Raw genomic sequence first — 55,778 nt, 5'->3', positions numbered from 1 at the left:
GGGCCACGTCGCCGGGCTCGGCCGGGCCGAGGCGAGCCCCGATCGCGTGCACGTCAACATCAACGCCGGCCTCCGCGACGAAGCCGGCGACCGGGGCCGGCACCGCCCCATCGGTCCCGACCGGCACGACGACCACGTCCGCCACCCGTTCCGTCACCTGGTCCTCCTGAACACGCGGGCCGCCCGCTGCGACCCGTCTCGTTTGAGCAAACTAACCGGCGGCGCCGGCCGCCGTCGGTGTCGAACACCCAACCTCGGGACCGCCTTTCATGTCGGGCCACAAGAGTCGCCACCGCACCCGATGAAACGTTGGCGGCGCCGTCCAAAGCGCCGGAGGAAACCCATGAACGCACTGTCCGTCGGCTCCCGCTCCCGGGTCGCCGGCGTCGTCGCGGCGTCGGTCCGGATGATCCGCTGCGAGTCACCCTCCACCGACCTCGCCGCGGTCGCCCGCAGCGCCGACTGCGTCGCGCGGGTCGGCGAAGAGATCCTGGGCCGCCCCGCCGAGCCGATCGTCACCGCCGGCCGCACCCACCTGCGCTGGCGGTGGGGAAAGGAACCACCTCGCGTGCTCGTGCTGGGGCACCACGACACCGTCTGGCCGCTGGGCACGATCGACACGATCCCCTGCACGGCCGGCGACCGGATCCGCGGGCCCGGGTGCCTGGACATGAAGGTGGGCCTCGCCCTCGCCTTCCACGCCATCGCCGCGCTCGACGACCCATCCGGGGTCACCCTGCTGGTCACCGGCGACGAGGAGCTCGGCTCTCCGACCTCCCGCGAGCTGATCGAGGATGAGGCCAGGGGCTGCGCTGCGGCCCTGGTACTGGAGGCCGGCGACGACTCCGGCGCCCTGAAGACCGAGCGCAAGGGCCGTGCCCACTACGAGCTGACCTTCGCCGGACGCGCGGCCCACGCCGGCCTGGAACCGCACCTGGGCGCGAACGCGCTGATCACACTGGGCGCCGCCGTCGGCGCCGTCGCCGCGCTGGCCGACGACGCGGCGGGGACCAGCGTGACGCCGACGATGGCTTCCGCCGGTACGGCCGTCAACACGGTGCCGGACCGGGCCACGCTGACGATCGACGTTCGCGCCCGGACCACCGAGGAGCTGCGGCGGGTCGACGCCGCGATCCGCGGCCTGGCGCCGGCGAACGGTGAGGTCACCGTCGAGATAGAGGGTGGCATCGACCGTCCGCCGCTCGATGCCACGATGACGGCCGGGCTGTTCGAGCGGGCCCGCGCCGTGGCGGATCGGCTGGGCATCGGCCCGCTCGCCGGCGTCGCGGTCGGCGGCGGATCGGACGGCAACCTCACGGCCGCTGCCGGGGTGCCGACCCTGGACGGCCTGGGCGCGGTGGGCGGCGGGGCGCACGCCCGCCACGAGTGGGTCGACGTGGCTCGGCTCGGCGACCGTCTCGCCCTGCTGACCGGGCTGCTCGCCGACCTGCTCGGCGAGGCCAGGCGATGACGCCGGAGCACGGAGTGTCAGTCCGCGAGGCGGCCGGGCTCGCCGACCTCGAGGCGATCGCCGCCCTCTTCAACCGGATCTGGGACGGCGCGCCCGACTCCAGCCAGATCACCGTCGCGTTGCTGCGCGCCTTCAGCATGACCGGCAACTACGTCGCCGTCGCATTCGTCGGGGAGCATCTGGCCGGCGCCGCGGTCGGGTTCCTCGCGCCGCACAACGGATCCCTGCACAGCCACATCACCGGGGTCGAGGCGAAGTACCGCGCCCAGCAGATCGGCTACCTGCTCAAGTGCCACCAGCGCGACTGGGCGCTGGGCCGCGGCATCGGCTCGATCACCTGGACGTTCGACCCCCTGGTCCGTCGCAACGCGTACTTCAACCTGGTCAAGCTCGGCGCCCGGGCGACGGACTACCTGCCCGACTGCTACGGCCCGATGCACGACGGGCTCAACCGCGGCGAGGCCAGCGACCGGCTGTTCGTCGAGTGGGACCTGCTCTCCCCCGCCGCCGTCGGGCCGCCCGAGGGCGACCATCGGCCGCTGATCACGGTCCGCGACGACGCGCTCCGGGTGGTGCCGTGGACCGGCGGGCCCGCCTTCGTCCCGGTCCCCGAGGACATCGAACGGGTCCGGGTCGAGAACCCCCTCCTCGCGCGGGCCTGGCGTGCCCACGTACGGGACGTGCTGGCCGGGGCCCTGGCCGGCGGCGCCGAGATCGCCGCCTTCGACCGGCGGCACGGCTACCTGATCACCTACCCAGCCAAGACAGGAGAACGATGACAGACCACCCGGACGTCGTGACGATCTGCTCCGACCTCATCGCGATCGACACCAGCAACTACGGCAAGGCGGGCAGCAAGGGCGAGCTGGCCGCGGCCGAGTACGTCGCCGGTCTCCTACGCGGGGCGGGGTACGACCCCGAAATCATCGAGTCCGAGCCGACCCGGGCCAACGTCGTCCTCCGGGTCCCGGGCGCCGACCGGATGCTGCCCGGCCTGCTCGTCCACGGGCATCTCGACGTCGTCCCCGCCGAGCCGGAGCGGTGGACGGTGGCGCCGTTCGAGGGCCGGGTGGCGGACGGGTACGTGTGGGGCCGCGGCGCGACCGACATGAAGGATACGGTCGCGATGATGCTCGCCACCCTGCTGCGGTGGGCGGCCGACGCGACCGGACCACGACGCGACATGGTCTTCGCCTTCGTCGCGGACGAGGAGGAGGACGGTGCCCTCGGCGCCGAGTGGCTGGTACGCAACCGACCCGAGCTCTTCGCCGGGGCCACCGCCGCCGTCGGCGAGTCGGGCGGGCGGCCCGTGCCGGTACGGGCGCCCGACGGGACGGTACGGCGGTTCTACCCGATCGCTGTCGCCGAGCGTGGCTCCCTCCACATGCGCGTCCGCGCGACCGGTACGGAGGGCCACGGGTCACGCCCGAACCCGGACAACCCCGTCGCCCGCCTGGTGACCGGCCTGGCCCGGATCTCGGCGCACCGGTGGCCGCTGGCGCTGACGCCACCGGTGCGCGAGCTGCTCGACACCGCCGTGCGGACCCTCGGCCTCGACGCCGACCTCTCCTCCGACGAGGGCGTCGAGGCCGTCCTCGACCGGATCGGGCCGCTGCGCGAGTACGTCGAGCCGTCGCTGCGCTGCTCGACGAACGTCACCGTGCTCGACGCGGGCTACAAGTTCAACGTGGTACCAGGCGAGGCGCACGCCGAGATCGACGTACGCTCGCTGCCCGGCACCGAGGACGAACAGCTCGCCATCATCGACGAGTTGCTGGGACCGTCCGTCACCCGGTCATTCCTGTCCTACCGCCCCGCGATCGGGGCCGGCTGGGACAACGCCTGGTACGACGCGATGGCCGCGTCGGTCCTGCGCCACGACCCGGACGGCGTGATCGTCCCGTTCTGTATGGGCGGTGGCACCGACGCCAAGCCGTTCGCCGAGCTGGGGATGGCGGGCTTCGGCTTCGCCCCGCTCGGTGAGGACCCCGACGGCCGCACACCAGCCGGCATGCACGGCGTCGACGAACGCGTGCCGATCGCGTCCCTGCGCAGCGGCCTCGACGTGCTGGACGACTTCCTGCGCACGGTATGACCCGCTACGGCGCCGCGAACGCCCTGGCGTGGGACCGGTTGCATCCCCGCCTGACCCGCCGGGCTGCCTGGCTGGACCACGGCGACCTGCCCGTGCTGGAAGGCACGCTGATCCGGCTCACGGTGCAGCACCTGCCCGGTGACCGTGACCCGAAACCGTTGTGGCTGCGGTCGTCCCGCACCGGCGTCTGTCCGTCTCATGTGGACAACCTCTGGCGGGCGTTCCTGCGCAGGTTCGACCTTTCGTGTCGGGGTCGGTGAGGCCGAGCAGAATCCGGAGCGGCGGGGGAACCCGCGGCTGGTGATTTCGCCGGTCACGATCCGGACCGCACGCGCGTTCGTCGCCTGGGCCCACCGGCGTCTCGGTCCGCCGCCCGGTGCCAAGTTCGCGATCGCCGTCCAGACCACCGACGGAACCCTCGTCGGCGTCGTGCCCGTCGGACGACCCGTCGCCCGCGCCTTCGACGACGGCCGCACCGCTGAGGTCACCCGGCTGGCCACCGACGGCACGCCCAACGCCTGCTCCGCGCTGCTGGGCACCGCCTGGCGGGGCGCCCGCGCGATGGGCTACTGCAGGTTGATCACCTACACCCCTGTGGCTGGCCTACCTGGCCGGCCTGCCACCCATCCGGCTCCACGACCTCCGCCATGGCGCGGCCTCGCTGATGCTGGCGGCCGGAGTGGAGATGAAGGTGGTGCAGGAAACACTGGGCCACACCTCCAGTGCGTTCACCGCCGACACCTACACCTCCGTCTATCCGCAGCCGAGAAGACCGCCGCCCTGCTGTTCGGCAAGGAAGACCAGGCCGAAACCGGCAAGCTCATCTCGCTGAGGAGCTGACAATCGGATTAGAAGCAAGATCTTCTAGTGCCGCTCAGTGCCGTTGAGTGATAGTTCGTGCCGCCTCAGCGCATTTTGAGTGACAGGCGGTGCCGGGTCCTGACGGTCCGTGACGGAGCGTACGAGCACGCACCGAGCACGGCCGGGCCACTCCATTCAACGTTGCGTCGTGGCCCCCGGAACGGATCCCGCGCTCCAACCACGCCAGCGCCATCCATAGATGACGGTCACGGTGCTCGGCGGGTGCTCCAACCGGTACACCACTCCCTGAACGCAACCCCGACCGCCCGACGAGACCAACTCAGCGGCATCCCCCTCGAATACTCGCATGGCGCTTGACCTGCATGGACGGAATTTTCGGCAGGCGCAGTGTGCACATCCCCCCGAAGCCGGCGCCGACCTGCGCGTACGGGCGGGCGCGGCGCCGGCGGCGCGAACCAGCCGCAGCGCTTCGCCATCGGCCCCGGCCTCGGACATCAGGTCGCCGGCAGCTTGCCTGGCTGCTCGGCGAGCAGGCGCTCGAAGCGGGCGGCCATCTGCAGGCGCTGTCAGAGGGCGCCGGGGGATGCGTATCGGTAGAAGAAGGGGCCGATCTGGGCGGCGATCGCGCGGGTGATCGCGGAGCTGTCCTCCAGCAGCCGGGCGCCCGGCGTGAGGCCGCCGACGTATAGCGGTTCGTAGCCGGCGTCGCGGATGAGTTGCTCGGTGATGGTGCGGGCTTCCGGGTCGGAGGCGTACAAGTTGCTCGGGGTGGCGCGCTGCTGGGAGATCTCGTCGTAGGCGGCGGCGAAGTTGGTGGAGAAGGACTTGGCGGTCGGTCCACCGATGATGGACTTGATCTGGTGGGACAGCGAAGCGTGCGTGTCGTCTCGTGAGCCGTAGTGGTTGCAGGCGTCGATGGCCGGTTGCCCGGCCAGGCCTGAGACCTGGGCGAGGGCATCGGCGATCGTGGGACCAGGAACGGCCACGACGACCACGTCCGCGCCGGAGGCGTCCCCGCCCTCTCGGCCCAGCCCGGTGACCTGGTGCCCGGCGGCCGTCCAGAGCCTGGCAAGCCCCCCACCGACGTGTCCCCGTCCGACAACAGTGATCTTCAAAGTCGACCTCCTTCAGCCACCACGACAACGCTGGCTCACGATGTCCAGCCAGACCTTCGCCTTTCGCCGCCGACCGCACCCTCAGCCGATTCCGGGATCTTACGCCGTGTCCGTAGATCTTGGTTCGGTCTGCGTCAGCGTCACCGTAGTGATGGCAGCGTCGGTCTCGCGGCTGCGCTTCCCCACCAGAGAGTCCCTGATGGCGTTGGTTCTACGACTCACCGCAGCCCTCGCCGGCCAGATGCGCATGATCGGGAGCGGCCCGAAGGCGCACCTGGCCGGCAGCCCGCAGGAGCCGTTCGGCGTGCTCTTGGGTCAGTGGTCCCAGGGGCCCAGGCTGAGCCCGGTTTGGAGCCCTTCCTCCCGCGGGGTGAACGACCGCCGGCCGTTCACCCCGTCAGTGTGGTGCACCCTAGATGGCCTGGGCGGTGGGCAGGATGGTGATCTCGGTGAGGTTGACGTGGCGAGGCACGGCGGCCATGAACGCCACCGTCTCGGCGACGTCGTCCGGCTGCAGGACGTCGATCTGGTCGATGAGATCGGCCATGAGCTTGCTCGCGTCCGGGTCGGTGACGTGATCGGGCAGCTCGGTGTCGACCATGCCGGGTTCGATGGTGGCCACGCGGATGTTCTTGCGGCCGAGTTCCACGCGCAGCAGCCGGGTGAGGTGGCTGATGTAGGCCTTGGTGCCGGAGTAGACGGAGAACTTCTCCAGGATCCGGGTGGCGGCGATCGAGGAGGTGGTGATGAGATCGGCCGGCTTGCCCGCTTCGGCGGCGGCCGTCAGGTGCGGCACGAATGCGCCGATGACGTTCATGACGCCGGTGACGTTGAGGTCGATCTGCCGCTGCCAGTCGTCCTGGCGCAGGTCGGTGATGGGGGAGACGAGCTGTACACCGGCGTTGTTGAAGACCAGGTCCGCCTGGCCGAATCCGTCGGTGACCTGGTGGGCTGCGGCTTGGACGGCGTCGCGGTCGGTGACATCGACGGGCGCCGCCATGGCGGCGCCTCCGGCGGCCTGGATGCTCTTGACCAGCGCATCGAGCTGGTTTTTGCGCCGGGCGAGCACGGCGACCTCAGCCCCGAGTTCGGACAGGCGTCTCGCGGTGGCGGCGCCGATGCCACTGGAGGCGCCGGAGACGACGGCAGTACGGCCTGCCAACGGGGTGCCAGTGAGCAGAGCGGACATGACAATACCTCTTTCGCTGGTGCAGCTGTGCGCGGAGTTGAACAGACCGGGATTGCCAGGTCAGGCGGCGACGTCATCGTGAGCAGTGGCGGCCGAGCTGGGAATGGTCGCGCTGTCAGCGACGGTATGGACGTTGGCCGCCGTGTTGAGGTTTTCCGGTACGAGGTCCGGATTGCGCACCGCGATCAGGACGTTGTCGCCCGCACCGACCGCGGTGCGGGCGATCTCGGCGCCCAGGCCTCGGGATGCTCCGGTGATGAACCAGGTGGTCATGATGGTGTCCTTCGTGCCGTGGCTTCTGCCTGACAGGAAGGAGTCTGCCGGGGGCAGCGCGGGTCAAGAAGGTTGCGGGTTTCCTGGGAGTGGCTCACCTAGGAACCGGCGCGGGCCTGGCCTGGCGTCTGTTGTCCGTCAGCCTGGCCGCTTGGCCTCGGACGTGAGCGTGTCGTCGGGCTGTGGCGTGCGGTCCATCGCCAGGTCGGCCCGCGCTCTCAACCGCTCGAACGCCGCGGCGGTGGGGGAGGCAGGCTCGGCCTGGTAGACGACGAGCTGCTGGTGGGGGGCGCCGTTGACGGTGAACGCCGAGAACTGGATGTGCAGGTCGCCGACGTGTCGGTGGCGAAGGTGCTTGCCCTCCTGCGTCTTGGGCTTCACGTCGTGGCGGCCCCACAACCCGGCGAACTCCGGGCTTCTGGCTGACAGCTCCTCCACCACCTCCCCGAGACGCGTGGACTGCGGATCGTGACCGTAGGCAGCGCGCAGTTCGGCCACGCAGGAGTGTGCCGCGCGCTCCCACTCCTGGTAGAAGTCGCGCCCGGCAGGCAGGGTGTTGCACGCCAGGATGTCCAGAGCCGGGCCCAGTGCGAACGCCGGAGAGAGTGACCAGCTGTCCATGAGCTGGAGCAACTGCGGGCTGACAGTCGTGCCTGGGGACCGGCTCCAGGCACGGGCCGCAGGCGGCTGAACCAGCCGCCACAAATGCTCGGTGGCCGCCGGATCAAGCAGCAGCGCACGGGCCACCGCCTCGACCACCTGCGGAGACGGGCTGGACTCGCGTCCCTGTTCCAGCCGCACGTAGTAGTCGCTGCTCATGCCCGCCAGCATCGCCACTTCTTCACGCCGTAGACCCTTGACCCGCCGGCGCCCGTATTCGGGCAGCCCTACGTCCTGCGGCTTGAGCGCTTCGCGACGCGCACGGAGGAAATCACCCAAGGGCGTGCCGCTGCTCATCCGACCACCATCCCGCAGATCTGGATTCCACCCGCGATGTCCGTGATGTTCCTCTCCGTCAGCGGCCTGTTCGAGCAGGGGACTGGTCGACATGGTCGACGACGGTGACGTTCTGAGGGGGCAAAGCTCGCATCTGTAGCGTCAATCATGGCGTCCTCGCCGTTCAGAAGGTGATGGTGATCTTGCCTTGGATATGGCGCTCATGGAGATCGATGAGCGCTTGACGGGCATCGGTGAACGCGGAGTCGGCGCCGACTGGGACGCGCAGCGTACCCTCCACCACACGGTGGGCCAGGAGGTCGAGCTGCCCGGCCTGAGCTGCGGCGGTCCCGGCATAGACCGTGTTCACCTCACGGGGGAATCGCTTCGGACCGCCGAGCGGCGATACCGCCAGGCCGCCCGGACGAGCGGCGGCTGCTGCGCGGGCAAGGCTCTGCCCTGCGTTGGCCATGACAATCACCACGTCGGCTCCGCCTCCGTCAGCGCGACCACCTTCTCGGGGATGTCCGCCTGGGGGTGGTCGAGGACCAAGCTGGCGCCAAGGCCGACAAGATAGGGCTCGTCCCCGGCCCGTCCCGTGGCGATGACCCGTGCTCCGGCCAGTTGCACCACGAAGGAGCCCACTCCTCCAGCCGCCCCGATGACCAGAACGTCCAGGCCGGGTGACAGCTTCGCGGCCGTGACGAGTGCTGCCGCGGTCATCGCGCCGGTCGGCAGACCTGCCGCATGCCGAACATCCAGTCCCGCCGGACGCCTTGCCGCACGAACAGATGAGTGACTGGCATCGTGTCGCGCATCGCCCCCGTCTCCAGCTTCACATCGACTGGATTCAGCGCCGCCCCCTCGGTCCGGACCAGTATCTGCCGCGGCCCAGGGGCAAGGACTGGAACGTCCTCGAATGACAGGTGTTCCAGCGGCTCATACGCGTGGGCGACCAAGGCCCTCATGGATGCCTCCTCCTTGCGCGCGGACGCAAGGCAGCCTGCCAAGTGTCCCGGGCCGAAGACATCGGCGAAGAATATCTAGTTTTTTACGTAGATCCTGCCGAGGCGGGCGAGCGCGATCCCGTGCGATCCTCACGTACCCGATCGCACGAACTGGAGATCTGTCATGGCTCGCCCGCGGTCAACGCCCAGATGGCGGTTCTCAACGCGACGAAAGATCCCGATGAACGGAGTCCCTCGCATGTCCCGTGCAGTCAGATTCAGCAGGTACGGCGGGCCGGAGGTCCTAGAGATCGTCCAAGTGCCCAAGCCGTCGCCCGGACCGGGGCAGGTGCTCGTACGAGCCATCGTCGCTCCCATCAATCCGGGTGAGATCGGCATCAGGGAGGGCGCCTTTGCCGACATCTGGCCCGCGTCTTTCCCAGAGGGGCAGGGAAACGACTTCGCCGGCCAGGTCGTGGAGGTCGGAGTGGGGGTGACAGGCTTCTCTGCTGGAGACGAGGTCATCGGCTACGCACCACGTCGTGCGCAGGCCGACTACGTCGTCCACGATGCGGACACCCTGGCCCGCAAACCTCCGGCTGTCTGCTGGGAGGAAGCGGCCCCGCTGTCGGCCGTCGGAGTGACGGCGTGGGCCGGCGTTGACGCGGTGAATCCCCAGCTCGGGCAGGTCGTGGTCGTTTCGGCCGCGGCAGGTGGTGTCGGGGTCCTTGCCGCCCAGTTGGCCCGCCTGCGCGGCGCCACCGTCATCGGAACCGTCGGCCCACGCAATGTCGACTTCGTCCGCTCCCTGGGCATCATCCCCGTGCTCCACGGACCGGGACTTGCGGAGCGCATCAGGCAGGTGGCGCCCAGCGGCGTGGATGCCCTGATCGATACCTTCGGCGACGGCCACGTGGCGACGGCCATCGCGCTCGGTGTGTCACCGCAGCGGATCAATACCATCGCCGACAGGGCTGCCGTGCGTCGATACGGCGTGCATGACCGCGCGCAAGAGGATGCGTTCTCGCCACGGCTGGTGGAACGCCTTGCCACGATGGTGGCCGACAAGAGGCTGCTGGTACCCATCAGCGCTGTCTATCCGCTGGAGCAGGTCGGCCAGGCGTATGTCGAACTGGCCGAGCGGCATACACGCGGCAAGATCGTGCTCAGCCTGGTGCTGGACGCCGACACCCGGGCCCGGCCGATCGAGGAGCATTAGGTAGTTTTCGCCGAGGCGAAGGCTCTACGCCGGTGCGAAGATCACGTTGTCGCTCGGAAGGAGCCGGAAATGTCTGCTAATCCGTACATCGGGCTAGAAGCGCTGTCCACCCCCGACAGCGCGGTTCTGCTGCTGATCGACCATCAGGGGGCACAGTTCGCCGGCCTGCAGAGCCATGACGCCACGAACGTGATCAACAACACCCTTGCCCTGGCCAAGGCCGCCAAGCTCTTCGGCATCCCCACCATCTTGACGACCGTGGTCGCTGACCGGGGCGGTCATCTCCTGCGCCAGTTGCAGGATGTCTTCCCCGACCAGCAGCCGATCGATCGCACCACTCAGAACAGCTGGGAGGATCCGCGGGTCGTGGAGGCCGTGGCGGCCACGGGGCGCAAGGATCTGGTCATCGCCGGCCTTTACACCGACATCTGCGTGGCCTTCCCCGCAGTTCACGCCATGGCCGACGGGTACCGGGTCATCGCGGTAACGGACGCGTCCGGCGCCACTTCGATGGAAGCGCACGAACGGGCTGTGCAGCGCATGGTGCAGGCCGGCGTCATCCCCTCAGCCGCCATCACCATGCTCGGCGAATGGCAGCGAGACTGGGCGAGAGAAGAGACCGTGCCGGGCATCGCCGAGATCTTCTTCGCGCACGGCGGCAGCTTCGGGCCGGCTCTCGCCTGGGAGTTCCAGCTTCTCGGCGGCAAGTAAGCGCTGCGAGCGTGACGGGGCCCCGCCCATCACGCTCGCAGGTCCATGTCGCGCAGCTGCCTCCGCGAGGTGATGCCCAGCTTTTGGAAGACGTTGCGCAGGTGGGCCTCGATCGTGCGTGGGCTGAGGAAGAGCTCGGCGGCCACTTCCTTGGAGGTTCTGCCGCCGGCCACCAGCCGGGCGATGTGCGCCTCCCGCGAGGTGAGAGCGTCGATGGCCGACTTCGTGGTGCGGGTCGGATACTCGCCAAGGTGGCGAAGTTCGCGGGCGGCACGAGTGGCGAATCCGGTCGCGCCCATGCTGTCGAACATCCCGTGGGCCTTGCGGAGCTGGGCACGCGCTTGCTCACGATGCTCGGCGCGGCTCAGCCATTCGCCATAGAGCAGATGGGTACGGGCCAGTTGCACGCTCACGCGACTTCGGCCAAGCCGGGCAAGGGCCTCCTGATACAGCTCGTCTGGAGCGCCGCAGAGCAAGGCGCGGCTGCGTGCCAGGACGCCCAGGCCCCAGTGGGTGCCCGAGGCTTCGGTCAGTTCGGCCAGCTCCTCCACGGCGGAGCCGGCCAGCCGGGTCTCTCCGGTGCGTACCGCCGCCTCGACCAGTTCCGGCAACGCGGCGGCGCTCCAGAACAACCGGCTGCGCGAACCGGCTTGTCGAGCGGGCAGCAGCGCTGCCTGGTGATCGCCTCGGCCATTATGGAGCACTGCCGTCGCGTATTCGACGATCGTGACGAACCCTCCCTGCCCTGCGGCGGCAGCGCGCAGGCTGAGGTCGAAGAGTTCACCTGCCCGCCGCGCGTCGCCCTGGAAAGCGGCCAAGACGATCGCCGCATACGGGGAGGAAGCGCCGGCCATGGCCTCCGTGATCGCGTGAGCTTCCTCTGTCATCGCGGTGGCTTCGGCGAATCGTCCGTTGTACGTCGCCGCGACAGCCTGGAAGTTGAGCGCCAGGGGAAGGAGACTCACCATGCCGGCTGCGCGCGTGAGCTGAACACACCGCGTGGCGAGATTCTCCAAGGCCTTCTCGTCCCAGAGGTCCCAGGCGGCCCGGCAGGCGACCGGGAGCCAGCGCGGATCTGTCGCGCCATCGAGCATCTCGACCGCGGCGCGGAGCAGGGGTGCTGCCGTGCTCTGGCCTTCGGTGAACAGCGCCGCAAGGCCGTCGAGGAGGTGGTCGGAGGCGAGCGGTACGGCCGGCGCCGCAGGGCCGCGCCGGATGGTGGCCGCCACAGCTCTGATTCCCTGGGCGTTTCCGTGACGCTCGGCACCGGTCGCAGCCCACAGCGCCTCAAGGTAGGTCTCCCGCGCGAGCGCGGGATCCAGTGCCGCCGCCTGCTCGGCCGCCTCCAGCAGCCACATGGGTGCCGTGTCGTCGCGTTGCAGAGCGAAGGCGATCTGCCCGCGCAGCCGTAGCAGCCGGGCTCGCCAGTAGTCGGTGAGCGGCCCGAGATCGGCGAGCACGAGCAGGGTGCCGGTGTGTTCGGACGCCCCGGACTCATGTTTGGCGTGAGCCGCGATCACCGCTCGTTCGGCTCTCTTGGCGGGGTCGGGGGTGAGTTCGACGGAACGCTCCAGGAACGCTGCGGCGGCTGCCACTCCCCCACGCCGCCGCGCGTTGTCTGCCTCCTGCTCGAGGTGCAGGGCCAGCTGTTCGTCGGCGTGCGGCGCGGCCTGCGCCAGGTGCCAGGTCCGCCGGTCATGGTGGCCGTCAACGTCGAACGCCTGCGCGAGCACGTGATGAGCGCGCCTGCGATCCGTCTCGGAAGCCAGCCGGTAGATCGCTGAACGCACCAGCGGATGACGGAACCGTACGCGGAAATCGATCTCCAGAAGTCCTGCGCTCTCGGCTGGTTCCGCATCGGCAAGCGTCAGATCATCAAGGCCGGCGGCGTGCTCAAGCACCTCGGGGATGCCCAAGGACTCGGCGGCGGCGATCACCAGCAACCGCTGGGTACGCTCCGGGAGCACGCTCAGGCGCTCGCGAAATCTCCGCTCGATCAGATCCGGGACCGGCTGGTCGGGCGTGCCCGGGAAGCCTGCCGGCCCGTGCGATCTCGGCAGCTCCCACAGGGCCAGCGGGTTGCCCCGCGCCTCGGCGACGAGTTGCCGGCGTATCTCGGCATCGAGCGGCGCCCGAAGCGTCAGCAACGTCCTGGCCGCCTCGTCGGTCAACGGAGCCAGGGCCAGTCGAGGAAGCACGGCCAACGCGGGCGCGGCGTCAGGATCGCGCGTAGCGATGAGCAGAGCGAGGGGGTCGGCTTGGATCCGCCTCGCGACGAAGGCCAGCGCCTGCGCGGAGCCGGAGTCGAGCCACTGCGCGTCGTCCAGAACGCAGATCACCGGGCCATGCGTTGCCGCTTCCGACAGAAGGCTGAGCAAGGCAAGGCCGATCAGGAACTGATCCGGTGCCGGGCCGGCCTCCAAGCCGAACGCGATGCGCAGCGCCCTACCCTGTGGCGCGGGAATCCTTCCGATCAGCTCCAGCAGGGGAAGGCAGAGCTGATGGAGTGCGGTGAAAGAGAGTTCCCGCTCGAACTCGGCGCCGGCGGCGCGCAAGATCCGGGCATCCTCCGCCGAACCCAGCACCGTCTCCAGCAGAACGGTCTTGCCCAAACCGGCCTCCCCATGGAGAACCAGGGCGCCGCCATCGCCCAGCCGCGCCCTGTCCAGAAGGGCGGCGACCTGCACGGCCTCCCTCCTGGGCAGGATCATTCCTCGGGCCTTTCCGGTACGGGCATCGCTGGTCAGAACTCCATGTCCTTAAGTTGTCTGCGAGAGGTGAGGTCAAGCTTCTTGAAAACGCTGCGGAGATGAGCGTCGACCGTACGCTGGCTCAGGAAGAGCTGAAGACCGATCTCCTTGGACGTGGCTCCCGCTGCCGCCAGGCGGGCGATGTTCTCTTCCTGTGGAGTCAGCTGGGTGGCCCTCCTGACTCCGTCGGCCATGCTCTCGCCGTTCGCCCTCAGTTCACGCGCTGCCCGGGCAGCGAATGTGCCTGCCCGCGAGGCGGTCAGCAGCTTGTGCGCCGCCCGCAGTTGGGCCCCCGCCTCACCTTTGCGCCCTTCCCTGCGCAGCCACTCGCCATAGACGAGCTGTGCGCGGGCCAGGCATGTCGTCGCCGGCGTTCTTGACAGCCGCTCGACCGCCTCCCTGTACCAGGGTTCGGCGGCAGGCCCAGCCGTCAGCTGCGCCCTGGCGCAGGCGTGCAGCCCGACGGCCCAATCGGTACCCGCGGTCCGCGTGTGCCGCTCCAACCGCTCGAGGACAGGTGCGGCCAGGTCGTTGCGTCCCGTCCTGGCCGCGGCCTCCAGAAACTCTGTGGCCACGAACGGCATCAGGCCGGGCTCGTCCAGCTCGATCGCGGTCCGGAGAACTGCCAGTGCGGCGTCATAGCGGCACAGGCCGTTCAGCCGGACGGCCTGGGCGTACTCGGCCAGAGTGATCTGCCTGCCTTCGCGGGCGCGTTCAGCCGTCTTGAGAACGGATTCGAGCAGACCCGTGGTGGCCTTCTCGTCGTCCGTCCAGGCGGCATGAAGGAGATCTCCCACGGAGACGGGTGTCTGCCCCATCACCGCCAAGGCGACGTGACTCTCGTCCAGATGTTTCTCGGCTGCCGCCGGATCCCCTGAATACGTGTCGATGAGGACGAGCTCGTACAGCCCGTCCACAAGGTCGGTGATAGCCCCGGACCTTCGGGCTGACTCCACCCGGATCTCGGTGAGCCGGCGCCATCGGGCGAAGTCCCACAGGTCGAGCGCGGCTAGGGCCGCCAGCTTGTGCGCCGGTCCATGACGGGCGGCCAGTGCCAGCCGCATGAGTGGCGAGGCCGGCGTATGACCGTCGAGCGTCCTTGTTGCGAACGCGGCGAGGAACGGGTCCATGGAGTGGTCAGCTGCTCTCGCCCTGATGGCCCTTGCCATTCCGACGCTCCCCTGCGCAGGTCCGCACCTGGCGGATGCGATAACGACGGCGAACGCGTCGAGCAGGTTCTCTTCCGCCCTCTCGGGATGTGCGCGAATCAGGTGAAGGAGATCATGGTGTGTGGCCGCGTCTCGCCTGGTCGCGAACTGGATTCCGGCCCGCTCTACCGCTGCCGTCGGATCTGTGTGGTGGGGATCCCCCATATCCAGCAACGTCAGAGCCCCATCCATATCGCCCAGTTCACGTCGGGCGCGTGCCGCGGCCAGGGCACGCTCACCGAGGCGGCGGGGATCGGAGGTCAAGGAAGCCGCCAGGGCCAAGAAGGCCGCGGCCGCCACCGCTCCACCGCAGACCCGAGCTTGATCGACTGTGGACTCGAGCTCGGCCGCGACCTGTTCGTTCTGGCCGAGCGTCGCGAGAGCCCGATGCCAAGCGCGGCAGTCCGCGTCACGCTCGGCATCGATGACCTCGGCCAGAGCCTGATGCGCCGCCCGCCGTGCCGGAGGTGCCGCCTCCTGGTAGATCGCCGACCGGATCGCCGAGGGCCGGAAGCGAACCAGGTCAGAGATCTCCAGCAGTCCCGCGGACACCACGGCGCCCATGGCCGTCTCGCCTACGCCCAGCCGTACGGCTGCCCGCTTGAGGAGGATGGGATCGCCTGTGGGATCAGCCGCCGCCACAAGCAGAAGGGTCCGGCTGTCAGCCGACAGGGTACGCATCCTGCCGAGCGACTCGCGTTCGACAGGCAGCGACTGCTGAGGGGTGAAGCCCGAGGCCCCCCTCTTGATGTCCGCTGGGAAAGGCGGCTGCAGGAGAGCCCGAGGATTGCCATCGGCCTCGACGATGATGCGGTCGCGGACACGCGGGTCGAGTGGCATTTGCCGTGGGGAGCCCAGTAACTCGGCGGCCGATTCACGGGTCAGTCCGCTGATGCGTTGTGCAGGCAGATCTGTCAGTTCAGGCCTCTCCACCAGCTCCCGAACGGCGAACACCATGAGAATGCGCTCTGCTGCCAGATTCCTGGCCATCATGCTCAGCACATGAGCAGAAGCCGGATCAAGCCACTGTGCATCATCGATGATGCACAGGAGAGGCCGCTCACCGGCAGCCCGAGACGCCAACGCTGAAAGGCCGTGCCCCACCACCGAACTCTCCGGTTCGCCGTCCCGCAAGGCGAAAGCCCTTTCCACGGCCTCTCGCGGCCGTGACGAGATCCGATCGAGCTCATCCAACAGCGACACGAACATCTGATGTGCCGCCGCGAACGCCAAACTCATCTCGAACTCGGCACCCGCCGTCAGGAGAACGCGGAAATCCGTAGCCTGCGCCCGGAGGTGCTCCAGAAGGGCTGTCTTGCCGATCCCGGGAGTGCCGTGCAGGATCAGTGCGTCGCCGTGGCCCTGGCGAGCGCGGTCAAGGAGCCGGGCGAACAACAGGCTCTCCCCCTGCCTCCCGTACAGGATCGGCACAATCGGGGCGAGCTGCGAGCAGTTCATCGAGGAGCAATCCTAACTAGCAGAAGCGACCTTCGGCCCCGGGTAGGCATTGTCGGCCAGGGTGATGAGCCCGGCCTGTTCCAAGGCGCGCACGATGCCCCAGATGCGGGCGGCGCTGACATCATGGGTCTTGCCTGGCAGCGCGCCGGAGGTCCACAGGATCGTCCCGTCCGGTGAGGGGATGACCTGGATGTTCATGCCGTGCATGTGATGCTTGCCGGAGAAGTACGGCCGGTTGGCCTTGATCCGGTCGACGCGGATCAGGGTGCCGTCCAGCAGCAGGTGGTGCAGCCCGGCCTTACGCGCCCGGCTCAATGCCTGTCCGAGTTCGGGTGAGCGCGCCGACAGCAGCATGACGGCCCCCTCGACGTACCGGCCGGCCTCATCCGCCGGCACCGCAAGGTCATCGGCTCGACCTCGCGGCTGCTCAACCCGGGGCAGCAGGCCCTGCTCGTGCTGGTCTACCTGTGCAAAGGAGAGACCTTCCCTGAGCTCGGAGTCGGCTTCGGGTCTCGACGGCGACCGCGTGGCCCACGTAGTGCAGGGTTGAGCGCGACAAATCGACGGCAGCACGTAGAACTGCATCCGGGACCCCTGGTGGTGACGGACGTGATGGTGATCAGCAGCTCGCCGCAGAGGATGAGAACGGCTCAGTGGATGCCTGGTGATCGATTGCCAGTTTATGGAGACGTTGCCGAGCCAACCTGGGTGTAACCCACCCACTCTCCACCGCGAACAGAGTGCGGATTCGCGCCTAATCTGAGAGCCATGGACAGCGAGCGGAACAACCGGCTCGGGGAGTTTCTGCGCGCGCGCCGCACGCAGCTACAGCCCGAGCAAGTCGGGCTGGCCGCGGAAGGCCGACGCCGGGTCCCGGGTTTGCGCCGCGATGAGGTCGCCCGGCTGGCCGGACTGAGCCTTGGTTACTATGCCCGCCTAGAGCAGGGACGCGAGCTCCGCCCGACCCATCAGACCTTGGAGAGTCTGACCCGTGCGCTGCAACTGAACGGCGATGCCGTGGTCATGTTGTACCGCCTCGCACGTCCCACTTCACAGCGGCGGCGCCCGGCCCGCGTTGAACGGGTGAGGGTGGACGTGCTCGCCCTGCTGAACGACTGGACCGTGGCTCCCGCCTACATTCTGGGCTGGTCTCTAGACGTTCTCGTGCGTAATCCGTTGGCCGCCGCTCTCCATAGCCGTTTCGTCTTCGGCGACAATCTGCTGCGCATGGTCTTCCTGGATCCGGTGGGTGCCGAGTTCTTCTGCGACTGGTCCATCACCGCGCGGGCCGCTGTGCAAGAGCTGCGCCGAGTGGTCGATCAGGCGCCAGGCGACCGCAGAGTGCGAGAACTGGTCGGCGAGCTATCCATCGCCAGTTCGGATTTCCGTAGGCTGTGGGCTGGACCCGTACCGCGCGGCGCGATTCCGTACGGTAGCCATTTCTTCCAGCCCGACGTCGGTGAGTTGCGTCTGAGAACCGAGGTCTTCCCGATCGTGAGCAGCCCCGGCCAACAGCTGATCGCGCAGCCCGCCGCGCCGGGATCCCGTTCCGCCGAGGCCCTGGCTCTCTTGGGCACGCTGATCATCCAATCGTGATCACGATCGGTACGGGCGAGACGAGTTGGTTGATCCCGGTCGTCACCGACATCACACCGAACAACGCGACCAGCAGGACGGGGAACCGGAACCTGCGCAACCGGCCACGGCCCGTGGCCGAACCGGTGTGCGAAAGGGTGGTTTTCGGATGCTCCGGGGACGCCACGATCTCGATCCTTTCGATCAAGTGGCCGCGGTGTCTTCCGCGGCTTCAAGAGAGGCTAGGGATCGGAGCCGGGCATGCCATCCCCCTGGAACGGACATCTCGGTAGTGGGATCACCGAGCGGGGCTTCCCCTACAGGCGTGCACTCCGATCCCGGGTGGGAGGGCCATCTGGCGTCTTCTCGTAGTTGATCGAGCCGAGCTGGTCGAGGCGGGAGTGCCGCACAAGCCGGGGAACGCCGACCGTTCGAATGGCCCGCCTCCAGTTCAGGTACGGCGAGCGCCGCTGCGGGCGACGGGACAGTCAGTCCAGCTCGCGGCGATGTGCTTGCTCGCTTCCCAGCAGCGGGAGATCGCCATGCCGGCCGCTGCGGGGCTGACCGGCAAGCAGATCGGCGAATCGCCGCGTACCGTCGCCAGTCACCTGTACCAGGTGTTCCCCACGCTCGGTGGCACCTCGCGGGCGGCGCTTCGCGACGGGCTGAACCAAGTCAAATGACTCATTCGGGGGCCGGACCCGGGAAACTAGCGTGGGCGTCATGAGAATCATCCTGGTCCACGGCGGGTTCGTGGACGGATCCGGCTGGCAGGGCGTCTACGACCTGCTGAAGCGGGACGGTCACGAGGTGGCCGTCGTGCAGAACCCGACCCTGTCGCTGGTGGGTGACGTGGCGGCGACCCGGCAGGTCATCGACGCCGGGGACGGTCCGGTCGTCCTGGTCGGCCACTCCTACGGCGGGGTGGTCATCACCGAGGCGGGCACCCACGACGCGGTGGCGGCCCTGGTCTACATCGCGGCCTTCGCGCCCGACAAGGGCGAGTCGGTGAACTCGCTGATCGCGAACCCGCCGCCCGGCGCCCCGGTCTCGCCGATCCTGCCGCCGGTGAACGGCTTCCTCGCCCTGGACCGCGAGAAGTTCCACGCTTCGTTCGCCGGTGACCTGCCCGCCGAGCAGGCCGCCTTCATGGCCGACTCCCAGGTGCCCTGGGGCGTGGACGCGCTGGGCGGAGCGGTCAGCGAACCCGCCTGGCGGATCAAGCCCAGCTGGTACCTGGTGGCGACCGACGACCGGATGATCCCGCCGGACGTGCAGCGCGCCATGGCCGAACGGGCCGGCTCCACCGTGACCGAGACGTCCGGAAGCCACGCCGTCTACGTGTCCAACCCGGCCGCGGTCGCCGCCGTGATCATCCAAGCCGTCGACCGGTGACCTTCGCGGAGCTGCTGCGCCGACATCGGCACGCCGCTCGCCTGACCCTCGAGGAACTCGCCGAGTCCTCGGGGGTCAGCGCCAGAACCCTGTCGGACATGGAGCGGGGACGCAGTAAAGGACCCCAGCACCGCACCGTCAACGCTCTGGCCGACGCGCTGGCTCTGGACGAGGTCGCCCGCAAGGAATTCGTCGAGCTGGCGCGGGACGGCCGCCTGCGCGATCATTGGAACCGCCCGACCGGCCTGTGCGAGCTACCGCGCTCGGTCGACGACTTCACCGGCCGCGCCGCCGAGCTGGCCTGGACCGGCGAGCTGCTGCGCGGTGAGGCCGCCGTGGGGCTCATCACCGGCCCGGCGGGCCTGGGCAAGACCACGCTGGCCGTACGGGCCGCCCGCGATCTACGGCCGGGCTTCCCCGACGGCGTCTTCTTCGTCGACCTGTTCGGCATGTCCCTCCAGCCGCTCGCCGTCGACGACGCCCTCGCGCAGTTGCTCCACGCGCTGGGCGCCGCGGATCGGGACCTGCCGCGGGAGACCGCAGGGCGTGCGTCGCTGTACCGGTCGTTGCTGCGTGACCGGCGTGTCCTGGTCGTGCTCGACAACGCCCGATCGGAAGAGCAGGTGCGTCCCTTGCTCCCCGGTGACGGCGGCAGCAAGGCGCTGGTCACCAGCCGCCGCCTGCTGGCCGGGCTGGAGGGCGTTCACCGGCTCGCTCTCGGTCCCTTACCGGCGGTGGAGGCGGTGCTGCTGCTGACCGGGATCCTGGGAGAGCGCTGCGACAGCGGATCTGCGGTCACCGAGCTCGCCCGGCTGTGCGGAGGGCTGCCTCTCGCGCTGCGCATCGTCGGCAACCGGCTGGTCAGCAGGCCGGGATGGACGGCCGCCACGCTCGCCGTGCGGCTGTCAGGTGAGGAGCGCCGGCTCGACCAGCTGAGGGCGGGGGATCTGAAGATCGCCAACGCCTTCGCGATGTCCTATGGGCAACTCGCGGACACCGCCCGGCGTGTCTTCCGCCGGCTCGCCCTCGTACCGGGGCACGACTTCGACGCCACGCTCGCCGCGGTCGTCGGCGACCTCCCGATCGAGGACGCCTGGGACGCCCTCGACGAGCTCGTCGACCTCGGGCTGTTGCAGGACGGCGCGTCGGGCCGCTACCGCTTCCACGACCTGGTCCGGCTGTTCGCCCGAGACCGGCTGCACGCGGAGGAACCGGAAGCCGGCAGGGACGCGCTCGCCGAGACGGTCACGGCGTGGCTGCTGCGGATGGCCACCACCGCGGGGCGCTGGTTCGAACACGCCGAGCGCCACCTGGAACCCGACCCCGGCCTGTCCTGCGCGGAGGAGGCCGACCACTGGCTGCGCGCGAACGCGGACAACTGGTTGGGCGCGTTGCGCACAGCGGCCGGCAGCGGACGGCACTCCGCCGTCCTTGACTGCGCCGAATCCCTGGACTGGTTCTCCGACCGGTGGATGCACGCGCCACACTGGCTGGAGGTCTTCACCCTCGGAGCGGAGGCCGCCGCCTCCATGAGCGATCCGGCCAGGGAGGCCAACCAGCTGAACCAGCTGGCCTGGGTCCACCTGCTGCAAAGAGGCGATCCGGAGACCGCGCTGCGCCACACAGCCCAGGCGATCGATCTCGCCACCCGTAGCGGTGCCGCCAACCAGATCGCCTCGGCCCACCACCACGCGGCAGGCGCCCTGCGCAGACTCGGACGGCTCGACGACGCCACCGCGTCGGAGACCCTGGCCGCGGAGATGTTCAAGGCCGACGGCGACCTCGACTCCTACTGCCAGGCCCTCGGCGCCCTCGGCTCCTGCTTGCGCGACGCGGGACGCCACGCCGAGGCGCTGCGGCAGTACCGCGACCTGCAGGCCCTGCTGGAGGACGGCCGGTCCGGGATCCGGCCGAGCGTGGTGGCCTTCACCCGGCCGATCGCGCTCGCCCGCATCGGCGAATGCCTGGGCCTGCTCGGTGACAGGACCGAGGCGATCGCCAAGCTCACCGAGGCGATCGGCCTCATGGAACAGGCGCAGATGCCCGTCCTGCAAGCAGGCTCCCTGGAGACGCTGGCGGCCCTGCTCGCCGAGGACGACGGGATCGCCGAGAGCCGCCAGGTCTACGCGCGCGCGGCCGAGGTGTACGAGGCGGTCGGCGACGCCGGGGCGAGCGCCCGCTGCCGTGCCCTGGCCGATTGACCGCCGCGTGCTGCCGCGCGCCCCTGGCCGCCTGCGGTGGCCAGGGGCGCCGGCGTTCAGCCGGTCATCGCGGCGTGCAGCCGCAGGTACGGCTCGGCCTCCGCGTGCCGGTTGGCCCGCTGCAGCGTACGCCCGAGCAGCAGGTGCGCGTACTCCTCGGTCGGAGCCTGCTCGATCACGGCCCGCAGTTCGGCCTCGGCTCCGCGCAGCTGGGCGGAGTGGTAGTAGGCGCGGGACAGCAGGAGCCGGGCGGCCACGTTGCCCGGCTCGGCGGCGACCACCGGCGCCAGGATGCGGGCGGCGCCGATGTAGTCCTTGAGCTCGAAGTACATGCGCCCGCGGGCGAACTCCTCGGCCAGGTTCACAGGTGCTCCTTTCCATCCGTGTGCGGCATCCGGGCGGAGGGGACGACGCCCAGGCGACCGGCCTGGTAGTCCTCCATCGCCCGCAGGATCTCGGCGCGGGTGTTCATCACGAAGGGGCCGTAGTGCACGACCGGCTCGCGGATCGGCTGCCCGCCGAGCAGCAGCACCTCCAGGTTCGGCTCGGCCTGTGGCTGGCGCTGGGCCGCGGCGAGCGTGAGCGCGCCGCCGGGCCCGAACGTGACCAGCTGTCCCTTGCGGATCGCGGCGTGCCCGGTGCCGGCCGTGCCCTGTCCGGCCAGGACGTAGGCGAGCGCGTTGTAGCCGGGGTTCCACGGCAGGTCGAGGGTCGCGCCGGGGGCCAGGGTGGCGTGCACCATCGTGATCGGGGTGAACGTGACACCCGGCCCCTGGTGGCCGTCCAGCTCGCCGGCGATCACCCGCAGCAGGGCGCCACCGTCGGCCGAGGCGAGCAGCCTGGCCTGGCCGCCGCGGATGTCCTGGTAGCGCGGCGGGTGGAACTTGTGGGCGCGGGGCAGGTTGACCCACAGCTGGATGCCGTGGAACAGCCCGCCGGAGACGACCAGATGCTCCGGAGGCTTCTCGATGTGCAGCAGCCCGGAGCCGGCGGTCATCCACTGGGTGTCGCCGTCGGTGATCGTGCCGCCGCCGCCGTTGGAGTCCTGGTGGTCGAAGATCCCGTCGATGATGTAGGTGACGGTCTCGAAACCGCGGTGCGGGTGCCAGGACGTGCCCTTGGGCTCGCCGGGCGCGTACTCGACCTCGCCCATCTGGTCCATGTGGATGAACGGGTCGAGGTCGGCGGAGGACACCCCGGCGAACGCGCGCCGTACGGGGAAGCCCTCTCCCTCGAAGTCGCTGGGCGCGGTGGTCACGGACCTGACCGGCCGCTGGACGGTCGTGGCGGGGTCGGTCACGACGCGGGGAAGCGTCAGCGTGTCGGCGGTGATGGCGGGCATGGGCTCCTCCAGACTGATTGAAACTTAAACAGTCGAGGGCAGGAACAGTCTCGGCGAGGTGGAAATTCCCCGAGGATCCGCAGGCGATGGATCTTGCTCCATCGCCTCAGCCTGCTGACGTCTTGCAGAACTTGCCCAAAAGTCGCCGTCTTCTGCCTGATACCCGCCTTTCCCGGGCGGAGACGAAACACCCTGGATGGCATCCGTGAGGTGACGGTCATGCTCACGGCGGGCTGATGGTCGGGCGGCACGCAGGATGGCTGGATGGGCACCAACCGACGCTGTGGGGTAACCGTGACCGGCGTTGAACTTTCCGGCCGTCGCGCTGAGCTCGAGCAGTTGTCCAGCTTTCTCGGCAGCGCGCGGCGGCATGGGGACGCACGACTGATGCGGGGCGAACCCGGTGTGGGCAAGTCCGTTCTCATGGGTGCCGCGGCCGAGCTGGTCGTGACGGCGGACATGCGGGTGCTGCGCGCGTCCGGGTCGGAGTTCGAGGCGGACATCAGCTACTCCTGCCTCAATCAGTTGCTGCTGCCGGTGAACGCGGACATCGAGCGGCTGCCGCCCGGTCTGAGGGAGGCGCTGTCGGTGGCGCTCGGGTTCGGTGTCGGCACGCCCGCCGACGCGCTCCTGGTCTGCAACGCGGCGCTCCTCCTGGTGAAAGTGGTCGCCGCCGAGGTCGAGATCGCCGCCCCCCTCCAGCGGGTGTGGCACCTCCACACCGACGTGAACTCCTGGCCCTCCTGGCAGAGCGACATCACGGAGGCCACCGCGGACGGCCCGCTCGAAGCGGGCTCGGTCTTCCGCTGGAGCACCTTCGGCCTGGACATCACCTCCACCGTCCACGCCGTCGAGGCCCCTCAGCGCATCCTGTGGGGCGGCCCCGCCCACGGCATCACCGGTGTCCACCAGTGGACCTTCACCGAGCGAAACGGCGTGGTGCTCGTGGAGACCGAAGAATCGTGGGACGGCGAGCCGGTCCTGGCCGACCTCGAGAACATGCGGGCGGCTCTGAATGCCTCACTGACCTCGTGGCTCATCTACCTCAAGACCGCTGCCGAACAGCCGCTGATCCATTGAGCCCCACAAGCAGGGGGCCGATGGCGGGACGTCCCGCCATCGGCCCCCTGATGGCCATCGGTGCCGTTCCCCACCGGTCGGCGTTCGTGCACGCCTGTCAGTGGAACTGCGGCACGATCAGGTAGAGGCCGTAACCCACCACCGCCGTGCACACCGCGAAACACGCCATGGCCACGGCCCCCGCCACTGTAGGGCCCCGCACGTCCCGCCGATCCGAGAGCGTCACCGCGCCAAGGGAGAAGACCCCCACGACCGCGAGACCGACGATCAGGCTGACGGCGAAGACCCGGCCCAGCTCGGCCCACTTGACGTCCATCCCACCCCTTGTCGCTCAGGTGCCCGTCTGCTGCCGTAGGGCAGGCGGTTCGTTGACGTTGCCGGCGTGCACGGGGGCGCGGCGGCCGGCGGCGTACAGTCCGGCCGCGCAGGCGATCGCCACCACGGCCGCGACGATCACGCCATGTGTGCCGGTGATGGTCACCACGCAGGCCGCGGCACCGACCGCAGCCGCGGCGGGCAGCGTGAGCAGCCAGGCCAGCGCCATCCGGCCCGCCACGCTCCAGCGCACGTGCGTCGGCGGCCGCCCCATCCCGGTGCCCAGGATCGCGCCGGAGACCACCTGGGTGGTCGACAAGGCGAAGCCCAACTGCGAGGAGGCCAGGATGACGGTGGCCGCACCGGTCTCGGCGGCGAAGCCCTGCGGCGCCTCGATGTCGGTGATGCCCCTGCCCATGGTACGGATGATCCGCCAGCCCCCCATAGAGGTGCCCAGCGCGAGGGCCAGCCCCGCGACGGCGATCACCCACAACGGCGGGCCGGAACCGGCGACCAGCGCTCCGGTCGAGATCAGGGTCAGGGTGATCACGCCCATGGTCTTCTGCGGTCGTTGGTGCCGTGCGCCAGTGCCACCAGCGAAGCCGAGGCGATCTGCCCGAAGCGGAACGTCCTGGTCACCGACTCCTGTCCGGCGGCGTTGCCGATCACCGCATGGGCGAGGAAAGCCGCAGTCATCGCGACGAACCCCGCGATCAGCGGCGAGGCCACCGCCGGAATGAGAATCTTCTCCAGCACTGTGCCGACGTTCACGCCCCGCGCTCCGGCGCCCGCCCATACCGCGCCGATCAGTCCGCCGAACAGCGCGTGCGAGGAACTGGACGGCAGCCTCAGCACCCAGGTGAGCAGATTCCACAAGATCGCGCCGATCAGCCCGGCGAGCACCATCGGTGGCGTCACCAGGGTCTCGTCCACGATTCCGCCCGAGATCGTCCTGGCCACCTCCACCGACAGGCAAGCGCCGAGCAGGTTCAGCACGGCCGGCAGCTGCACCGCGGCCTTCGGGCGCAGCGCACCGGTCGCGATGGAGGTGGCCATGGCGCAGGCCGTGTCATGGAAACCGTTGGTGAAGTCGAAGACCAGCGCCGTGATGATCACCGCAATGACCAGGAACGTCATGTGCTCCACGCCTGCTGCCCACCCTCCCGCCGTCATCAGGATGCCGGCGCGCCCAGCCCCACCGGCCGTGGGTCTGCCCCGGGACGTCAAGTGATCGTTTTCGGGGCGAGGGGTGACGTGGCCGGGGAGATGTCGGCCGGTCGCGCTCCGCAGGCCGGAGGGCCGGCGTTCTCGTCGCCGCTGGATGTCGGCGCGTCACAGAATCTGGATGGCGACGACCTTCGGAGGGCGGTTCGGGAAGGAGATGTCGTGCCAGCGTTCGATCTTCACCGGGTCACCGTTGAAGTTCTCGCCGCCGACGCATTGGACGTGATCGATGGCGAAGGCCGGTCCACCCGGAACCGTAACTGCGAGGGCGGCCGGAGCGGTCGAAGTGCGTCGCATGGTCGGGTCCCTTCAGGACTCGGTGTGGCAGAGTGCCCTCCACCTTCGCCAATTCTTGACCCAATGTGATCAAGAGGCCACTGGCTGTAGCGGCATGATGTTCTGTCCGCCCTCTCGCCGATCCGGCCCTCCACGGTCAGCGACTCGGGGAGGCTCACCAAGGAGCGGCCGGCCGGGCCGGTGACGAGTGCGACCCCGGACGCTTCCCGGGTCCAGGCCGGCTCCGCCGTACGGCCGGTGAAGTCGTCGGTCGCGACCTCGTGCCGGGCGGGCTCGATCCGCCAGCCGGGTCGCCGATGAAACCGCCGGGTACGAGCAGATTGAGTTATTTGACTTGGTTGAGGGCATCGCGGAGCCCTGCTCTGGAGGCGACGCCGAGCTTGGGAAAGACCTGATACAGGTGGTTCGCGACGGTGCGCGGGGACAGGAAGAGCCGCTCGCCGATCTGTTTGTTGGTCAGCCCCTCGGCCGCGAGCCTGGCGATCTCCCACTGCTGCGGGGTCAGCTGCGCACTGGCCGAGCCGACGGACAGCCCGGTCGCCCGCAGCTCGTTGCCCGCTCTGGTCACCCACGGCTCGGCGTGGAGGCTGCGGAAGGTCTCCAGCGCGGCGGTCAGCTGGATCCGCGCCTCGGTGGTGACCTTGTCCCGGCGCAGGCGCTCACCGAAGGTCAGCTGCAGCCTGGCCCGCTCGAACGGCCAGCGCTCCGCGCCGGGAGTGTCCAGAGCGGCCTGCCACATGCGGCTGTACTGCTCGGCCGGAGCAGCCATGGCCGCCGCCGCGCCGGTGATCATCTCCAGTCGCGGCGAGATCACGCCCAGTCCCCGCACCACTGCGGCATGGGCGGCCGCCTCGACCTGGCGGCCGGTCCGCATGGCTGATTCGACCAGGTCCGTGATGGTCCACAACGCGTGCGGGACGTGTGAGGCGAGCCGGCCAGCCGGGCTGATGGCAGTGGCCTGGTGGTAGGCCTCCTCGAAGTCGGACCGGGCCAGCGCGGTCAGGGTACGGACGTGCCAGGCGTAGTTCTGGATCGCGCGGGCCCGTCGCGGAGTCGCCCAGCGGATCATCTGGGCGGCCAGGTCCGTGGCGAGGTCCTCCTGCCCGCGTGCGGCGGCCAGCATCGCCTTCAGGTAGTGCCCCTGCCAGGCGAGCAGCTGGTAGCCGTGCTTGTCGCACAAGGTCAGGCCCTCTTCGACGACGTCCTCCATCTCGGCCCACTCGCCGACCAGGAAGGCGTTGTTGGCCAGCAGGAACAGCGCCTCGATCGCCGCGGTGACCGCTCCTCCTTCGCGGCCGTGGCTGACCACTCGCCGCAAGCCGTCGCGGCACGCGCCGAGCCGGTCGACGTAGGAGGCGGCGATCCCGACCCGGCCGATCCGGGCCGGGATGATCTCCTGGCTGAGTCCCACGATGACGGCGTCCAGCCGGTCGAGCACCGGCGGCGCCAGCCGGGCCGGGTCGGAGAAGGTCCTGCTCAGCAGATCCAGCAGCTCGGGCGGCCGGGGACGAAGCCGGGCCAGAGCCCGGTGCAGCGGCTCCCACAACTCCGCGCGCCCGCCGAAGAAGCAGACCATGAGCAGGGTGTAGAGCCCTTCGATCAGGGGTTTGTTGTGGGCGTCGCCGGGATCGGAGAGCATCTCCACCGCGCCGAGCATCAGCCGGTGCGCGCTGTCCACATCGCCGTCGCCGTGAAGCAGGTGGTAGGTGCCCGCGACTGCGGTGGCCAGCGACTCGCCCCGCATGTCCGCCCGGCGGGCCCGCTCCAGCAGGGGCGGCGCGTCCCGCAGGTCGCCGTTGACGATCGAGCCGAGGTATGCGGCCTCGCCCAGCCGGTCGGCCCGGCTGAGGTCCGCCGGGCTCAGCTCGGCCGCGCGCAGGAGCTGGGTGATGGCGGCGACGCTGTCGCCGCGCCGCAGGTTGGCGTGCGCGACGGACTGCAGGAGCGCGGCGACCTCCTCGTCGGGGCCCTCCGCCGCCTCGGCCAGATGCCAGGCCCGCCGCTCGGGCCGGTCGGCCAGCCGTACGGCGAGCAACCGATGGGCACGGCGGCGCTGCTCGATCGTCGACAACTCCACCACCGCCGAGCCGATCAACGGATGACGGAAGACCAGCCGCTGTTCGATCCGGATCAGCCGCGCCCGCTCTGCGGGGGCCAGCTCGCCGACGTCCCCCAGCACGCCCAGATCGCCGGTGCCGTCCAGGACGGCGAGCAGCAGCATGTCGTAGGTGGCGGCGGGCAGGTCCTTGATCCGCGAGGCGAACACCGACTGCAGGCGCCCGCCGAGCGGCAGGACCGGGGGCAACACGCTGACCCGCTGAAAGTCGCCGAGCGCCACCGGCAGCTCCAGCAAGGCCAGGGGGTTGCCCTGAGCATCGGCCAGCAGTCGCTGGTGAGCCCTGGGTGCCAGGGCCGGGAAACGTGCTTTCAGCAGGGCCTTGGCCGCCTGCTTCTCGAGCGGTTGCAGCTCGTGGCCGGGTAGTCCGCCGTAGTCGAAGAAGCTCTCCTCGCCCGAGCGGGAAGCGGCGAGCAGTCCGGTCCGGCTGCCGGTGAGGCGGCGTGCGACGAAGTTCAGCACGACCGCGCTGGCACGGTCCAGCCACGCGATGTCGTCGACGGCCACCAGCAGCGGCCCGGCGGCGGTGGCCCGGCTCAGGAGCGACAGCGCGGCGTTGGCCACGAGAAGCCGGCCGGGCGGTCCGCCCTCGCCCAGGCCCAGGGCGACGCTCAGCGCGCGCTCGTGCACAGCGCCCAGCGCGGGCAGGTCGGCGAAGAGCGGGCGGAGGACCTGGTGGAGGCCGGCGTAGCTGACCTCGGCCTCGAACTGCGAGCCGTAGGCCCGCAACACCTGGTGGCCCATCTGGAGCGCGTGTTCCACCGCCGCGTCCAGCAACGCGGACTTGCCGACCCCGGCCTCCCCCAAAAGGATGTACGCGCCGCCCTGGGCGGCGGCCCGCTCGATGAAGGACCCGATGCAGGCCAGATCCCGATCCCGGCCGAACAACTGACCGCCACCTAACGAGGGTGCCCCGCCCGTGATCGAAGCCACGGGTCGACTGTACGCGCACTCGCCGCGGGCATCGACAGAGCGCCGTCAGCCGACGGTGCGCGCGGAGCCTGCCCAGTACGGCAGGCGCAGCTCCCTCTTGAGGATCTTTCCTGCTCCGGAGACGGGCAGCGCGGCGACGAACTCGCACGAGCGTGGCGCCTTGTAGGCGGCGATGTGGTCCTTGACGTGCGCGCGGATCTCCTCGGCGGTGGCGCCTGCCCCGGCGCGCAGGACGATGACGGCGTGTACGCGCTCACCCCACCTGTCGTCCGGCACCCCGATGACGGCGCAGGAGGCCACGGCGGGGTGCTGGGCGATGATGTTCTCGACCTCGGTGGAGTAGACGTTCTCGCCACCGGTGATGATCATGTCCTTGATCCGGTCGACGATGTAGAGGTAGCCCTGCTCGTCGAGACGGCCGGCGTCGCCGGTGTGCATCCAGCCTTCGCGGACAGTGTCGGCGTCGGACAGGCCCCAATAGCCGAGCATCACGTTGGGGCCGCGGACCACGACCTCGCCGACCGTGCCGGTCGGAGCGGTGGTGCCGTCGGGGGCGACGATACGGATCTCGCAGTGGGGCGCGGGCCGGCCGGCGGATCGCAACGGGAGGCCGCCCTTCGCGTGGTCGTCCGCGGTGAGCAGGGTCGCCACCGGGGCCAGTTCCGTCATTCCGTACGCCTGCGTGAAGCCGGCCCCAGGGAAGGCCTTCATTGCCCTGGCCAGGACCGCCTCGGAGATCGGGGAGGCGCCGTAGGCGATGCGGGTCAGGCTGGAGACGTCGTAGTCCGGCAACCGGGGGTCGTCGACCAGGAACTGGATCATCGTCGGGACCAGCAGGGTCGCGGTGGCACGGTAGTCCTGGACGGCGGCCAGCACGCGCGCCGGGTCGAAGGCGGGCACCATGACCTGGGTGCCGCCGACCAGGCTCTGCATCACCCAGGAGGCCAGACCGGCCAGGTGGAACAGCGGCGCCACATGCAGGAAGACGCCGCCGGGCCGGACCATGGCACTGCCGGCGAGAGTGCCGAGCGCCGAAGTGATCAGGTTGTCGTGGCTGAGCATGACGCCCTTGGGGTGGCCGGTGGTGCCGCCGGTGTAGAACACCCCGGCAAGGGCCCGGCCGCCCCGCCGTACGTCCGGCACGGGCGAGGCGGCGGCCACCAGCTCCTCGTAGGCGAGCACACCCTCCGGAGCGGGATCGTCGCCGCAGTGGATCACGATGCCTTCCCGCAGCTCCCGGAAGGCATCGTCCACCAGCAGGACCTTCGCCCCCGAGTCCTTCAGGGCGTAGGTCATCTCGGCGGGCGTCCAACGGGTGTTGAGCGGGGTCACCGCCGCGCCCAGCCACCAGGTGGCCAGCAGGTACTCGTGGTAGCGGGCGGAGTTGAGCGCCGCGATGGCCACCCGGTCGCCTTCCCCCACGCCCACCTCGCGCAGCGCTCCGGCCAGGCGGGCGACCCGGCCGGCGACCTCGCGGTGGGTACGGACCCTGCCGCCGTCGACGGTGGCCGGCAGGTCGGGCGTCTGCTGGAGGGCGCGGTGCAGCGCCTGGGTCAGGTGCATCCGGCGAACCCCGTGATCGCGGCGGTGAAGACGGCGGGCTGTTCGAGGTGTCCCATGTGGCCGCTCTCCTCCAGGAGGACGAAGCGGGAGCCGGGGATGCCCTCGTGCAGCATGCGCCCCCAGCGAGGGCCGCAGATGAAATCGTGGGCACCGCTGATGATCAGAGTCGGCGCCGCGATGTCACCCAGATTCTTCCGGACGTCGAAGGGCGGTCCGCCCGCCCGCTGAGGCGCGATCCAGCCCCGCACGGGCAGCACGCCCGCGGCCTCGTCGTAGTGGGCGAAGTAGACGGGCAGGACCTCGCGCAACGCCACGGTGAACGCCTCGTCGTCGACCGCGGCCAGAGCTCGTTGGAAGGCGTCGGCGTATCCGGCGCGCTGGACGTTGGCCATCGCCTCCGTCCAGAACTCCTCCCCCGTGACGGGCGAGGTGTCGAAAAGGATCAGGCCGGCCAGGCGGTCGCCGCGGCTCAGCGCGTACCGCTGGGCCACGAAGCCGCCGTGCGAGTGGCCGAGCAGGTAGACGCTCGGCGCGGCCAGCTGCTCGATGACGCCGTGCAGGAAACGAACGTAGGTGCCGAGGCCGTAGTCCCGCACGCGGCCGGACCGCCCGGTGCCGATCGGCTCCAGGTAGACCAGCGTCAGGTGCCGCTCCAGATCCGGCATGCGCAGGTACTCCCAGCCCAGCCCGGGTCCGCCCGGGTGGACGACGCAGACCGGCCCGGCGCCTGCGACGTGGTAGCGCTGGTCGACGCCGCCGACGCTCACGGTGTGGGTGCCGGGCAGCAGCGGGTCTGAGGGGATGCTCACCGATGCTCCTCGAAGTAGCGGCGCGGGTTGTCGATCAGCATCGTGTCGAGCTGCTGGTCGGTGACCCCCGCCTGGCGCAGGGCCGGCAGTACTTCGGTATGGATGTGGGTGTGGTGCCAGTTCGGCGCGACCTGCTCGCGCACGCCGGGTGGGAACCAGTCGATGTGGCAGGAGGCGTCGTGCGAGAGCATCATCCGGTCGGCCAGGCCCTTCGCGGCGAGCGTGGCCACGGTCTGGACGCGCTGGTCGCCGGGAAGCAGGATGTCCAGGCCGAACCGGTCCATGCCGAGATACGACCCGTTGTCGGCCAGGTTCTGGAGATAGTCGAGGTCGGCGGTGTCGCCGCTGTGCCCGATCACCACCGCGCCCAGATCGACACCCTCCTCCTGGAAGATCCGCTGGGCCAGCAGCCCGGTGCGGAGTGCCGGATTGGTGTGCACGGTGATCGGCGCCCCGGTGCGCTTGTGCGTCTCGGCCACGGCCCTGACGACCCGCTCGACGCCGGGCGTCAGCTCGCCCTCCAGCGCGCACTTGAGGAAGGCGGCCTTGATGCCGGTGCCCGCGATGCCCTCGGTCAGGTCCTGGACGAACATCGAGACCATCTGCTCGTCGCCCCCCAGCAACGTCCCCGGCCCGTGGTACTGGAAGAAGTGCGGCACATCGCTGTAGGTGTAGATCCCGGTCGCCACGATGATGTTGATGTCGACCAGGGCGTTGACCTTCGCGACGCGCGCGACGTCCCGGCCCAGGCCGATCACCGTCGGGTCGGCGATGGTGTCCACGCCTGCCTGCTTCAGCGCGGTGAGCTTGCGTGCCGCGTCGGCGATCCGCTCGTCCTCCTGCCACAGGTGCGGGTAGTTGAGCTGGATCTCCGGACTGGTCACGAAGACGTGCTCGTGCATCAGGGTCACCCCCAGGGCGGAGTACGGCACGCGTCCGCGTACCGTCTCCACCCCGGCGGGACCGGCCGGCTCAGTCGACGGCATGAGCGGCGTCCAGGATGATGCCGGTGACCAGGCCCGGCCGGCTGATCATCGGGACGTGCGAGGCGTCGGTCTCGTAGACCTTGGACTTGGCGCGCTTGTAGAAGAATCGCTCCAGGGCCGGCGGGATGGCGTGGTCCTGGCGGGCCACCAGCGCCCACGACGGGATCGTGTGCCAGGCGGCGCCGGTGCTCACGTCGGTGTAGGAGGAGGCGGCGAACGGGCGCTGGGTGGCGGCCATGAGCCGGGTCTGGGAGACGGGCAGGTCGTGGGCGAAGGCGGCCCGGAGCTTGTCGGCCTTGAGGTAGAGGTCGACGCCGGTGCTGCCGTCGGCGTTGGTGAAGGGCACCTCGCGGACGGAGTCGGGGATCTGGCTGCCGGGGAACTTGCCGAACAGCTCGGCCAGAGTCTCGCCCTTGTCCGGCGCCATGGCGGCGATGTACACCAGCGCCTTGACGTTGTCGACGCCGACCGCGGCGTTGGTGATGACGGCGCCGCCGTAGGAGTGGGCGACCAGCACGATCGGGCCGTCTATCGACTTCAGGACGCTGTTGATGTAGGGCACGTCGGTGGGAAGACCACGCAGCGGGTTGGCCGGCGCGATCACCGGATAGCCCTTCTCCTGCAGCTTGGGGATCACGCCGTTCCAGTTGGAGGCGTCGGCGAAACCGCCGTGTACCAGGACGATCGTGGGCTTGGGACCGCTCTCGGCGGAGGCCATAGAGGCGGCCGGCACAGTCAGCAGGGCGGCGGCAAGGCCGCCAGCGACGGCGACGGCCATCACCTTACGGCGAGGCATGGCGGGACGAAGCATCACTACTCCAAGGGAGGAAGGGGGGCGCCCGGCCGGCGCCCCGGAGATCGGCTGAGGCGCCTTCCGTCAGGCGGCGGCGTGGCGGATGAGGTCGGCGACCGCGGCCGGCTGCGAGACGTAGACGGCGTGGCTGCCGACGACCTCGACCACCGACGCGCCGATGCGCTCGGACATGGCCCGCTGGGCGGGCGGCGGGATCATGCGGTCCTCGGTGGCGACCAGGTACCAGCTCTTCTTCTGCCGCCAAGCCGGCTCGGTGACCGCCCCGCTCAGCGCGTCCACCCCCCACGGGACCTGCGAGTCGGCCATGAACGCGCCCACCGGCGCGGGCAGGTCGGCCGCGAACGAGGCGTGGAACTTCTCCCGGTCGAGGAAGAGGAAGCCGTCGTCCGGCGGCAGGATCGGCGGCACCGGCGCTCCGGGCGGCGGGTCGGCGATGAGCGTACTGACCGACTCGCCCTTGTCAGGGGCGAAGGCGGCGATGTAGGCGAGGCCCGCGACGTTGGCGTGGGTGCCGGCCTCACTGATGATGACTCCGCCGTAGGAGTGGCCGACCAGGACGGCCGGGCCGTCGAGGGTGTCCAGTATTTGACGGGTCGCGGCGACGTCACCCTGCAGCGACAGCGTCGGGTTCTGGACGATGCGGACGGTGAATCCATCCCCGGACAGCTCGTCGTAGACGCCCTGCCAGCCCGATCCGTCCACGAAGCCGCCGTGCACGAGCACGACGTTCCTGATGGTGGCCATGGTCGCTCCTGATCTGGTTGAGCAGGCCCGATACCTGCTCGATACCCCTGATCCAAGCCTCTTGGGGGTGGCGAGAACCAGGCAGAAGAGCACGCAGAAGTAGCGCGTGACCTGCGTGCGTGGGCCGCGGCGCCGACGCGAGCTCCTCACCGAGACCCTGTCGTCGGTTGTCGCACCACCGGGCCGGTGTTGGATGGGGACAACGTCCGTCGACGAGCTGCGCGACCTTCGACCGCCACGCGCGTCCCGATCTCAGCACTCCCATCGAGGATGCCCGGATCTTCAAGGCGGAGCGGCCTCAACCGCCGACCCCGGGACGCGCTCACGGCGATCGATCTGCACCTGGACAGGCTGTTCACCGGCAAGGCTCGGAGCGCGTGACCTGCGCCCGTACGGAGAGCTCGAAGCCTTCGGGCCGCTTGGCACGGGGCGCAGCGCCGCATGTCGATGATGAGCTTCCCACGGACCCCCGCCGGCTTCCAGCCGCCGGTCAGCCTCCGCGACGTCGCCGATCGGGTAGACGGTGTGGATCGCAGGGCGGACGCCGCCCGCCTCAGCCCTGTGATGGTCGGGGAAGGCCAGAATGCGGTCCTGTCGAAGGCGAGCGCGACCATGCGGCTCGCGCTCGTCAGCGCCCTCTCACTGGCCACCGAAGACCACGACGACGGCTGCAACGGGCCGGATCGAACGCCCTCACGTCCTCGGCGGGCAGATCAACAAGTATCAGCGAGCCAGCTGGCCAACGGGGGTGCAGCCGTGAAGAGGCAGGTCAGTGCCTTGGGCCTGATTCGACCCCCCTTCACGGCATCGCCACCGACGTCACGAGGCTTTCCGGGCGCGTGGGACCAGGACACAGGCCAGTGCCATCAGGGCGGCGGTGACCAGCAACGCCGACGAGTAGCCGGTCACGGGCGCCAGCAGGCCCACCGCGAACGCGCCGGCGGCCATGCCGCTGTCGTAGGCGGCGTTCCACAGGGCGCTGACGGTGCTGAACATCGCGGGACGGGCGCGGGCGTACATGACGGTCATGGTGGCGTTCTGCAGAATGCCGAACCCCGCTCCGAAGACGGCGGCGCCGGCGACGAAGCAGGCGCTCCAGTGCGTGGCGGCAACCACGGCCATACCGGCGGCGGACAACACCAGCCCGGGCAGCAGCAGCCGCTCGTGCCCCCGGCGGTCGCCGGCGCGCCCGGCGGCCCACTTGGCCAGCGTCGCGGCGGCCGACTGGGCGAGCAGCGCAGCGGGCGCGACCCAGCCGGGTCCACCGCGTACGGCGAGCGGCACGAAAGTGCACAGGACGCCGGTGCCGGCCGCCGAGGCGGCGAACACCACCGCGGGCCACATCAGGTGCGGCGCGCGCAGTCCCGCCACCACCCCGGCGGCGCGGCCCGTGGCCGGCGGACGCCCCGGCAGGAACGGAACGGTGAGCACGGGCAGGACGGACAGGACGGCGGTGGCGGCGAAGACGGCGCCATACCCGGCGGACCCGGCGAGCCAGCTTCCCGCGGGCAGCGCCAGCAGCCCGCAGCCCCCGCTGACCAGGCCGGCCAGCGCCAGCCCTTCCCCGCGCCGCTCGGCCGGGACGAGCTCGGCGGTGAGCGCCCCGCCCGCCACGACGGTGACCGCGAACCCGGCCCCGCGTAACGCGCTGACGACGAGGACGGCGGTGCTGTCGGAGAAGGCGAGCAGCGCGAGGGTGGGCGCGCCGAGGACGATCAGGCCCAGCCCCAGCGACCAGCGGTAGCCGAGTCTGGCCACCAGGGCGGGAGCGGCCAGCTCGACCAGCACGGTGGTCACCAGCAGGGCCGCGTTCGCGGCGCCGGCGGCAGCGGCGCCGGACGACCGCTCGACGTATTCGGGCACGACGGCGAAGGGCAGGAAGAAGCCGATCGACGAGCCCACGACGGTGAACATGCGCATCACGAACGCGGTGGTGATGATCGGGGGTCGCGCCGGTGCCCTGGGAGTGGTGATCGTGGCCATGGTCGTGCTCCTTCGACTGCCGTGACGTGTCGCCGCGCCGTCGTACGGCGGGATGGTCGCGGGGCTCCTGCTCGCCCGCTTCGGGCGGGAGGCGTGAGCGCCATGTCCGTATGGTGCTGGGGGCCGGCGCGCGGAGCGACACATTCGGCGCCTGCCGAATCAGCCCCTGCCGATCAGCTCTCCAACAGGGCGTGGGCGCGGGGCGTGCGTACGTAGAGCATGGCCCGGCCGACGCGGTGCTTGCTGACCAGGCCGGCCGACAGCAGCAGGGTGAGCTGCTCGGAGACGCTGGCGGGGGCCAGGCCGGTGCGGCGGGACAGGTCGGTGGTGGAGGCGGGGGTGTCGAGCTCGGCGAGCAGCAGCGCGCGGGAGCGGCCGATGACGGCGGCCAGCGCGTCAGGGGCGGGCGCGGTGCCGCGTTCCCACAGGGTGGCGATGGCGCGTACCGGATAGGTGATGATCGGCTGGCCGGGAGAGTCGGTGCGGTGGAACAAGCTGGGCCAGACGAAGACGGAGGCGATCAGCAGCAGGCCCTCGCCGTTCAGCGCGCGGGACAGCTCCTCGGGGCGCTGTTCGAGGCGGAGGCGGCGGTCCTCCCATCGGATCGCCGGGTGCATGTCCGCGAACACCCCGGCCGGGCCCTGCTCGGCGAGCTGCCTGGCGCGGTAGAGCAGGTCTCCTTCGAGCAGGCTGCGCATGCGGGGCCAGTGCGGCGCGATGGCCGTGTTCCAGTACGCCTCGATGGCGTCGGCCAGCCGGTCCAGAGCCGGGGCCGGGTTCTCGTACAGCTCGATCGCGGTGCCCTGGAGCGGGCCGCAGGTGGGCCAGCTCGTCATGCGGTCCAGGTCCCCGCGGATCACCTCGTCGGGCAGGGCGCGCAGGGTGGCCAGCTCACCGGCCAGGTCCGGGGTGGAGCTGGTGGGGATGGGGCACAGGAAGTCCGGGATGTACGCGCCGCCGGGGATGAGGTCGAGCAGGGGCGCCAGGTCGGCGGTGAGCTTCGGGCGTACCTGCTTGAACCAGGGCAGGTGCAGCATCCGTCCGGCGGGGGTGCACAGGGCGTGGATGCTGGCGGAGACCTCTCTGAGCGGCGAGAACGCGAACCTGATCGAGGTCAGGTCGTAGGCCGAGAACGTGAGCGTGAGCATGCGCGGGGGTCCTCTGGATTCGGCTGCGCCCGAATGTATCGCAAGGGTTCGCCGTCCGGCCAGATCATGGTGCACGCAGCGGCGGCCCGCCGCCAGCCACCGGGAGGACCCACATGCGCAAGATCGTGCTCTACCACCTGATGTCGCTCGACGGGATCGCCTTCGAGGACGGCGACTGGCTCGCCGACGACGGCCCCCAGCTGGTGGCCTACCTCGGCCGGGTCATCGCCACCCAGGACGACGTCCTGCTGGGGCGCGGGACGTACGACTACTGGGCCGGGCACTGGCCACGATCGGACTTCCAGCCCTTCGCCGACTTCATCAACGGCACCCGCAAGCACGTCGTCACCTCCAGCGCGCCAGCCCTGGAATGGGCGAACTCCACGCTGGTCACCACCTCCGTGCACGACCACGTGACCGCCATGAAGCGGGAGCCCGGGGGCGACATCGGCATCCATGGCAGCATCGAGCTGGCCCGTTCCCTGCTCCAGGCCGGGCTGGTCGACGAGCTGCGGTTGGTCGTCGCACCGGCGGTGGTCGGACGCGGCAGGCGGGTGTTCGAGGGTGAGGGCGTCCAGTCGTGGACGCTGGCCGGCCTCGAACGGGGCAGGAACGGCACACTCTTCCTGGACTACAGCCGCTGACCGGCCTCACGCTCGCCGCTCTCCGCTGGCCGGCGTCGGACAGCCGGGATGTACTCCTGGCACGTACCGGTGCGATTTCGCCCGGTCGCGGTCAGGAAGACGATGGCGGGCTTGCCACTCCTCGGCGGTAGGCGTGTTGCGTCCCGGAAGTGGTGTACGAGTTTGACCTGGGCACAAGCGCGGCCGCCGTGAAATGAGAACGGCCATCGCCAATGACCTGGGAAACCAGGTTCGGCGGCTTCCTTGCCGGTCTGCTGATCTCCACGATCACCCTGCTCGCCGGAGTCTCCGGCGCCGACGCGGCGGTCCTTCCCATCGTGACATCGCGCCCGGGAACCCTCCCATCAGCGGACGGGAGGGGCCGGAACATTGGTGATGGGCCCGACCAGGAGATCTTTCGCGGATCGCACGAACTCCGTGACGAGTGGGTTCGTGTCCGCGGCCCGTGCGGCTACGACGATCTGGCAAGGCTCGATCCCGTCGAGCGCGACGGTGACCAGGCCGGGGCGCAGGGTGTAGCGCCGGTCGCCGGCCGGGACGACGGCGATGGCGGTGCCGTCGGTGATGGCCTCGAGTTTGTCCTCGTAGGTCTCGGCCAAGGTAGGACCCACCGGGGCGGGTGCGCTGTCCGACCGGGGTTCGAGCCGCCAGAAGGTGGTCCATTCGACGCCCATCCCGGTACAGCCCACGAGTGGTTCTGCGGCGATGTCGTCGGCCGTGACCGCGTCTTTCCCCGCGAGGCGATGCGACGCGGGCACGAGCAGGACCCGGGCCTCGGAGTACAGGACCGTCACCTGCAGATCCTCGGCCGGGATCGGCAGAGGCGTGCGGGTGACCAGGACATCGACCTGCCGCTCCAGCAGCGTGGAGGCGTCCATACTCCAGCTTCGTCTTGGCTGGCAGCGACGGCGCTTCGACGCCGCCTCCTACCGAGCCGTGCCCTCGTCGGCGCCGCTGGCCGGGCAGGTACGCCCGACCCCCTGGGATCCGGAGTTGTCCGTGGCGATGGAGCGACGAGGCGTACGCGTCGAGGAGGAGCTCGTACTCGCTGAGCTGATGGCTGACCTGAAGTTGCGGACTTCCTTGTGATCATCGAGGTAGTCTCAACGCTCGGCCCGCATGTTCCCCGATCCACCGGACGGGGAAGCAAACGAATGTCCGTGGGCCAGTAACCGAACAGGCCCAAGGAAGAGACGGCGCCGTCATGGACGTCATAGAGCGGGCCGCGGCCCTCAAGGGACAGCTGATCGACTTCGCCATGTCACCCCGGTTCGCCCGAGAGCTCAGCCAAGCCTTCGAGCGGAGCGACCCCGAAGGCCTCGCCCGCAGCGAGGCAGCCGCGAGCATGATCATCGATCACTTTGTCCTGCAGCACCGGCTCGCCTCCGGCGACACGGTCATCGACCGCTTCCTGCGCGCCCGCCCCCGCCTGAGCGCCCAGGAGCGGGAAATGCTCCTCTGCTGGAGGGACGTGGTGGAAGGCATCTTCGAGGTCCAGGGCAAAGACCAGGACGCCGTGATCCTGTTCAACCTCATCGACGAGCTCACCTACCGCGCCCGGTCCAACATGGGCAAGTCCGCCTTCCGCCCGGCCAAGAAGGGCATGTTCCTCATCTGCCGCCTGGTGCCGCTCGGCAAGGACTGGCTGGTCAGCGCGAACATCAGCCTCTCCCCGCCGACGCCCGCGACCAACTCCTCACCCAGGCGGCGGACTTCGGCCTGCGCAACCCCAAGCTGGTCTTCCGCAACCCCGACAAGCTCGCCACCGCACGCCGCATGCTCACCGAACAGCGAGAAGTCTTCATCGACCTGTACGGCGCCGAATACATCGTCGTCCGGGGAGAGGACGTGGCCCCGCGATACGACGCCTTCATGCGGGCCTGCATGGATCGAGCCCAGCCCGGCAACACCTCCCCTCTGCCCGGCTTCACCCTTCCCGATGACCTGCTGGAGGCCGAAACGGTGGCCATCCACTTCGACCCCGAAACAGGCATCAGCTTCTACCTCGAGTTCGGCCTCCTGCAAGAGCTCTTCGCCAACCCGAAACTGATCAACCGGCGCCGCTACCGCGAGACCCTGACCTCCTACCTCCGCGGTGACGACATCTCCCCCGCCGCCATCAGGCTCCTGACCGAGCCCGACCCGGACAGCGCCGGCGTCGTCTTCGGCAAGCTCCTCAAGAAGAAGAACTTCTCCTGGCCCGAGCACGGGGAGTCACTGCTGCGCCGGTACAAGGCCCGTTACTTCGACGAGCCCCAACTGCCCACCACCGTCCCGGTCAGCGACACGATGGCCGGACATCTACGCAACGCCCTGCGCGAGGAGTCGTCGGAGCCGTGATCTCTGCGCAAGACCGCGAACCGCTGGCAGACAAGAAGTATTGCGGTCACCCTCGGTAGTGCGGCAGTCTCGCCGCACTACCGAGAGGACGCATATGGCCCTTGAGCCGACCGCGGAGCAGCAGGCCGCGAGGGAGGATTTCGTCGGGGGCCGTGATCTGGCCCTGGTCGCCGGCGCCGGATCTGGCAAGCCTCCCCCCTGATCCTCATGGGCGCCTCAACCCGCAAACGGGGCCTGTACATGGCCTTCCCCGGACCTGGCCGTCTCCTACTCCTCGGCCAGTGTGGACGGCAAGACCGCCAACACCAACAGCCAGACCTCCTGGGTGAGTGAGGGGTTCCAGCTCTCACCAGGCTTCATCGAGCGCAGCTACAAAGCCTGCCAGGACGACGGCGAGGGGACGGACCTGGAGAAGCCCGGCGACCTGTGCTGGGCCTACCCCAACGCCACCCTCACCTGGAACGGCAAGGGCGGCGACCTTGTCCAGACCGCACCCGGCTCGGACGTCTGGAAGCTCAAGGACGACGACGGCACCCGCATCGAACACCTGACCGGCACCACCAACGGTGACGACAACGGCGAGCACTGGCGGATCACCACCACCGACGGGACCCAGTACTTCTTCGGCCTGAACCGCCTGCCCGGCTGGAACGGCAGCGGCGCCACCAAGTCGGCCCTGACCGTCCCGGTGTTCGGCAACAACTCCGGCGAGCCCTGCAACGGCGGCGGCTTCGCCGACTCCTGGTGCCAGCAGTGCGCCTGCCGATAATTACGTCCACCCAGGTCATGACCCTGCGAGGGCTTCGCGAGCTCTGGCCACCCGGGAGACGGAAGCGCGTGCGGCAGGATGATTCGCTGTGCTGCTTCGCCTGGCCTACCTGACCGTCACGAACACGTTCGCCGCGCTGCGGTTGCTGCCCATGGGCGATCGGGACAAGGACGTGGAGATACTTGCTCTGCGTCACCAGATCACCGTCCTTGAACGCCAGCTCGGCGCCGACACCCGGGTGAGATTCGCGCCCGAGGACCGAGCCTTCCTTGCCGCGCTCCTGACGTCGCTACCGCGCGAGGTCCTGCGCCAACTGCGGCTCCTCATCCGTCCGGACACGGTTCTCCGCTGGCACCGCGATCTGATGCGACGTCGTCATGCCCGTACCTGCCGGCCGAAGCGACGTGGGCGCCCGCCCACGGTCCGCTCCATCCGCGTTCTCATCCTGCGTCTGGTTCGGGAGAACCCGAGCTGGGGCTATCGGCGGGTGCATGGTGAACTCACCACGCTCGGCATCAAGGTCGCGCCGTCCACGGTGTGGGAGATCCTCAAACAGGAAGGTCTCGATCCGGCGCCCGAGCGGGCCTCCACCACATGGGCCGACTTCCTGCGCTCGCAAGCCGACGCCCTGCTGGCCTGCGATTTCATCGAGACCATCACCCTGAACGGACAGCGCCAGTACATCCTGGCCGTCATCGAGCACGCCACCAGGCGCGTCCGGGTGCTCGGCACCACCGCACACCCGAGCGCCAGCTGGGTCATCCAGACGATCAGGAATCTCGTGATGGATCTGCACGACGCGGACTGCCGGGCGCGCCTTCTGCTCCGCGATCGGGATGAGAAGTTCCCAGCCCTCATGGGCGAGATTCTCGCCGAGGCCGGCATCAAGACGGTGCTCACCGGCATCCGGATGCCGCGAATGAACTCAATCATGGAACGGTGGGTGCAGTCATGCCGCCACGAGCTTCTCGACCGCTGCCTGATCTGGAACGAACACCACCTGCGGCACGCCCTACGCGAGTACGAACACTTCTACAACCAACACCGAGCACATCAAGCCCTGAACCAAGCAGCCCCGCTGCGCACCGTCCCCGATCCGATCACGGCCCCAGAGCGAATCATCGACCTGAAGGTCCGCCGACGAGACCGGCTCGGCGGCGTCCTCCGGGGGTATCCCTGTAGGTGTGGGAAGTGATCTTGCTGGGCAGCAAGTGATCGGTGGGCGGGGGCCCACTTCTTCGGGGGAGAGTCATGACGGTAGTCGAGGGTGTCGGCGGCCAGATGCCGAACACGCTGGGTGAGATCCTTTCTACGGTGAGGGATGTGGCCGGTGAGCAGCAGGAACGTCGCCCGATCCGGGAGTTGATCGATGATCGGCTGTTGGATGAACTGCTGGCCCGGTCCCGTGACGAGGCGGGCGGCCTGCGGCTGACGGGCGAGGGCAGCATGCTCGGTGACCTGGTCAAAGCGGTGTTGGAGCGGGCCTTGGAGGCCGAGTTGACCGCGTATCTGGGCTACACCCGGCATGAGCAGGGCGCCGGGGCGGCGGCCGGGAACGCCCGTAACGGGAAGATCGGCAAGACGGTGCAGACCGGAGTCGGGCCGGTCCGGCTGGCCGTTCCGCGGGACCGGGCCGGGAGTTTCGAACCGGTGCTGGTGCCCAAGCGGGCGGGCCGGGTCTCCGGCGGCCTGGATGACATGGTCATCTCGCTGTATGCGCACGGCATGAGCGTCCGGGACATCGTCCACCACCTGGAGCAGATCTATGGCACCCGGCTGTCGGCCGAGACGATCTCGCGGATCACCGAGCAGGTGATGGAGGAGGTGAAGCTGTGGCAGCGGCGCCCGCTGGATCCCCCTTGAGTTCTATCGATGGTTGCGAACCCTCTCGAAGGAGAACCTCGCATGCCTCGTTGGGCTCACAACAAGCTTCCCTCGTCGGTTCAGAAGCGCTACTTCGAGTTGGTGCGAGAGGGGCATAAGGGCGCTGCTGCGGCCCGGATGGTCGGTGTGTCGACCAGCTGCGGGTCGCTGTGGTTCATCGATGCTGGTCGGATGGTTCTCGCCGACGCGCCCGTCTCTGCCCGCTTCCTCACCCAGAATGACCGGATCGCCATCGCCGACGGCATACACGCCAAGGCCGGGGTGAAGGAGATCGCCACCTCGATCGGCAAGAGCTTCCAGACGGTCTACCGAGAGATCCAGCGCAACAGCAAGTCCGACGGCCGCTACCAACCCTGGTGGGCCCACAACCAGGCCCTTCTCCGCCGCGGACGTTCCAAGGAGGCGAAGATTCGGGGCCACGAACCGCTCCGTACGGTCGTGCGCGGCAAGCTCGCCGAGAAGTGGTCACCGCAGCAGATCTCCCGATTCCTCACCCGCACCTACCCCGATCTGAGCGCCATGCAGGTCTGCGCCGAGAGCATCTACAAGGCCCTCTACGCCGGCCTTCTCGGCTGCAGATCCGGAAAGCTCCGCACCGGCCGCTCCCGCAGGAAGCCGCACCGGCGGGGCGTCGCAATCCCCAACAAGATCAAGAACATGAAGCTCCTCGACCAGCGTCCCGCTGAAGTCACTGAACGTCAGGTCCCCGGACATTGGGAAGGCGACCTCATCATCGGCCAGTACGGGGCGCCGGGTGGTGCCACGGCCATCGGGACCCTGGTGGAGAGGGTCACCAAGTTCCTGATCTTGGTGCATCTCCCGGACGGCTACAAGGCCCCGCAACTGCGCGATGCGCTCATCGCGCAGACCCGGCATCTGCCCGAGAGCTGGCGCAAGACCCTGACCTGGGACCAGGGCCGGGAGATGTCGATGCATGAGCAGACCGCCGCCGCGACCGGCTTCGACATCTATTTCTGCGACCCGCATTCCCCGTGGCAGCGGGGCCTCAACGAGAACACCAACGGACTGATCCGCCAATACTTCCCCAAACACACCGACCTGTCGATCCATACCGCCCAAGACCTGCAGACGGTCGCCGCCCAACTCAACCAGCGCCCCCGCCTCGCCCTCGGAGACAGAACACCAGCCGAAGCCATGAGAGCATTGCTAACCAACGGCTCTACCAGCTAGTTCGCGACCAGTGTTAGAAACCACCCCCTCTACGCCGTGGTGTTCCTGGACGCCTTGGTGGTCAAGGTCCGCGACAACCATGTGGTGCAGAACAAGCCTGCCTACATCGCGGTCGGCATCGACACCGATGGCGACAAGCACGTCCTGGGTATCTGGATCGCCAAAACGACTGAGGGCCTGGCGTCGGGGGAGGGCGCCGGGTTCTGGCGCAGCGTGGTCAACGACCTGCGCAACCGCGGCGTCGCCGACATCCTCATCGCCTGCTGCGACGGGCTGAGCGGATTCGAGGACGCCATCCACGCCGCGTTTCCCGCCACTACCGTGCAAACCTGCATCGTGCATCTGATTCGCAACGCGCTGCGCCCGGTGCCGCGCAAGGACCGGGCCGCCCTGGCGGCCGAGCTGAGGAAGGTCTACACCGCCGCCGACGCCGAGGCCGCCTTCGACGCCCTGGCCGAGCTCGCGGGCAGCTCGTGGGGCAGGAGATACCCGCAGGCGGTGGCGGTCTGGGAGAACGCCTGGGACCGGGTGATCCCGTTCCTGGCCTTCAGTCCCTGCGTCCGCAAACTGCTCTACACCACCAACACCATCGAGTCGCTGAACTACCAGCTGCGCAAGGTCACCAAGGCCCGCGGGCACTTCCCGACCGACGACGCCGTCGTCAAGCTCCTGTGGCTGGCCATCATCAACATCGAGGACAAGCGAGCCCGGGAACGCGCCGCCAACAACGCCGGCCAAGGCGCCCGCAGCGGCTACCCCGGCCGGCTTGTCGAAGGCGCCAAAACCTACGGCTGGGCCGAGGCCCTCAACGAGCTGGCCGAGGTATACCCAGGCCGCATCAGGTAAAGCAGTCAAGACCAGCTTTACACGCAACGGGTTACAAGCTCCGTCCTCCACGAGTACTCACAAGCCGCTTGAACTGCATGGATGGAATTGTCGGCAGGCGCAATGTTGATCCTGGAGCTCGTGGCGGACTTTGGTGAAGCGGAGAGACGAGCAGAAACCCGACCGGTGTACCTGACGCCGGAGGAGTTCCGCGTGCTGCATGAGCAGCAGGCCGATTTCACGGCAGGCCAGGTCCGACTGGACACCACACGGCTATCTATTCAGGATGCCGCTGCCCGGGTGAAGGACATCTGGCTTTCTTCGTGAAAGGGTTTCCGTCCTCGACGGCAGCTGAAGCATCCTTGGCGATAGGTGGCGCCGATGAACGAGACGGGGCTGATTTTGCTGGCGAGTAGCAGCAGCGTTTGCCGGTCAGTTTTGACAGCAGCCGGGGGTTGCTCGGGTCCGCAATGCCGGTGAGAAGTAGTAGCACCCCGAGACTCCGGTACTCGCCCTCCGGCACGGTGCCGCCAGGCAGCAAGGTCAGTAGTGGCTGATTGTTGCGGACTCGCACGACAGCGTGACGGCGCGGCTCAGCCAAGCAGGTGCTTTGCGAGGATCCAGTCCAAGCCGTCCTCGCCGGCGATGTCGAGATGTTCAGCCTGTACCAGGTCAGCGCGCACCCACCACCCGTTGAGAGGCGGTGTTGGCCGGGCGCACTCGGGCGATGACGGGCAGATCGGGTATGCGTTCGTCATCCACTCAACCACCGCGGTCGCGGCCTCGCTGACCAGTTGTTAGGATACGACTGTATCCATTCAGAAGATGAGGTCACCATGCGCATGCCTGACCGGCCGTCCGCCTTCACCAGCGACTCTGCCCGTGACAAGTACTACGCCGTCTATGACCGGTTGCTCGGCGAGCTGTGGCCGGTGCCGGTGGACGCCATCGACGTGGAGACCCGCGCCGGCATTGTGCGGATCCACCGGGCCGGGCCCGCTGAGGGGGATCCCGTGGTGCTCCTGGCCGGTGCCGGCGCGAACGCGTTGGCCTGGTACCGCTACATCGAGCCGCTGGCGCGCACGCGCCCGGTCCTTGCCGTCGACCCTCTCGGCGAGCCAGGCCGCTCGGTTCAGAGGCGGCCGCTCGCGACCGGTGCCGACGTCGGTGGCTGGGTCACCGACGTACTGGCCGCAGTCGGAGCCGAGCGCGCACACGTGGCGGGCTTCTCTGCCGGCGGCTGGGCCGCAGTGGAACAGCAACTCGGCGGGGGCGGCCGGGTCGCGGCGCTGACGCTGGTGGACCCGGGCGGCTTCGCGCCGTTGCCCAGGCGGTTCATCCGGTGGGCCCTTGCCGGGGCCCTTGCCTCCATGCTTCCTCGTACGCTGCGACACCGCATGGCCCGCGTAGTGGACAACGGGGTGCTGCGCGAGGATGGGCTGGTGGAGCTGATGCGGGCCGGCTGGTCCTTCCGCCGGCGTGTGCCCATCCCGCCCGCCTACACCGACGAGCAGATACGCGAGGTGTCTGTGCCCGTGCAGGTGCTGCTGGGCGCCCGCAGCGCGCTGCTCGACGCGCAGGCGCTGGCCGCGCGGCTGGCCGACATCGCGCCGTCCTGGCGCGTGGAGATCGTGCCCGGCACCGGACATTCGCTGCCCGTCGAAGCTCCGGACCTGGTCGCCGAGCGGATCCTCAACTTTCCCGGCCCGGCGCGGCCCGGGGCCCCAACGCCGAAGCACAGCACGAACAACAGGTAGGAAACGGGTATGCCCCGACAGGTGGATCATGATGAGCGGCGGCGCCAGTTGACCGAGGCGCTGCTGCGCATCGCCAGCACCCGCGGCCTACAGGCAGTATCGATGCGTGAGATCGCCGCCGAGGCCGGGGTCTCGCTGCGCGTCGTCCAGTACTACTTCACCAACAAGCAGGCCCTGCTCGAGTCCGGCCTCACCGAGCTGGGCGCCCGCATGGACCGCCGGGTCAAGCAGCGGGCCGCCGCTACCGCGGGCGAGCTGACACCGCGAGGCGTTTTCGCCGCCGTCCTCGGCGTGATCCTTCCCTCCGACGAGCAGAGCCGCCTGGACTCTATGGCCTGGACCGCCTACTACACCACCGCCCTCACTGACCCGGCGCTCGCCGCAGTCGGGCTCACCCTACCCAACGCACTGGAAAACTTCCTCACCGCAAGATTGACCGCCGCGCAGCAGGCCGGGGACATCGCCCCCGATCGTGACCCGCGTACCGAAGTCGCCAGCCTTCTGGCCCTCGCCAACGGCCTGACCTCCAGTGTCCTCAGCCGACAGCGCAGCCACGAGGCTGCCACCAAGATCATCGACTACCACCTGGACCGCCTGTTCGGGCCGGCAGCGGCTTGACCTTGGACTTGGGCTGCACCAGCGCCACCTCATCCCGCAGAGGACATAAATGCTCTCACCGCAAGCCCCTGAGCGCTGTACTTCTCAGCGACATCGTCTTCCAGCGGAAACGAGCGCTGCCGCAGGAGACCGGCAAACGCTGTCATTTGTCACCGCCAGAACCACGGGGCAATGACCCTAGTGCCCGCCATGTCTCAGGTGGTGGGCGGGTGGAACGGGACGACGTTGTCAGAGGGCGGCGGGGTGGGCTTTGTTGCCGGTCCCTGCTCTAGGGTGAGAATGGCGCTGGCGAGGGTGAGGTGTGTGACCAGCTGGCGGAGTTCTTCGATCTGCGCCGGCCACGCGGATCGGATGGTCGCAGGAGACCGCGAACACCTGGTTCAAGCCCCGGCCACGGCACCGCGCGCGCAGGACGGCGTTGTCGCCGTAGGCCTCATCACCGGTGACCCAGCCGAAACTGAGCAGCACATCGTCAGCGGCCCGCTCGATCATCTTCCAGGCCAACTCGGGTTTGGTCGCGAAGACCGATCCCTGCGGCACGCCGGCCTCGGCCAACCGCGCAGGCTGTGCGGTGCCAAAACTTATCCATTGCATCTGGCCTGGCCTTCTATCCTCGGCGCTCGTGTTTCTACGCCTGCTGTATCTGCTGATGGTCCGGTTGTTCGGCTGGTTGACACTTCTCACACGGGACGACACCTCCAAGGACGTAGAGATCTTGGTGCTACGTCATGAGGTCACCGTCCTGCGTCGTCAGGTCTCCCGCCCACGACCAGACTGGGCCGACCGAGCGCTGGTGGCCGCACTGGCGCGACTGCTGCCCACGCGGCTTCGCCTCCATCGGATCGTGACGCCGGGCACCTTGTTGGCCTGGCACCGCCAGCTGGTCAGTCAACGCTGGACCTACCCGAACGCGACGGGGCGTCCGCCGATCCCGGATGAACTGCGTAAGCTGGTCATCCGGCTGGCCAGAGAGAACCCACGATGGGGGCACCGGCGGATCCAGGGCGAACTGCTCGGCCTCGGCCATCAGATCGGGGAAGGCACCATCCGCCGCATCCTCACCACGGCCGGCCTCGGCCCAGCGCCACGCCAGACCTCACCGACCTGGCGACAGTTCCTCACCTCCCAAGCCTCCGGCATCCTGGCCTGCGACTTCCTGCACGTCGACACTGTCTTCCTCAAACGCCTGTACGTCCTGTGCGTCATGGAGATCGAGACACGCCGCATCCATCTGCTGGGCGTCACCTCCAACCCCACGGGCGCATGGACCACCCAGCAAGCCCGGAACCTGCTGATGGACCTGGGTGAACGCGCCAGCGCCTTCAGGTCTTTCATCCGGGACCGTGACAGCAAGTTCTCCCGCTCGTTCGACGAGGTGTTCACCGCCGCCGGCGTGCGAGTCATCAAGACACCCGTCCGGTCACCACGAGCAAACGCGTACGCCGAACGATTCGTGGGCACGCTACGTCGCGAGTGCCTCGATCACCTGCTCATCCATGGTGAGCGGCACCTGCGCAACGTCCTGACCGAGTACGAACACCATTTCAACCATCATCGCCCGCATCAAGGCCGCTCCCTTCGCCCGCCCTTGCACGACCCCGGCCAGGTGATCGACATGACCTCCCAGATCCAGCGTCGAAGAACCGTCACAGGACTGATCAACGAGTACCACAGAGCAGCCTGATCACCCGACAAACGCCCAGCTCAGCAGCAGTGTCAGCGTTTTGGCACCGCACAGGCCTCGGCGAAATACCGGCAAGACATCGCCCGCGCCCTCACCGCAGCAACCCCCGCCATGCTCGCGAGCAGCAAGGGCAAGCCTGCCGATCTCGACCTGCGTACGGCCATGCGTCGGTGGGGATTCAACACCAAGCAGCGCGCCGAGGCGTCCGAGGAAACAGCCGAGGTACTGGCGTGGCTTTCCAAGAACACTCGTCCCGTTTCCGCACTCGCCGAGGCCGCCGCCGTGCGTGCGTTGCTCAACGCGGCTACCTCGCGTCTGAACGGCAAGCAGGCCGCCACGAGCACGATCCGCCGCCACAAGACCATCCTTCAAAACGCCCTCGACTACGCCGTTGAGCTGAAACTTCTGGAGGCCAACCCGATCAAAGCCCTCAAGTGGAAGCCGCCAAGGGTCACCTACGAGGTGGACAAGCGCAGCGTCGTCAACCACGTCCAAGCTCGTCGTCTTCTTGCCGAGGTGGAAGCGCAGAAACCCAGCGGAAAGCGTCTGGTCGCGTTCTTCGCCATCATCTACTACGCCGGCCTACGCCCTGAGGAAGTGGTCAAGCTCGCAGAAGACAACGTCACCCTTCCCGACCTGGTGAGAAATCCGGAAACGGGAAAGCTGGAGGAACCCGCCGACGATTGGGGAGAGCTTCACTTCGCAGGGGCAGCGCCCTTCGCCGGCCGCGAGTGGACCGACGACGGCAGCCTGCGCGAGGAACGCGCCCTCAAGCACCGTGCCGAGGGTGAGACGCGAACCGTGCCCTGCCCGCCCGCACTCACCCGGATACTCCGCGCCCACCTTGCGGAGTTCGGCATCAAACCCGGAGAACGGCTGTTCACCGGCGTTCACGGGGGCGAGCTGCCCGGCATCACGTGCCGCCGCGTGTGGGCCAAGGCCAGAGAGAAGGCCCTGACCAGGCAGGAAGCACAGTCGCCGCTAGCCAAGAGGATCTACGACTTGCGTCACGCCTGCGTCTCGACCTGGCTCAATGCAGGTGTACCGGCCACACAGGTAGCCGAATGGGCAGGTCACAGCGTGGAAGTCCTCCTCAGGATCTACGCCAAGTGCGTCGTCGGGCAGGACACGGTCGCGAGACAGCGCATCGACCAGGCGCTGAGCGACGACCAGCACGACCCGTGATCGTGGGGAGGCATTGGGGAGACCCACCCGCAAACGCTCGGTATCAGCCGTAGATAGCCGGACACGAGATGCCCTCGCCTTGCCGCATCAGCGCAGGTCAGGCGAGGGTTTCCCCTGGTCGTGATCTGCGCGCCCTGCAGGATTCGAACCTGCGACCGTCGGATTAGAAGCAAGATCCTTTAGTGTCGCGCAGTGTCATTTGACGGTAGTCCGTACCGCCTTCGCACATATTGCGTGTCAAACAGTGCCTGGTCCTGACGACGCGTGACGGGGCGTACGAGCACGCACCGAGCACGGCGGACACCCTATTGATCATTGAATCGCGGCTATGCAGAATGATTCCGCGCTCCAGACCACAGGTGGAGATGGCGCCGCTGTGCTCGGCGCGTGCTCGCACGCCCGAACGGCCCCTCCGACGCCCCATGGACAGGCCGCTGTCCGACCTGCCTTGAGAAGCGTCGCACTCTCCGTTCAAAGCTGGCACGAGCAATGCGCGCCTTTTCCGACCGCGGATGCCCCATTCCGCATTTGCGCGACCACGAGCCAGGACGGCAAAGCGGACGATTGAGCGGGCGAGCCGTTCGACATCGCGTAAAGCCATCCTCCCTCGACCACAACACGGCAGGTGCTGCACTGGGCGCTGGTGCCAATGTTCGCCCTGGCCGCCTTGCCCCTGCCAGCTCCTATCAGGTCGGCCCTCGTACGCCGTCCTGCTGAGTAACGCTCGATCAGGCCACCCCTCATCGTCGGCGTGCTCCCGCGCCGCTTCTTGCCGGATGACGGCGTCGGGCCAGCACCTTGCCGTGATGAGATGTAGATCATCTTCTGCGATGATCGGCGCATGAAGCGCATGAGCGTCGCGCTGGTCGTGGCCGGCCTGCTGAGCGTGACGATTCCCGGCGGCGCCGTGCACGCGGCTCCCGCATCGGAGTCTCTCGACTCCGTCGTCGCAGCGGTCAAGAAGCAGTTCGCGAAGAAGAGCAGCGTGCGCTTCTCCGTCAGGCGACGCGGCGGCCCTCCGCCCTCGGAGGATCTCAAGATCTCCGGCGCGTACCGCTTCAACGCTTCAGGCATGTACGCCGCCGACCTCGCGGAGATCTCCTACGAGAAGGCGGCGACGGGCCGATCCCGAGAGATCACCATAGGCCGAGAGTTCTACTCACAGAGCTACGTGCGTTCCGACGAAGGCAAGTACACCTGGAAGTCGCCACCGACGCTGGGAGAATGGACCTACGGGCGGAACTTCGCCGGGGTCGTCTGGGGCAAGGACCTGGTCAACGCGATCAACCCGGGCTTTCTCGAACTGATCGCCTCTTACGGTGCCACCAGCGCCGACGGTGGAACCTTCGAGGGAGTGAAGACGACCCTCCACAGCGGCACGGTGACGGTTCTCGACCTGGGTGAAAGACAGGCCGGGATCTCCTTCGGGACCGAGGCCGGCGGCCCTGGGTCCTTCGGCGGATAGATCACCTGGAAACTCTGGGCAGGCCCGGACAACCTGCCGAGACGCTTCCACGCCATCATGAAGTTCACCCGGCCGGAAGGCGGCGAGGCCGAGACCATGACGATGAACATCATCTATCGAGGATGGGGAACCCCCGTCAAGATCACGGCCCCGCCCAAGCACCTCATCGCCGACGGTTGGTGATGGACCATCTGCAGAACAACGCGCTACTTCGGAGATCTCACAGCAGGCGATCGGATCGGCCTGGCGACTGGGCCAGAGTTCATCACTCAGGTGGGATCGCACTGTCCAAAAGTTCAGTTAGCTCAATCACATCAGCCAGAGCTCGACGCAATCGTGGGTCTGAGCGCAGATGCATTGCCAGCGCGGTTTGCTCGGCACCGGACAGGTCTCCGGATCGGAAAACCCACATGAGGTCTTCGATGCCGAGCCATTCGATGGCAGCCGAGGAGTCAGTAAGGAGGCGCCCAAAGATCGGAGACCATACCCCTCGTAGCTGGTGCCTCCGGCTGAGGATGACAAGAGCGGCTATCCCCGGGGGATCGAGATCCTCAAGCGACTCACTCATCGGCAGGCGTGCGAGCAGTCTGCGGGCAAGCGCGGCATAGCCTCGTTTGTCCAACTCTGAGATGAGCCTGAGCAGCGGCAGCGCCTTGAACGCGAGCTCGGACCGCATGGCCACATGCTCGGCCACACCAGTCAGAATGTCGTCTTCCCATACTCCCGGGCCGGTCACGATGAGATCGAGCAGGTCGTTGTCCCCGGGATCTCCCTTTTCCAAGACCTCGAGCGCTCGGCCGAGACCTCCTCGCCAAGTATGCGGGTTGACTCGGAAGAACGCTTGGGCAACCAGCCACTCGCTTCCAGCGTCGAGCGACTCGTTGCCCAGCTGGCTCCACAGCAGACCCCATACTGCGGCAGCCCCCTGAAGATGGAGGTCCCCTACAAGGCGACCCTCCTCGATCATGAGTGCTAGATGAGGCATCGTGACATAGCTGCCAAGATCTGTTTCTCTGATCCGATGGATTCTGTGACTCAAGGTGGGGACACTCGAGCCGGAACCTCCCAGCACGAAAGAGTTGAGAACACGGCTCCAGTCGTCATCAGCCAGATGCGACTTCCATAGCGCAGTCAGGCGCTGCCAATCCTGGACGTCCGTACAGAAAGCAGTCAGAGGAAGCTCTGCCTCGGCCACGTGGAGAGCCATCACAGCCAAGTTGACGGACAGGGTAGCCAGGCGTTCCAGATGGCTTCGTTCGGCCAGGTCGAAGCCGTCGGCAGCGACCATTCCGGCCTTCATGAGTGCCCGGACGTGAGAGGCGATCGCCAGGGCAGCGGCCTCACGATCGTCGACCAGTTCGCCCACTATGTCCTCCAGGAAGAGCAGTACCTGCTCCTCGCTGATAAGGGCTCGCGGGCAGAGATAGGGAATGAGCAGGGACCTCGCATGCCGAAGCGACTCGACCTCTTCCCAAGCCGGGGCGAGCCGCATGATCTCGGCTGCGCGGACAAGCTGGCGCGCGATAATACGGGCCGAGAGGAATTCGCCGAAAGTCGAATGGATAAACTCGTATCCCTCATAGAGAGTGGACTCGTGGTGCCGAGCCTGAGCCCGATAGAGGAAGAAGAACTGGCCGACCGCGTCGTCCGCACGTGTCATCACGCTTGATGCCGGATTCCGCCGGACACCGATGGTCTCGAAGTCGCGGTCCACCTCCTGCCGCGTGATGAACCGTCGCCCACGGTTGAGCATTCCAGTGGCGATCGTGGAGAGTTCCCGGAAGCGCTGCTCGACTAACTGGTCGCGTTCGGCAGGACGGGCGGGGAGGTCGTGCTTCTCCAGTTCTCGTTCGAGGTATCGGCGGAAGACACGTTCGTAGAGTTCGGGCTGACTCATGTCACCTGCGTTGCGGAGGCCATTCTCCTCGGCGTCGTAGAGGGCGAGGAGGGCCAAGAGCAACGGTTGGCGGGCTAATTCGGCGTACTCCTCCATGGTCTGCGGGTCCAACGGCTCCAGATGGCGTTCTGCAAAATGGTCAACGTTTTCGGCGTTCCATGCCTCGATCCAAGAACTGATCTGGTCCTCGTCAAAACCGACCATTTTAACGACCGTTGTGTGCGCGGGTATGTAGACACGGTCCATCACAATCGTGCGCGCCGTGGCAATCGCGATGACGGGACGGCCCAGTTCGGCCTCGATCTCTTGAAACTCGGCCAGCCGTTCGAGATAACGCCCTAGCCCTTCGTGAGAGGACAGTTGCAGCAGTTCGTCCAGACCGTCCGTGATCACCACACGGGTAATGCGACCATGCGGATCAGTCAGATCCTCGAGTTTGTAACGATTATTGGTCTGCCGCTGCAGTTCGAGGTCGATTTGATCGCTGACCTCATGTGAAGAATGCACGTGACGCAGTTCCACCCGAGCAACTGCGAACTCGTCTGGCGGCAACTGCGCGGCAAGAATTTTGCTGAGCAGGGACTTACCACTACCCGGATCTCCCAGCACTAGAAGCGGCACCTGAGTCGCCTGCTCAGTCCTCAGGAAAGCGGCCAGGAAGCCACCCAGTCCGCTCTGAACGGGTTGGTTCTCCCACCACTCCTCCTGGGCGAGAGTCCTTCCTTCGTCGCTCCGCCGGGTCACGGCAACCTTGTAGTTGGGGTTGATGTAGCCGCGCTCATTGGTTGGGAATCGGACCGATTCCAGGTCGCGCGGTGCGAGCAGCGGTTTCTGAAGAACCCGTCGATGGACTCTATGACATTCGGCGACGCGCTCCCGCAGTTCCTCAGCACCTTCACCGCGCCGCTCGGCCATCTCTGCGAGCAGCGCGGGAAGATCCCCAAGGGCGGCGAGATCGGAATCGATCTTCGCCTCGATTCGGCTTAGCGAAGCCTGGAACTCAGCACGAAGCTCCGATTGCTCAGCGGTGAGACCGAGGACGAGCCTGCGCATTGTCCATCGGGTGGCGGAGTGCTCGTTCAACAAGGTCCAGGCAAGAAATTCTGGCACCTGTGCCGCGAGCCGAACGTAATGCTCCAAATAGCGATCAAACGCCGACCTCGTAAGATTGGAGCTCAGTTCCCATCGAATCTCGCTGCGCATGGTTTCACTCAACTTGTCCCAGCGGGCGAGCCCGCTGAGGTAGCGTCGTGCTTGATTGCCGAGTCTATTGTAAACCGCCGTGATCTCGTCGATGACCACGTCGAATGGCCTGGTCGGACCCGGCGGCATAATTACGGACTGGCTCGCCCACTCCACCAGTCGGTCGCGCCGATCCGGGAAGTCCTGTTCGCCAAGCTGAGGCTGCCACTGGCGCAGCTCTCGCGACCATTGCCCATCTGAATCCAGAGCCCGCAGGCGCTCCGATAGCTCCTCGGTAAAAGCAGTTATTACGATGACTGTATGGGCTGCTGTGAGTAGCTTTTCGTACTCGATGCGGCTGGACTTCTGGATGCGGTCCTTCACCTCGCGCGTCAGCTGGTGAAGTTTTGCGATGAGTTCATTCTTTGCGTCGAAGTACGGCAACGCACTGTTCGGGTTGAAGCCTGTGATCACCAGCAAGCCGAGGCCTAGCGCACGGTCCAGCGCGTTGACAAGTGCCGAATCCTCACGCCCCAAGAGGCGAACGGCCTCGTCGTACGTCATAGACACCCGCCGCGCCATCCGCTCCCCCTCCAACTAACTGGAACTCTCAAGAGAGATGTAGCACACGTCCCAGTTCCCGATGTGCAATCCAGATCACGAGAGATATACAGAAACGATCACCCAGGGTGATTAGTCCAAGATTGCAATGACTTGTCCGATTCATTCCTCGATATAACTGACGCGGTGAACCCTTTCATCCTGGGTAGCGGCCCTCTTCGACAAGCTGCCGATACCTCCGTGTTCAGCCACAGGAACGCGGCCGCATGTCGCGGTTCCTGTGGCCCACGCGCCATCCGAAAGGGCCAGAACGAACGATGGTATCGAGGAAGACCCGCGAGCCGCTGCCGGAGCGCGAAGGTCAGGTCTCGGCGAGGCGTTTGCGCTCAGCGGCCACAACTTCCCGGACGAGTTCAGCCTCGGTCAGGTCCACCGCTTCGGGAGTGGAATCAGCCATGTCGCTGACCCGGGCGAAGTCGTTGAACAGCCGCTTCTTTCCGGCCAGCAGCTCGACGATCCGTTGATCGACACTGTCCTCTGACAGCAATCGGTGGACCTGCACCGAGTGCACCTGTCCCATCCGGTGCGCGCGGGCTATGGCTTGGGCCTCGGTCGTAGGCTTGAGCTGAGGCTCACAGAGGACGACAACGGATGCGGACTGGATGTTGAGCCCAACGCCGCCGGCCACGATCTGGGCAACCAGAACGGCGCCGTGCTTGGCCGACGAAAACCTGTCGACCATCTGCTGACGTTGGCTCGCTGGCACCGACCCTGTCAGTGGCCCGAACACTGGCCCCGGCAGCGACCGGGCAACCAGGTCGAGTACTTCCCTGAAGTGCGAGAACACGATGACCCGCCGCTCGTTCTCCTCCGCCTCGCGGACGATCTCGATCAGCCGTTGCACCTTCTGGGACTGGGGTCCTCGGAGCATGGCCGCCTGACGCATCTCCATGAAGTTCCCACTGAGGGGCCACGGAGATTCCGGACAGCCGTCTTATGGGCGTAGCCTATGCGGCTGTTTGGGTTGAAAGGGACTCGTTGAGCACTTCGAAGGGTG

General features: G+C 68.3%; 55 protein-coding genes and 3 pseudogenes (1 of these 58 running past the window's edge). 29 read left to right on the top strand and 29 right to left on the bottom strand.

Annotated features, from left to right (window positions below; translation table 11 throughout):
- Positions 1–157, bottom strand: partial view of a leucyl aminopeptidase family protein gene (locus ACIHAD_RS25945; RefSeq protein ID WP_397357222.1) — the beginning only. Its footprint begins 1,286 nt before the window's first position; 157 of the gene's 1,443 nt are visible here — the first part of the coding sequence; the start codon lies at positions 155–157; its stop codon lies beyond the left edge, outside the window.
- A 186-nt stretch (positions 158–343) separates the two neighbouring features.
- On the opposite strand from ACIHAD_RS25945, the gene ACIHAD_RS25940 reads away from it, so the two are divergent.
- The 6 genes and pseudogenes from ACIHAD_RS25940 (at position 344) to ACIHAD_RS25915 (ending at position 4,398) form a co-directional block, all read left to right on the top strand.
- Complete coding sequence (locus tag ACIHAD_RS25940; RefSeq protein WP_397357221.1) at positions 344–1,471, top strand: M20/M25/M40 family metallo-hydrolase; 1,128 nt, start codon at positions 344–346, stop codon at positions 1,469–1,471.
- A gap of 14 nt (positions 1,472–1,485) precedes the next feature.
- Positions 1,486–2,250 (top strand): GNAT family N-acetyltransferase, encoded by a 765-nt coding sequence (locus ACIHAD_RS25935; RefSeq protein WP_397357220.1) that lies wholly within the window; start codon positions 1,486–1,488, stop codon positions 2,248–2,250.
- Positions 2,247–3,566, top strand: coding sequence for a M20/M25/M40 family metallo-hydrolase (locus ACIHAD_RS25930; protein WP_397357219.1), 1,320 nt, complete (start codon positions 2,247–2,249; stop codon positions 3,564–3,566). The genes ACIHAD_RS25935 and ACIHAD_RS25930 overlap by 4 nt, the downstream gene beginning before the upstream one ends.
- Entirely contained in the window at positions 3,563–3,826 is a 264-nt protein-coding gene (locus tag ACIHAD_RS25925) for a hypothetical protein (protein ID WP_397357218.1), read from the top strand. Before ACIHAD_RS25930 ends, ACIHAD_RS25925 begins: the two co-directional genes overlap by 4 nt.
- Positions 3,765–4,145, top strand: a pseudogene (locus ACIHAD_RS25920) (XF1762 family protein); the annotation flags it as partial. The gene ACIHAD_RS25925 and the pseudogene ACIHAD_RS25920, both read left to right, overlap by 62 nt.
- Before the next feature lie 13 nt (positions 4,146–4,158).
- A complete protein-coding gene (locus ACIHAD_RS25915; protein WP_397357454.1) occupies positions 4,159–4,398 on the top strand; it encodes a tyrosine-type recombinase/integrase in 240 nt (79 codons plus the stop codon).
- Between the two features lie 556 nt (positions 4,399–4,954).
- Here the strand turns inward: ACIHAD_RS25915 and ACIHAD_RS25910 are convergent.
- The 7 genes from ACIHAD_RS25910 to ACIHAD_RS25880 all read right to left on the bottom strand — a co-directional run bounded on the left by ACIHAD_RS25910 (position 4,955) and on the right by ACIHAD_RS25880 (position 8,869).
- Complete coding sequence (locus ACIHAD_RS25910) at positions 4,955–5,503, bottom strand: hypothetical protein (RefSeq protein WP_397357217.1); 549 nt, start codon at positions 5,501–5,503, stop codon at positions 4,955–4,957.
- Positions 5,504–5,915: 412 nt separating this feature from the next.
- Positions 5,916–6,692: an SDR family oxidoreductase gene (locus tag ACIHAD_RS25905; RefSeq protein ID WP_397357216.1), complete on the bottom strand. Its 777-nt coding sequence runs from the start codon at positions 6,690–6,692 to the stop codon at positions 5,916–5,918.
- 60 nt (positions 6,693–6,752) lie between these two features.
- Positions 6,753–6,965, bottom strand: a complete 213-nt coding sequence (locus tag ACIHAD_RS25900; protein ID WP_397357215.1) for a hypothetical protein — start codon at positions 6,963–6,965, stop codon at positions 6,753–6,755.
- A 138-nt stretch (positions 6,966–7,103) separates the two neighbouring features.
- Positions 7,104–7,922: a helix-turn-helix transcriptional regulator gene (locus tag ACIHAD_RS25895; RefSeq protein ID WP_397357214.1), complete on the bottom strand. Its 819-nt coding sequence runs from the start codon at positions 7,920–7,922 to the stop codon at positions 7,104–7,106.
- A 163-nt stretch (positions 7,923–8,085) separates the two neighbouring features.
- A complete protein-coding gene (locus ACIHAD_RS25890; protein ID WP_397357213.1) occupies positions 8,086–8,385 on the bottom strand; it encodes a hypothetical protein in 300 nt (99 codons plus the stop codon).
- Positions 8,379–8,624, bottom strand: a complete 246-nt coding sequence (locus ACIHAD_RS25885; protein WP_397357212.1) for a hypothetical protein — start codon at positions 8,622–8,624, stop codon at positions 8,379–8,381. The genes ACIHAD_RS25890 and ACIHAD_RS25885 overlap by 7 nt, the downstream gene beginning before the upstream one ends.
- Complete coding sequence (locus tag ACIHAD_RS25880) at positions 8,621–8,869, bottom strand: hypothetical protein (RefSeq protein WP_397357211.1); 249 nt, start codon at positions 8,867–8,869, stop codon at positions 8,621–8,623. Before ACIHAD_RS25880 ends, ACIHAD_RS25885 begins: the two co-directional genes overlap by 4 nt.
- Positions 8,870–9,107: 238 nt before the next feature.
- Here ACIHAD_RS25880 and ACIHAD_RS25875 point away from each other — a divergent pair, with 238 nt between their 5' ends.
- Together ACIHAD_RS25875 and ACIHAD_RS25870 are read left to right on the top strand one after the other, a co-directional pair.
- Positions 9,108–10,067 (top strand): NADP-dependent oxidoreductase, encoded by a 960-nt coding sequence (locus tag ACIHAD_RS25875; protein WP_397357210.1) that lies wholly within the window; start codon positions 9,108–9,110, stop codon positions 10,065–10,067.
- A 69-nt stretch (positions 10,068–10,136) separates the two neighbouring features.
- Positions 10,137–10,778, top strand: a complete 642-nt coding sequence (locus ACIHAD_RS25870) for a hydrolase (RefSeq protein ID WP_397357209.1) — start codon at positions 10,137–10,139, stop codon at positions 10,776–10,778.
- Between the two features lie 29 nt (positions 10,779–10,807).
- Here ACIHAD_RS25870 and ACIHAD_RS25865 read toward each other — a convergent pair whose 3' ends face one another.
- The 3 genes from ACIHAD_RS25865 to ACIHAD_RS25855 are packed head-to-tail and all read right to left on the bottom strand — an operon-like array spanning position 10,808 to position 16,548.
- Positions 10,808–13,465 (bottom strand): LuxR C-terminal-related transcriptional regulator, encoded by a 2,658-nt coding sequence (locus ACIHAD_RS25865; RefSeq protein WP_397357208.1) that lies wholly within the window; start codon positions 13,463–13,465, stop codon positions 10,808–10,810.
- Positions 13,466–13,521: 56 nt separating this feature from the next.
- On the bottom strand, positions 13,522–16,194 hold the full coding sequence (locus tag ACIHAD_RS25860) for an AAA family ATPase (protein WP_397357207.1): 2,673 nt from the start codon (positions 16,192–16,194) through the stop codon (positions 13,522–13,524).
- A gap of 12 nt (positions 16,195–16,206) precedes the next feature.
- Positions 16,207–16,548 (bottom strand): transposase family protein, encoded by a 342-nt coding sequence (locus tag ACIHAD_RS25855; protein ID WP_397357206.1) that lies wholly within the window; start codon positions 16,546–16,548, stop codon positions 16,207–16,209.
- Between the two features lie 21 nt (positions 16,549–16,569).
- Between ACIHAD_RS25855 and ACIHAD_RS25850 the strand changes: the two are divergent.
- From ACIHAD_RS25850 to ACIHAD_RS25830, 5 genes and pseudogenes are all read left to right on the top strand, one after another.
- Positions 16,570–16,724 (top strand): annotated as a pseudogene (locus ACIHAD_RS25850) (transposase family protein); the annotation flags it as partial.
- Positions 16,725–16,962: 238 nt separating this feature from the next.
- Positions 16,963–17,790, top strand: a complete 828-nt coding sequence (locus ACIHAD_RS25845; RefSeq protein ID WP_397357205.1) for a helix-turn-helix domain-containing protein — start codon at positions 16,963–16,965, stop codon at positions 17,788–17,790.
- Positions 17,791–18,275: 485 nt separating this feature from the next.
- The gene (locus tag ACIHAD_RS25840; protein ID WP_397357204.1) at positions 18,276–18,452 is read left to right on the top strand and encodes a hypothetical protein; all 177 of its coding nucleotides are present in this window, start codon (positions 18,276–18,278) and stop codon (positions 18,450–18,452) included.
- A gap of 40 nt (positions 18,453–18,492) precedes the next feature.
- Positions 18,493–19,164, top strand: coding sequence for an alpha/beta hydrolase (locus ACIHAD_RS25835; protein WP_397357203.1), 672 nt, complete (start codon positions 18,493–18,495; stop codon positions 19,162–19,164).
- A complete protein-coding gene (locus tag ACIHAD_RS25830; protein ID WP_397357202.1) occupies positions 19,161–21,365 on the top strand; it encodes an ATP-binding protein in 2,205 nt (734 codons plus the stop codon). The genes ACIHAD_RS25835 and ACIHAD_RS25830 overlap by 4 nt, the downstream gene beginning before the upstream one ends.
- A gap of 56 nt (positions 21,366–21,421) precedes the next feature.
- Here the strand turns inward: ACIHAD_RS25830 and ACIHAD_RS25825 are convergent, their stop codons facing one another.
- Complete coding sequence (locus ACIHAD_RS25825; RefSeq protein WP_397357201.1) at positions 21,422–21,730, bottom strand: tetratricopeptide repeat protein; 309 nt, start codon at positions 21,728–21,730, stop codon at positions 21,422–21,424.
- A complete protein-coding gene (locus ACIHAD_RS25820) occupies positions 21,727–22,707 on the bottom strand; it encodes a pirin family protein (RefSeq protein WP_397357200.1) in 981 nt (326 codons plus the stop codon). The genes ACIHAD_RS25825 and ACIHAD_RS25820 overlap by 4 nt, the downstream gene beginning before the upstream one ends.
- Positions 22,708–22,971: 264 nt before the next feature.
- On the opposite strand from ACIHAD_RS25820, the gene ACIHAD_RS25815 reads away from it, so the two are divergent.
- A complete protein-coding gene (locus ACIHAD_RS25815) occupies positions 22,972–23,787 on the top strand; it encodes an SRPBCC family protein (RefSeq protein ID WP_397357199.1) in 816 nt (271 codons plus the stop codon).
- A 97-nt stretch (positions 23,788–23,884) separates the two neighbouring features.
- Here the strand turns inward: ACIHAD_RS25815 and ACIHAD_RS25810 are convergent, their stop codons facing one another.
- The 12 genes from ACIHAD_RS25810 to ACIHAD_RS25755 form a co-directional block, all read right to left on the bottom strand.
- Positions 23,885–24,103: a hypothetical protein gene (locus tag ACIHAD_RS25810; RefSeq protein WP_397357198.1), complete on the bottom strand. Its 219-nt coding sequence runs from the start codon at positions 24,101–24,103 to the stop codon at positions 23,885–23,887.
- Between the two features lie 15 nt (positions 24,104–24,118).
- Positions 24,119–24,652: an anion permease gene (locus tag ACIHAD_RS25805; protein WP_397357197.1), complete on the bottom strand. Its 534-nt coding sequence runs from the start codon at positions 24,650–24,652 to the stop codon at positions 24,119–24,121.
- On the bottom strand, positions 24,649–25,239 hold the full coding sequence (locus tag ACIHAD_RS25800; protein ID WP_397357196.1) for an anion permease: 591 nt from the start codon (positions 25,237–25,239) through the stop codon (positions 24,649–24,651). The genes ACIHAD_RS25805 and ACIHAD_RS25800 overlap by 4 nt, the downstream gene beginning before the upstream one ends.
- A 195-nt stretch (positions 25,240–25,434) precedes the next feature.
- Positions 25,435–25,623, bottom strand: a complete 189-nt coding sequence (locus tag ACIHAD_RS25795; protein ID WP_397357195.1) for a beta/gamma crystallin domain-containing protein — start codon at positions 25,621–25,623, stop codon at positions 25,435–25,437.
- A 325-nt stretch (positions 25,624–25,948) separates the two neighbouring features.
- Complete coding sequence (locus ACIHAD_RS25790; protein WP_397357194.1) at positions 25,949–28,672, bottom strand: ATP-binding protein; 2,724 nt, start codon at positions 28,670–28,672, stop codon at positions 25,949–25,951.
- Between the two features lie 45 nt (positions 28,673–28,717).
- Complete coding sequence (locus tag ACIHAD_RS25785; protein ID WP_397357193.1) at positions 28,718–30,235, bottom strand: long-chain fatty acid--CoA ligase; 1,518 nt, start codon at positions 30,233–30,235, stop codon at positions 28,718–28,720.
- Positions 30,226–31,044 (bottom strand): alpha/beta fold hydrolase, encoded by an 819-nt coding sequence (locus tag ACIHAD_RS25780; RefSeq protein ID WP_397357191.1) that lies wholly within the window; start codon positions 31,042–31,044, stop codon positions 30,226–30,228. Before ACIHAD_RS25780 ends, ACIHAD_RS25785 begins: the two co-directional genes overlap by 10 nt.
- Positions 31,041–32,030, bottom strand: coding sequence for a phosphotriesterase (locus tag ACIHAD_RS25775; RefSeq protein WP_397357190.1), 990 nt, complete (start codon positions 32,028–32,030; stop codon positions 31,041–31,043). The genes ACIHAD_RS25780 and ACIHAD_RS25775 overlap by 4 nt, the downstream gene beginning before the upstream one ends.
- Positions 32,017–32,826 carry an alpha/beta fold hydrolase gene (locus tag ACIHAD_RS25770; protein ID WP_397357189.1) on the bottom strand — a complete coding sequence of 270 codons (810 nt, stop codon included), beginning with the start codon at positions 32,824–32,826 and terminating at the stop codon, positions 32,017–32,019. Before ACIHAD_RS25770 ends, ACIHAD_RS25775 begins: the two co-directional genes overlap by 14 nt.
- 81 nt (positions 32,827–32,907) lie before the next feature.
- Positions 32,908–33,588 carry an alpha/beta fold hydrolase gene (locus ACIHAD_RS25765; protein WP_397357188.1) on the bottom strand — a complete coding sequence of 227 codons (681 nt, stop codon included), beginning with the start codon at positions 33,586–33,588 and terminating at the stop codon, positions 32,908–32,910.
- Between the two features lie 819 nt (positions 33,589–34,407).
- The gene (locus ACIHAD_RS25760; protein ID WP_397357187.1) at positions 34,408–35,571 is read right to left on the bottom strand and encodes an MFS transporter; all 1,164 of its coding nucleotides are present in this window, start codon (positions 35,569–35,571) and stop codon (positions 34,408–34,410) included.
- A gap of 173 nt (positions 35,572–35,744) precedes the next feature.
- Positions 35,745–36,719, bottom strand: coding sequence for a DUF5937 family protein (locus tag ACIHAD_RS25755; protein ID WP_397357186.1), 975 nt, complete (start codon positions 36,717–36,719; stop codon positions 35,745–35,747).
- A 113-nt stretch (positions 36,720–36,832) separates the two neighbouring features.
- On the opposite strand from ACIHAD_RS25755, the gene ACIHAD_RS25750 reads away from it, so the two are divergent.
- Positions 36,833–37,363 (top strand): dihydrofolate reductase family protein, encoded by a 531-nt coding sequence (locus ACIHAD_RS25750; RefSeq protein WP_397357184.1) that lies wholly within the window; start codon positions 36,833–36,835, stop codon positions 37,361–37,363.
- 344 nt (positions 37,364–37,707) lie between these two features.
- Here ACIHAD_RS25750 and ACIHAD_RS25745 read toward each other — a convergent pair whose 3' ends face one another.
- Positions 37,708–38,241, bottom strand: coding sequence for a substrate-binding domain-containing protein (locus ACIHAD_RS25745; protein ID WP_397357183.1), 534 nt, complete (start codon positions 38,239–38,241; stop codon positions 37,708–37,710).
- Between ACIHAD_RS25745 and ACIHAD_RS25740 the strand changes: the two genes are divergently transcribed.
- From ACIHAD_RS25740 to ACIHAD_RS25695, 10 genes and pseudogenes are all read left to right on the top strand, one after another.
- Entirely contained in the window at positions 38,189–38,452 is a 264-nt protein-coding gene (locus ACIHAD_RS25740; protein WP_397357182.1) for a DUF2399 domain-containing protein, read from the top strand. The two genes, ACIHAD_RS25745 and ACIHAD_RS25740, sit on opposite strands and share 53 nt — an antisense overlap.
- Before the next feature lie 687 nt (positions 38,453–39,139).
- Entirely contained in the window at positions 39,140–39,703 is a 564-nt protein-coding gene (locus ACIHAD_RS25735) for a hypothetical protein (protein ID WP_397357180.1), read from the top strand.
- A 283-nt stretch (positions 39,704–39,986) separates the two neighbouring features.
- Positions 39,987–40,472: a hypothetical protein gene (locus ACIHAD_RS25730; RefSeq protein WP_397357178.1), complete on the top strand. Its 486-nt coding sequence runs from the start codon at positions 39,987–39,989 to the stop codon at positions 40,470–40,472.
- Positions 40,473–40,560: 88 nt separating this feature from the next.
- Positions 40,561–41,667, top strand: coding sequence for an integrase core domain-containing protein (locus tag ACIHAD_RS25725; protein WP_397357176.1), 1,107 nt, complete (start codon positions 40,561–40,563; stop codon positions 41,665–41,667).
- A gap of 56 nt (positions 41,668–41,723) precedes the next feature.
- A complete protein-coding gene (locus ACIHAD_RS25720) occupies positions 41,724–42,335 on the top strand; it encodes a transposase (protein WP_397357175.1) in 612 nt (203 codons plus the stop codon).
- A 42-nt stretch (positions 42,336–42,377) separates the two neighbouring features.
- Positions 42,378–43,547, top strand: a complete 1,170-nt coding sequence (locus ACIHAD_RS25715) for an IS30 family transposase (protein WP_397357174.1) — start codon at positions 42,378–42,380, stop codon at positions 43,545–43,547.
- 24 nt (positions 43,548–43,571) lie between these two features.
- Positions 43,572–44,393, top strand: a pseudogene (locus tag ACIHAD_RS25710) (IS256 family transposase); the annotation flags it as partial.
- An 81-nt stretch (positions 44,394–44,474) separates the two neighbouring features.
- A complete protein-coding gene (locus tag ACIHAD_RS25705) occupies positions 44,475–44,699 on the top strand; it encodes a hypothetical protein (protein WP_397357172.1) in 225 nt (74 codons plus the stop codon).
- 509 nt (positions 44,700–45,208) lie between these two features.
- The gene (locus ACIHAD_RS25700) at positions 45,209–46,129 is read left to right on the top strand and encodes an alpha/beta fold hydrolase (protein ID WP_397357171.1); all 921 of its coding nucleotides are present in this window, start codon (positions 45,209–45,211) and stop codon (positions 46,127–46,129) included.
- 9 nt (positions 46,130–46,138) lie between these two features.
- Positions 46,139–46,747 carry a TetR/AcrR family transcriptional regulator gene (locus ACIHAD_RS25695; RefSeq protein WP_397357170.1) on the top strand — a complete coding sequence of 203 codons (609 nt, stop codon included), beginning with the start codon at positions 46,139–46,141 and terminating at the stop codon, positions 46,745–46,747.
- Positions 46,748–46,975: 228 nt separating this feature from the next.
- Here ACIHAD_RS25695 and ACIHAD_RS25690 read toward each other — a convergent pair whose 3' ends face one another.
- On the bottom strand, positions 46,976–47,341 hold the full coding sequence (locus tag ACIHAD_RS25690) for a transposase (protein WP_397357169.1): 366 nt from the start codon (positions 47,339–47,341) through the stop codon (positions 46,976–46,978).
- A gap of 28 nt (positions 47,342–47,369) precedes the next feature.
- On the opposite strand from ACIHAD_RS25690, the gene ACIHAD_RS25685 reads away from it, so the two are divergent.
- The 4 genes from ACIHAD_RS25685 (at position 47,370) to ACIHAD_RS25670 (ending at position 51,264) form a co-directional block, all read left to right on the top strand.
- Positions 47,370–48,431, top strand: a complete 1,062-nt coding sequence (locus ACIHAD_RS25685) for an integrase core domain-containing protein (protein WP_397357168.1) — start codon at positions 47,370–47,372, stop codon at positions 48,429–48,431.
- A 111-nt stretch (positions 48,432–48,542) separates the two neighbouring features.
- A complete protein-coding gene (locus ACIHAD_RS25680) occupies positions 48,543–49,616 on the top strand; it encodes a tyrosine-type recombinase/integrase (RefSeq protein ID WP_397357167.1) in 1,074 nt (357 codons plus the stop codon).
- 841 nt (positions 49,617–50,457) lie between these two features.
- Entirely contained in the window at positions 50,458–51,081 is a 624-nt protein-coding gene (locus tag ACIHAD_RS25675; protein ID WP_397357166.1) for a hypothetical protein, read from the top strand.
- A 57-nt stretch (positions 51,082–51,138) separates the two neighbouring features.
- Positions 51,139–51,264, top strand: a complete 126-nt coding sequence (locus ACIHAD_RS25670) for a hypothetical protein (RefSeq protein ID WP_397357165.1) — start codon at positions 51,139–51,141, stop codon at positions 51,262–51,264.
- Positions 51,265–51,346: 82 nt separating this feature from the next.
- On the opposite strand, the gene ACIHAD_RS25665 is transcribed toward ACIHAD_RS25670, so the two are convergent.
- A complete protein-coding gene (locus ACIHAD_RS25665; protein WP_397357164.1) occupies positions 51,347–54,724 on the bottom strand; it encodes an NACHT domain-containing protein in 3,378 nt (1,125 codons plus the stop codon).
- A gap of 358 nt (positions 54,725–55,082) precedes the next feature.
- Positions 55,083–55,673, bottom strand: coding sequence for a C-terminal helicase domain-containing protein (locus tag ACIHAD_RS25660; protein WP_397357163.1), 591 nt, complete (start codon positions 55,671–55,673; stop codon positions 55,083–55,085).
- Positions 55,674–55,778 lie beyond the last annotated feature (105 nt).

It is taken from the genome of Nonomuraea sp. NPDC052265, assembly GCF_044547985.1.
Lineage (GTDB): Bacteria > Actinomycetota > Actinomycetes > Streptosporangiales > Streptosporangiaceae > Nonomuraea.
Note: the sequence above shows the minus strand (reverse complement) of the source record. Positions and strands in the feature narration are given on the sequence as shown.

Excerpts from the sequence above, each read along its gene's own strand:
- ACIHAD_RS25940 (WP_397357221.1), top strand. The coding sequence starts at position 344 with ATGAACGCACTGTCCGTCGGCTCCCGCTCCCGGGTCGCCGGCGTCGTC.
- ACIHAD_RS25930 (WP_397357219.1), top strand. The coding sequence starts at position 2,247 with ATGACAGACCACCCGGACGTCGTGACGATCTGCTCCGACCTCATCGCG.
- ACIHAD_RS25925 (WP_397357218.1), top strand. The coding sequence starts at position 3,563 with ATGACCCGCTACGGCGCCGCGAACGCCCTGGCGTGGGACCGGTTGCAT.
- ACIHAD_RS25905 (WP_397357216.1), bottom strand. The coding sequence starts at position 6,692 with ATGTCCGCTCTGCTCACTGGCACCCCGTTGGCAGGCCGTACTGCCGTC.
- ACIHAD_RS25900 (WP_397357215.1), bottom strand. The coding sequence starts at position 6,965 with ATGACCACCTGGTTCATCACCGGAGCATCCCGAGGCCTGGGCGCCGAG.
- ACIHAD_RS25895 (WP_397357214.1), bottom strand. The coding sequence starts at position 7,922 with ATGAGCAGCGGCACGCCCTTGGGTGATTTCCTCCGTGCGCGTCGCGAA.
- ACIHAD_RS25885 (WP_397357212.1), bottom strand. The coding sequence starts at position 8,624 with ATGACCGCGGCAGCACTCGTCACGGCCGCGAAGCTGTCACCCGGCCTG.
- ACIHAD_RS25880 (WP_397357211.1), bottom strand. The coding sequence starts at position 8,869 with ATGAGGGCCTTGGTCGCCCACGCGTATGAGCCGCTGGAACACCTGTCA.
- ACIHAD_RS25875 (WP_397357210.1), top strand. The coding sequence starts at position 9,108 with ATGTCCCGTGCAGTCAGATTCAGCAGGTACGGCGGGCCGGAGGTCCTA.
- ACIHAD_RS25870 (WP_397357209.1), top strand. The coding sequence starts at position 10,137 with ATGTCTGCTAATCCGTACATCGGGCTAGAAGCGCTGTCCACCCCCGAC.
- ACIHAD_RS25860 (WP_397357207.1), bottom strand. The coding sequence starts at position 16,194 with ATGAACTGCTCGCAGCTCGCCCCGATTGTGCCGATCCTGTACGGGAGG.
- ACIHAD_RS25855 (WP_397357206.1), bottom strand. The coding sequence starts at position 16,548 with ATGCTGCTGTCGGCGCGCTCACCCGAACTCGGACAGGCATTGAGCCGG.
- ACIHAD_RS25845 (WP_397357205.1), top strand. The coding sequence starts at position 16,963 with ATGGACAGCGAGCGGAACAACCGGCTCGGGGAGTTTCTGCGCGCGCGC.
- ACIHAD_RS25840 (WP_397357204.1), top strand. The coding sequence starts at position 18,276 with ATGTGCTTGCTCGCTTCCCAGCAGCGGGAGATCGCCATGCCGGCCGCT.
- ACIHAD_RS25835 (WP_397357203.1), top strand. The coding sequence starts at position 18,493 with ATGAGAATCATCCTGGTCCACGGCGGGTTCGTGGACGGATCCGGCTGG.
- ACIHAD_RS25820 (WP_397357200.1), bottom strand. The coding sequence starts at position 22,707 with ATGCCCGCCATCACCGCCGACACGCTGACGCTTCCCCGCGTCGTGACC.
- ACIHAD_RS25815 (WP_397357199.1), top strand. The coding sequence starts at position 22,972 with ATGGGCACCAACCGACGCTGTGGGGTAACCGTGACCGGCGTTGAACTT.
- ACIHAD_RS25810 (WP_397357198.1), bottom strand. The coding sequence starts at position 24,103 with ATGGACGTCAAGTGGGCCGAGCTGGGCCGGGTCTTCGCCGTCAGCCTG.
- ACIHAD_RS25800 (WP_397357196.1), bottom strand. The coding sequence starts at position 25,239 with ATGACGTTCCTGGTCATTGCGGTGATCATCACGGCGCTGGTCTTCGAC.
- ACIHAD_RS25795 (WP_397357195.1), bottom strand. The coding sequence starts at position 25,623 with ATGCGACGCACTTCGACCGCTCCGGCCGCCCTCGCAGTTACGGTTCCG.
- ACIHAD_RS25785 (WP_397357193.1), bottom strand. The coding sequence starts at position 30,235 with ATGCACCTGACCCAGGCGCTGCACCGCGCCCTCCAGCAGACGCCCGAC.
- ACIHAD_RS25775 (WP_397357190.1), bottom strand. The coding sequence starts at position 32,030 with ATGCCGTCGACTGAGCCGGCCGGTCCCGCCGGGGTGGAGACGGTACGC.
- ACIHAD_RS25770 (WP_397357189.1), bottom strand. The coding sequence starts at position 32,826 with ATGCCTCGCCGTAAGGTGATGGCCGTCGCCGTCGCTGGCGGCCTTGCC.
- ACIHAD_RS25765 (WP_397357188.1), bottom strand. The coding sequence starts at position 33,588 with ATGGCCACCATCAGGAACGTCGTGCTCGTGCACGGCGGCTTCGTGGAC.
- ACIHAD_RS25760 (WP_397357187.1), bottom strand. The coding sequence starts at position 35,571 with ATGGCCACGATCACCACTCCCAGGGCACCGGCGCGACCCCCGATCATC.
- ACIHAD_RS25755 (WP_397357186.1), bottom strand. The coding sequence starts at position 36,719 with ATGCTCACGCTCACGTTCTCGGCCTACGACCTGACCTCGATCAGGTTC.
- ACIHAD_RS25750 (WP_397357184.1), top strand. The coding sequence starts at position 36,833 with ATGCGCAAGATCGTGCTCTACCACCTGATGTCGCTCGACGGGATCGCC.
- ACIHAD_RS25745 (WP_397357183.1), bottom strand. The coding sequence starts at position 38,241 with ATGGACGCCTCCACGCTGCTGGAGCGGCAGGTCGATGTCCTGGTCACC.
- ACIHAD_RS25735 (WP_397357180.1), top strand. The coding sequence starts at position 39,140 with ATGCTCACCGAACAGCGAGAAGTCTTCATCGACCTGTACGGCGCCGAA.
- ACIHAD_RS25720 (WP_397357175.1), top strand. The coding sequence starts at position 41,724 with ATGACGGTAGTCGAGGGTGTCGGCGGCCAGATGCCGAACACGCTGGGT.
- ACIHAD_RS25715 (WP_397357174.1), top strand. The coding sequence starts at position 42,378 with ATGCCTCGTTGGGCTCACAACAAGCTTCCCTCGTCGGTTCAGAAGCGC.
- ACIHAD_RS25705 (WP_397357172.1), top strand. The coding sequence starts at position 44,475 with ATGGAATTGTCGGCAGGCGCAATGTTGATCCTGGAGCTCGTGGCGGAC.
- ACIHAD_RS25700 (WP_397357171.1), top strand. The coding sequence starts at position 45,209 with ATGCGCATGCCTGACCGGCCGTCCGCCTTCACCAGCGACTCTGCCCGT.
- ACIHAD_RS25695 (WP_397357170.1), top strand. The coding sequence starts at position 46,139 with ATGCCCCGACAGGTGGATCATGATGAGCGGCGGCGCCAGTTGACCGAG.
- ACIHAD_RS25690 (WP_397357169.1), bottom strand. The coding sequence starts at position 47,341 with ATGCAATGGATAAGTTTTGGCACCGCACAGCCTGCGCGGTTGGCCGAG.
- ACIHAD_RS25680 (WP_397357167.1), top strand. The coding sequence starts at position 48,543 with ATGCTCGCGAGCAGCAAGGGCAAGCCTGCCGATCTCGACCTGCGTACG.
- ACIHAD_RS25675 (WP_397357166.1), top strand. The coding sequence starts at position 50,458 with ATGAAGCGCATGAGCGTCGCGCTGGTCGTGGCCGGCCTGCTGAGCGTG.
- ACIHAD_RS25670 (WP_397357165.1), top strand. The coding sequence starts at position 51,139 with ATGAAGTTCACCCGGCCGGAAGGCGGCGAGGCCGAGACCATGACGATG.
- ACIHAD_RS25665 (WP_397357164.1), bottom strand. The coding sequence starts at position 54,724 with ATGACGTACGACGAGGCCGTTCGCCTCTTGGGGCGTGAGGATTCGGCA.
- ACIHAD_RS25660 (WP_397357163.1), bottom strand. The coding sequence starts at position 55,673 with ATGGAGATGCGTCAGGCGGCCATGCTCCGAGGACCCCAGTCCCAGAAG.